This is a genomic window from Mesorhizobium sp. M0029, assembly GCF_040323735.1.
Taxonomy (GTDB): Bacteria; Pseudomonadota; Alphaproteobacteria; order Rhizobiales; family Rhizobiaceae; genus Mesorhizobium.
Genome location: NZ_JAMYVF010000011.1, coordinates 166,022 through 216,407, shown reverse-complemented (window position 1 = coordinate 216,407; position 50,386 = coordinate 166,022). Strand labels below are relative to the sequence as shown.

Sequence of the window (50,386 nt, the reverse complement as noted above, 5' to 3'; positions counted from 1 at the left end):
TCATATAATCAGGGGAGCCGGTATGTCACGTGTTGAGATTGTGAAGACTGAAGCATCCCCTGCCCGCTGGAGAGTCGGGGCGGCAGAGCTGTCAATCTCCCCCCTCGTGGGGGAGATGTCCGGCAGGACAGAGGGGGGCCCTGTCCCGCCAGCCTATCGAGGCCTGACTGGCGCCTCCTCGGCCAAGATTCGTTTCGACGCATGTAAATCGGGAACGTCGCATTCCTTCGCGCCCCCCTCTGCCCTGCCGGACATCTCCCCCACAAGGGGGGAGATTAGGCGCACCGTCGCCTCTTCCCTTGTCCTCTCCCACTCGGACGCCATCTCAATCCCCTAGCGTCAAGCAACTGGAGCCAGACGCCTCATGACCGACCAAACCAAATCCACCACTATCCCAATCCGTCTCACCATCAACGGACACAGTCACGAACTGCAGGTCGAGCCGCGCGTCACGTTGCTCGACGCCTTACGCGACCGTCTTAACCTGACCGGCACCAAGAAGGGTTGCGACCAGGGCCAGTGCGGCGCCTGCACGGTGCATGTCGAGGGACAGCGCGTGCTGTCCTGCCTGACGCTTGCAGCTCAGGTCGAAGGCCGCGAGATCACCACCATCGAAGGATTGGCCGGCGACGGCGGCACGCTCAACGCGGTTCAGGCTGCTTTCCTCGACCAGGATGCTTTCCAGTGCGGTTACTGTACGCCCGGACAGATCATGTCGGCGGTGGCCTGCATCCGCGAGGGCCATGCCGGCTCGGATGACGAGATCCGCGAATACATGGCCGGCAATCTGTGCCGCTGCGGAGCCTATCCGCACATCGTTGCCGCCGTGCGCCAGGCGGCACTGGAGGTCGCGTCATGAGGGATTTTTCCTACGTTCGCGCCCATAGCATCGACGCCGCACGCCAAGCTGCCGCCCTGCCCGGCGCCATGCTGCTTGCCGGCGGCACGACGCTGGTCGATCTCGCCAAATGCGGCGTTGCCGAACCCGACAGCCTTGTCGACATCACCCATCTCAAAGGGCTCGACGCCATCAAGGTCGACGCTGACAGTGCCATGATCGGCGCGCTGGCCAAGATGAGCCACGTCGCCGACCATGCCGAAATCAAGAGCCGCTTTCCCGCGGTCTCCGAAGCGCTGTGGCAGGCGGCTTCCGCGCAACTGCGCAACATGGCGACCATCGGCGGCAATCTGATGCAGCGCACGCGCTGCCCCTATTTCCGCGATCCCGCGAATTTTTCCGCCTGCAACAAGCGCTCGGCCGGCAGCGGCTGCTCGGCGATCGGCGGCGTCACCCGCGGCCATGCCGTGCTCGGCACCAGCGACGCCTGCATCGCCATGTATCCCGGCGATCTCGCCACCGCGCTGGTCGCCTTCGACGCCGTGGTTCATCTTGGCGAACGCCAGGTTGCCGTCGACGACTTCTTTCTCCTGCCCGGCGCCACGCCCGACAGGGAACATGCCATCCAACCGGGCGAGATGATCACGGCCATCAGCATCCCGGCTTCAGCCGCCGCCCGGCGGTCGACCTATCTCAAGGTTCGCGACCGGCAGTCCTATGCGTTCGCGGCTGCAAGCGCCGCGGTCGGCATCGACTTCGAAGCCGATGGCCGCACCATTCGCGACCTGCGCGTCGCGCTGGGCGGCGTCGCGACGAAGCCGTGGCGGGCGCACGCCGTGGAAGCGGCGTTGAAGGGCAAGGTGCCCAGCGAAGACAGGGTGCGGGCCGCCAGCTTGCTCGCCGTGGAAGGCGCCGTCGACCACGGCGCCAACCACTACAAGATCGAACTGGCGCCGCGCGTCGTCGCCCGCGCGATCCTCAAGACGGGAGCCATGGCATGACCATTCACGACCCAAGAACTCGGCACGGCGACGCTTCGGACGGCACTGCCGATCAGGTCGGCGGGCGGCTGTCGCGCGTCGACGGCCCGGCCAAGATCACCGGCGCGGCAAAATACGCCGTCGAACAGCAGCTCGACGGGCTTGCCTATGGCGTGCTGGTGGAAAGCACTGTCGCCGCCGGCAAGGTACGTTCGATCGACACGTCAGCTGCCGAGGCGGCCCCTGGCGTGCTCAAGGTGCTGACGCCCGATACCATCATGAGCCTGCGGACCGCATCAGACTGGTTCGGCACGCCGCCGCCGGACAAACCCTACTGCCCGCTGGCGCGCGACATCACCTTTTCGGGCCAGCATGTCGCCGCGGTCATCGCGGAGACTTTCGAGCAGGCCGTCGCGGCAGCGGCGATGGTCAAGGTCAGCTATGACGAGACGCCGGCCATCGTAGACATCAGCGACGCCAAGGCCGGTGACGGCATTCCGATCGCCGCTATGACCAAGGAATGGGGCGATGCGCAGGCCGCTTTCGCCGCTGCCCCGGTGCGCGTCTGCGGCGCCTATAACACGCCGCGCGAATACCAGGCGCCGATGGAGCCGCATGGCCTCATCGCGCGCTGGGAGGGCGGCGACCGGCTGACCGTGTGGGAACCGAGCCAGTGGCTCGACGGTATGGCCCGCACCTATGCCGAATGGTTCGGCGTGCCGTTCGAAAATGTACGGCTGGTCTCGCCCTATATCGGTGGCGGCTTCGGCTCCAAGGCGCTGGCGCTCGGCCACGGCGCGGTAGCGGCTGCCGCAGCCAAGATGCTGGGACGGCCCGTGAGGGTGGTCATGACGCGGCCGCAGACTTTTACCGGCTATGGCGGCCGCGCCGCGACGCGCCAGACGGTGACGATCGGCGCCGACCGTGACGGAAAGATCCAGTCGATCGTGCATCGCGGCGTCAACGAAACATCCATAGACGGAATGTGGGTCGAGCCTTTGGGCGTGGTCACCTCGATCATGTATGCGACGCCCAACTTCTCCTCGAAGCAGAATGTCGTGCGGGTGAATTCGGTGGTGCCTGGCGCCATGCGCGCGCCGGGCGAAAACCCTAGCGCCTTCGGCATCGAAAGCGCCATTGACGAGCTCGCCTACGGGGTCGGCATCGATCCGCTGGAGATCCGGCTGAGGAATTACGCCGAGCAGGATCCGCACGCAAAAAAGGCCTGGTCGACGCGGCAGTTGCGCGAGGCTTTCGCGGCTGGCGCCGAACGCTTCGGCTGGGCCCAGCGCACGCCCAAACCGCGTTCGATGCGCGACGGCAACCAGCTGATCGGCTGGGGCGTCGCCGCCGGCACCTATCCCGTGCGGCGCGCTTACGGCGAGGCCATCGTGCGTATCCTTGCCAACGGCTCGGTCGAGGTCGAAAGCTCCTCGATCGACATGGGCCAGGGCACCTACACGATCCTGGCGCAGACAGCGGCCGAAACGGTAGGCGTGGCGGCCGACCATGTCGTGGTGAAGCTCGGTGATTCCCGGTATCCCCGCGCCGGCGTGGCCGGCGGGTCGCGGCTGGCCGGCGTGATGACGGGCGCGGTCTACAAGGCAGCGACATCGGCACTCGACCAGCTGGTTGGTCTGGCGATCAGCGATCCGCGCTCGCCCTTCCACGCGCTCCAGGCCAACACGCTGATCGTCGCCAACGGCCGCATCAGGTCGCCGCGCGGCGATGGACCCGATGTCTCGATTGCCGAGCTGCTGGCCAGCGTCGGCCGCGACCGCATCGAAGCCACCGGCGACACCATGCCGGCGAACTCGACCTCCGAGGATCGCTACAAGAACTACACCACCATCGCGGCGGCGCTGCCGCACACCGAGGGCGACTATTCGCGCCACTCCTGGTGCGCGCATTTCATCGAGGTGCGCGTCGACGAGGATTTCGGCACCGTGCGCGTGTCCCGCGTGGTGTCGGCGCTGGATTCCGGCCGGCTCTACAACCCGAAACTCGCGGAGAGCCAGTGGAAGGGCGGCATCATCATGGGCATCGGCCAGGCGCTGCTTGAAGAAGGCATTGTCGACCGCAGGCATGGCCGCATCGTCAACAACAATCTCGGCGACTATCTGGTGCCGACCAATGCCGACATCCCCGATATCGAGGTCATCTCGGTCGGCGTTCCCGACCTGCACTCTTCGGTGCTCGGCGGCAAGGGTGTCGGCGAACTGGCCATCGTCGGCGTAGCGCCGGCGATCGCCAATGCGGTGTTCCATGCGACGGGAAAAAGAGTGCGGGACTTGCCGATCACGCTGGAGAAGTTGATCTAGGAAGCGGCGTGCGTAATCTCCCCCCTCGAGGGGGAGATGTCGCCGAAGGCGACAGAGGGGGTCGCCTCTCGTAGAGCGCCAACCTCCTTCCGCCGCAGTAGGTCGAGCCCGGTCGGACCGACCCCCTCTGCCCTGCCGGGCATCTCCCCCTTGTGGGCATAGGCGCTAAGATAGCTTTGGCATGGACTGAAACTTGCGCTTTCGTGGTGGTTCGCGCCAGCGATATCGCAAGGCATGGAGATTTTGGCGCAGGGCCGCCAAGGAAGGTTGAGTAAAGATGGTCGCGATCAGAGAGGCGACGATCTGGCGGGTGGCGCGCCACAGTAGCGGGCGCCCGTCGCTCAAGGGGGAGAGACACCCAACTCCTGCGAGAGGGGTTCGGTCACAAGCGCGATGAGGAAGTGTGCAAGGATCCAAGGCCTTGTGATCCTTGGGTCTTTGGCGGGAGGAGAGCGCAGCCCGATCAGGCTCTTCAGGCGCTTGAAGGCGAGTTCGATGCGCCAGCGCATGCGGTAGAGCTTGAGGACCGTATCGGCGGGAAACTCCTCCCGGTCAAGCGAGGTCACAAGCAGGACGAAGCCGGCCGCAATCAGCGTCTGCGGTTGAACCTTGTTGCCCTTGGCCCTGGCTTCCTTGTTGATTTTGCGCCGCACTTCTTGTGCCGCAGCCTCGGATTTGCGCAAGGCGATCAGGCGCATCTTCACAGGCTCGCCCTTCTTGAGTGTCAGCCGGGCAGGCGTTTCGCAGACTTCCTCCCGGCAGTTCTCCAGGTAGCCGATGAGATCGAACGCCCTGCCGTTGGCGTCGAGCCATCGCGCGTTTTTCCACGACGCGCGCACAACAACATCGCCGCCTTGCGCCATCACCTTGGCGATCCGCTCGGCCTGCAGATAGGCGCGGTCACCGATGCGGATCTCGCCCGGCACCACCGGCACGCGGTCGATCAACTCGGCTTCGCTCTGGTCGGTGATCTCGAGGAAGTCGAACTGCTCGCGCTCAAGCTCGAAGGCGCAGTGCATGCGCCAAAGACCATTGTTCTTCTTCTCATACGCACCGGCCTTGGCAACCGCTGTCGCATCGAGGATGCGGATCAGCCGGCCTTTGGCCAAACCTGCATCCTCGCGCTTCAAAAGGTGCCCAATCAACTGCTGCAGCCATGGTCCTGCATTGCGCAGCCGGCCAAGCAACGCCACGTCCGAAATGTCGGCAATCCCGCTCGCCGCCGCCCAGGCCACGACGCCACCGCATGCCAACCTTGCCAAGGCAGTAAGCCAGTGTCAGGCGCAACAGGTCGCTCGCCGACCTGACGCCCCGCGGGCGCAGGAACGCCTTCGTCTCGCGGGCACTTGCTGCGATCAACTCTTCGCCGCCCAGAAGCTCAATCGTCTCGGCCCAGCCGTCATCAACAAGCGATTCGTGTGTCATCGCAGTGTAGAATCACACCCGATTCCGCAGGGCAATACCTATCTTAGCGCCTATGCCCTCAAGGGGGAGATTGGCAGCTCGCGCGCCTCGGCTACCAGTCGAGCTTGAACGCAAGCTTGCCGAAATGCTGCCCGCCTGCCGCCATGTGCGCGTAGGCTTCGGCCGCCTGCTCCTGGCTGAACACCTTGTCGACGACCGGGTCGATGCGGGCGGCGGCGATGGCGCGGACGGCGGCGCGAAGGTCAGATACCGACCCGGTGTTGTTGCCGACCACCTTCAGCGCCTTGATGATGATCGGCAGCAGGTCGACCGTGGCCTCGGCGCCGGTGACGAAACCGATGGTGAACAGCGCCCAGCAGGGGGAGGGGGACGTAGCGAAGCGAATATCGGTTAAGAGGGCGTCACCTCGTTCGCTTCGAACCGATGCGGATCGAAAAGCTGAGACGATGGCGTTCTGCGGAGCCTGGTCGAGATAACGCAGGCCAGGACTGCTGCCGGGTCGCCGGCGCGTCAGCCAAGAGCGAGCGGCGCACTTCGAGAGTGCATGCCGCCCGTCCGGCGCCGGGCCGTCAATGCTGTTGTTACGAAACCCCCCAGCCCCGTCTCAACCGCCACGGCCATGGCGTGACCCATGGCTTGCTATACGCATGCAGCACCGCGGTCTGTCAACGCCGCCCGCGATGGCCGCGGGGGGTCGCCTTTGCACCTCCCGGCCAGCTTCCAACCGGCCGCGCGGACGCCATTCGCCGCTACAAAATGCGCTTGAAATGGCAGTTTTCCGGGTGTTCCGGCCGCTCCGGAGCGGCCCTTTGGCGCGACAGAGGTCGCGATCTAGGCGATTGGATGAATTTGTCTTTCGCGGCTGAAACGTTTCAGGAGCCGGTTTGTAAACCTGACTTTTTTTGGGTGTATTTCCCTGACGTCAGTTTTGCACTCCAGCCGGCCCGATCGACCCGCCGGAGGGCAAGCCTCAGGGGCCGGCGTCGGCGCTCTGAGTCTCTCGGACCGACGGGCGCCGGACCATGCCGATGACGACATAGGCCGCCGCGCCCAGCGCCGTGATCCAGAAGCTCGTCGGCCAGTCGGTCAGGAAGGCGAGCGTCAGGCTGATCCAGGCGATGATCACGGCAAGCGCGATGGACGTCAGCACGCCGGCTCCGACGCCGCTGGTAAGCCTGAGCGCGGTGGCTGCAGGCGCCACCATCAGCGCGAAGACGAGCAGCACGCCGACGATCTGCACCGCCTCGGACGTGGCGACGGCGACCAGCACCATGAACAGGGTCGAGACAAGAGTGAGCGGCACGCCGCGCGCTTCGGCGAGTTCCGGCTGCAGGCTGGCGAACAGCAGCGGCCGCGCGATCAGCAAAAGCGCGACAAGGATCGCCACCGCCAGCACCGCAAGCACGATAACGGTGCGCAGGCTGATGCCCAGCACATTGCCGAACAGCACGTTGGTCGCCTGCGAGGCGAAGGCGGTGTAGAAATGCAGAAACAGCAAGCCCAGGCCGAGCGACAGCGTCAAAACGATGCCGATGGCGACGTCGCGATGCGCGCGTTCGCCGAGCAGGCCGATGCCGATGCCGGCGGCGACGGTGAACACGGTGAGGCCGAGAAACGGCGACAGCCCGATCAGGCCGGCGCCGGTGGCCCCGGGAAAGCCGACATGGGAGAGCGCATGGCCGGCGAAGGTCTGGCCCCGGAGCACGAGTAAATAGCCGACCGCGCCCGAAACGATGCCGACGATGGTGCAGGCATAAAAGGCGTTGCGCATGAATTCATAGTCAAAGATCGTGGACATGCGCCCCGCTCTCCAGTTCGACATCGTCGGCCATGACGAAGATGCGGCCGGCAACCCGCACCACATTGATATGCGTGCCGTAGAGTTTCGACAGCACCGGCCCGCTGATGACCTCGTCGACGGAGCCGATCGCCGCCTTGCGGTTGCCGAGATAGAGCACGCGGTCGACGGCGCGCAGCAGCGGGTTGATCTCGTGCGAGCAGAACAGCACGGCAATGCCGAGCCGCTCGCCGATCTGATGCACGAGGTCGATGATCGCGCGTTGATGGCCGGCATCGAGGCTGATCAGCGGTTCGTCGAGCAAAAGCAGTTGCGGATTGCCGATCAAGGATTGCGCGATCAGGATGCGCTGGCGCTCGCCACCGGAAAGCTCGCCCAGCGGCCGCCGCGCAAGGTCGCCGGCGCCCACCTCTTCAAGAGCCTTCCACGCCCCCTCCTTCTCGGCAGCCGACGCGACGGGCCAGCCCCAGCGATGCCCGCCGGCAGCACTCAGCACGAAGTCGAGGCCGCTGACGCCGACATCGCCAAGCGCGCGCCGCGCCTGCGGCATATAGCCGATGTCGGCGTTGCCGCGCGTCGGCGCTTTGCCGAGCACGGAAATTGCGCCGCCGGCCGGCTTGATCAGGCCGAGAATGGCGCGCAGCATCGTCGTTTTGCCGGCGCCATTGGCGCCGAGCAGGCCGACAAAGGCGCCTTGCGGAATCGAAAAGGAGACGTCGGATAAAACCCGGCGTCCCCCATAGGTCAGCGTGACCTTGTCGAATTCGATTGCGTTCATTTAGTCACATTCATTCGCAGTCACGTTCATTGTGTGCGGGCGGCGAGCGCCTTCTGAACCGCGTCGATCTGGCCGCCGAACCAGGTCTGGATCGTCTGGCCCGCCGGTTCCGTCTCGGTGACGCCGATGACCGTGACCTTATTCTGCCTGGCGATGTCGAGCAGCCTTGTCGTTGCCTCGTCGGTCACCTGCGAATTGTAGAACAGGATCTTGGCCGAGCCGTCCTTCAGGCTGTTTTCGAACGCCGCCACCTGCGTGGCGCTCGGCTCCGCATCGTTCATCAAGGCCACCTGGAAATCGTAGTTCAGCATCTTGAGACCGAGCGCTTCCGCCATGTAGCCGAAGACCGGCTCGGTAGCCGTCACCTCGGTTCCGGCATAGGTGTTCTTGACGTCGGCGATTTCCTTGTCAATGGCCTCGAGCGAGGTCTGGAATGCCTTCAGGTTCGCCTCATAATGCACGGCATTGGCCGGATCGCGCTTGGCAAGATCGGCGCTCAGCGCCTTGGCGATGGCCGGCATCGTCGCCGGGTCGTACCACAGATGCGGATTGTCGCCCGACTTCTTGCCGATCAGGTCGGCGGCGACGATGGTCGTGCGATCCTTGGCTGTCGAGGCGGACAGCAGCTTGTCCATCCACGGATCGTAATCGGCGCCGTTATAGATGACGATCTTTGCATCGGCGATGGTGCGCGCCGTCGACGGGCTGGTCTCGAACAGATGCGGATCGTCGTCGGGATTGGCCAGGATGCTGGTGACGGTGACGTTGCTGCCGCCGATCTGGCGGGCAAGGTCGCCATAGAAATTCTCGGCCGCCACGATGGTCAGCTTGTCTTCGGCGCCGACAGCCGTGCCGGTCAAAAGCGGCACCGCGACGAGCAGCGCGGCGAGAAAGGGAATGCGACGCATCCGTGGTCTCCTTGCAGTCTGAAATGTATGTCGCCGGAGAGGCGGGCTGTGTAACTGTATAACAGTAACAATATAACGTTTGCGTCGAAAATACGGCTGATGTCAATGGGCTTGTTGAGCCGCTCAGTTTTTCCCGCGCACAAAAGCGTGAGCGGCCTGCGCCGATCAGGCGGAGCCACTCGTGGCGGTATCCTGATGAATTCGCGGCGGGTAAGTTCCTTGCTTGTTGCCGTCAGTTTTGCGGGCGCCTTCCCTCCCACGCGTCCTGCAACAGGGCGCGGATTGCGGCGCGGTCGAAAGGCCGCGGATTCCAGTATGGGTGCCTGGTCGCAATCTCAGCGGCGCGGTCGAGATCGGCCTGCTTGAGGCCGAGTTCTTTCAATGTAAACGGCGCGCCGACCGCGTTGGCGAAATCGTGGAGACCGCCGCCCGCGCTGCCGCCAAACAAGTCGGCGACCGGGCTCAACAAGTCGGGCACCGCGACGGCGTTGAAGCCGATCGTGTGCGGCAACATCACCGCATGGGTCTCGGCATGCGGCATGTCGAAAGAGCCGCCCAGCGTGTGACAGATCTTGTGATGCAGCGCCATGCCGACGGCGCCGAGCACCGTACCGCACAGCCAGGCGCCGTAAAGCGCATCGCCGCGTGCATCGATGTTTCCAGGCTCCTTGGTCAACACCGGCAGCGCAGTCTTCATGGCGCGCAATCCTTCTTTCGCCATCAGGGTGGAAATCGGATTGCGATCCTGCGCGTAAAGCGCTTCGGCCGCGTGCGCCATGGCGTTGAGTCCTGACGCGACGCTCATCGCTATCGGCAGGCCGACGGTCAGCTCTGGATCGTAGATCACCACTTCCGGCAGGATCCTGGCGTCACGCATTGTGGTTTTTTCGCCGTTCTCGGTCTGACCGAGGATCGGCGTCACCTCCGAGCCGGCATAGGTGGTCGGGATGACGATCTGCGGCAGGTCGGTGCGCCAGGCGATCGCCTTGCCGAGACCGGTGGTAGAGCCGCCGCCAAGCGCGACAACGCAGTCAGCGTTGACCTCGGTCGCCTTGGCCATTGCCGTTTGGGTTACCTCGACTGGCGTGTGCATGGCGGCGCCCGAAAAGGTGCCGGCCGCCAGCGCGCCGAGGGATTCGGCAAGCGCCTCGCCGTCGGCAGCCCGATGCGGCGTCGACAGCACCAGCGCGCGATTGCAGCCGAGTTTTTCGATCCAGGTGCCCACCTCGGACGACGCGCCATTGCCGAAGACAATATGCGCAGGGCTGCCGGAGTAGGTGAACGTCCTTGTCATGCCGATCCGCTCCCTTTGCATATTATCACTGTGACGGAGCCGAAATCGAGCGGCCAGCTCTCGCTGCCGACGACATCGTTTGCGTCGTCACCGTCTCGCAAGCGGGCCCTGATCTCTCCCGCGTACTCGCAAACGTATCGCCTTGACCACAAAAACGTCAAAAAAGTATCAGTGAGGTGGACACACCGTGGTGGCGGCTGCATGAATTGCCGCCTAAGCTTCGATCACTGCAGAGAGCGGCAAACGCGGCCTGCGGGAGATGGCACTGCAACTGGTCGCATGACCGGACCGGCGCCGGGAGGAACTGACATGAATCCGGACTTGGAAGTCGTCCAGATCAGACGCGGCGAGTCGTTCAAGGCCTGGGCCCACGGCTACCCCTTCCACACGGTGCGCTGGCACTTCCATCCCGAATACGAAATCCATCATGTCGTCGCCACCACGGGCCATTATTTCGTCGGTGACTTCATCGGCGAGTTCGAGCCCGGCAATCTCGTGCTCACCGGCCCGAACCTGCCGCACAACTGGGTCAGCGACGTGCCGGCAGGCGCCAGCGTGCCGCTGCGCGGCCGCGTCGTGCAGTTCTCGCAAGAGTTCATTGCCGACGCCACCGCCGCGTTGCCGGAACTTGCCGGTTGTGAAAACATTCTCGAGCTCAGCCGCCGCGGCGCGCTGTTCTCCACCGCTACCGCCAAGCTCGCCGCACCTGTGCTGGCCGAACTGGTCGAAGCGCAAGGCGTTCGCCGCATCGCTTTGTTCATGGAGCTGATCGATATTCTGAGCCGCGCCGCCGATGTGCGGACGCTCACCAGCGCCAGCTATCTGCCAGATCCCTCAGGCTTCATGTCGGCCGGCGTCAACAAGGCGCTTGCCTATATCAACGCCAACCTGACCGAGCCGTTCAGCGAAAGCGATCTGGCGGCGATCGCCGGCCGCAGCCCGAGCGCGTTTTCGCGCAGCTTCCGCCGCCATACCGGCATGGCGCTGGTGCAGTATGTCAACCGGTTGCGCATCAACCTCGCCTGCCAACTGCTGATGAGCGAGGCCGACATGCCGATCACCGAGATCTGCTATGCCGCCGGCTACAACAACATCTCGAATTTCAACCGCCAGTTCCTGACCCAGAAAGGCATGTCGCCTTCGCGCTTCAGGGCCCTGCTGGCGGAAAACATCAGCGCGGAGATTGCCGCCTAACAGGGAGGACCGGGAGGAGCCTAGACATTTACTGAGGTAAGAACGCGGGGTGCGTTGGAGGCGCCCCGTGCTGGAGATCGCTTGTCCCGAAATCCAGGGATATCAAGGGGATGCGCAGCACGGATCAAGTGCTCCGTTGTTCCTCGCAACAGCCGACTGCAGTCAAGGCCCGGCGCCATGTGGTGTCCAGGGCTTCATGAAACCATTCCTTGAAACGGAGCTATCAAAATGACCAGATTTGCCTGGAAATCGACGGGAGCCATTGCGCTCACTCTGTCTCTTCTTGGCGGCACCGCTGCCTTTGCCGCCCCGGTTACCGACGCCACGGTCGCCTTCTTGATGCCCGACCAGGCCTCGACGCGCTACGAGCAGCACGACTATCCCGGCTTCGTCGCCGAGATGAAAAAACTCTGCCCCGGCTGCAAGGTGATCTACCAGAACGCCGATGCCGACGCCTCGCGTCAGCAGCAGCAGTTCAACTCGGTGATCTCGCAAGGCGCCAAGGCGATTGTGCTTGACCCTGTCGACTCGACCGCCGCCGCCTCGCTGGTCAAGCTGGCGCAGAGCCAGGGCGTCAAGGTCATCGCCTATGATCGCCCGATCCCGACTGCACCTGCCGACTTCTACGTCTCGTTCAACAATGAAGGCATCGGCAAGGCCATTGCCGACTCGCTCGTCGAACACCTCAAGGCGCTGAAGGTCGACCCCGCCAGCGGCGGCCTGCTGCAGATCAACGGCTCGCCGACCGACGCGGCCGCCGGGCTGATCAAGAAGGGCATCCATTCCAGCCTCGACAACAGCGGCTACAAGATCCTTGCCGAATACGACACGCCGGAATGGGCGCCGCCGAAGGCGCAGCAATGGGCAAGCGGCCAGATCACCCGCTTCTCCACGCAGATCGTCGGCGTCGTTGCGGCCAATGACGGCACCGGTGGTGGCGCCATCGCCGCTTTCAAGGCCGCCGGTGTCGATCCGGTGCCGCCGGTGACCGGCAATGACGCGACCATCGCCGCCCTGCAGCTGATCATCGCCGGCGACCAGTACAACACCATCTCCAAGCCGAGCGAGATCGTTGCGGCGGCTGCCGCCAACGTCGCCGTCCAGCTTCTGTCGGGCGAGACGCCGAAGGCCGAAACGACCCTCTACGACACTCCTTCGCAGCTGTTCACGCCGGCGGTGGTGACGCAGGAAAACCTAAAGGCCGAGATCATCGACAAGAAGATCAACACCGCCGAAGAGCTTTGCGTCGACCGCTACGCCGAAGGTTGCAAGAAGCTCGGCATCACAAAGTGACAATGCAGGTCGCCCAAAAGTGCGCAGCGGTTTTGGGATAACGACATGCATAAAAGGATGACCTAGAATCCTGATCCTGCTTTCCGGCCGCCCTTGCGGTGGCCGGAAGTCCGCAGTCACTCTTGACCGCCCATCCGGAAAGGTTTGCCACCATGTCTGACATCTCTGACGGACCGGTTTCGGCAGGCGAGCTGGTGCTCAGCCTGCGCGGCATCTCGAAGAATTTCGGCGCCGTTTCGGCGCTCACCGATATCGATCTCGATGTCCATGCCGGCGAGGTGGTGGCGCTGGTCGGCGACAATGGCGCCGGCAAGTCGACGCTGGTCAAGATCCTGGCCGGCGTCCACCAGCCGAGCTCGGGGACCATCAATTTCCGCGGCAGGCAGGTGACCATGCCTGACCCGAGTGCCGCGCTGACGCTCGGCATCGCCACCGTTTTCCAGGATCTGGCGTTGTGCGAAAACCTCGACGTCGTCGCCAACATCTTTCTCGGCAAGGAGATCAACCCGCTGCGGCTGGACGAGGTGGCGATGGAAATTCGCGCCTGGACGCTGCTCAACGAATTGTCGGCGCGTATTCCAAGCGTCCGCGAGGCGGTCGCCTCGCTGTCCGGCGGCCAGCGCCAGACGGTGGCGATCGCCCGCTCGCTGCTGCTCGACCCCAAGGTCATCCTGCTCGACGAGCCGACCGCCGCGCTTGGCGTCGCCCAGACGGCGGAAGTGCTGAACCTCATCGACCGGGTGCGCGAGCGTGGGCTCGGCATGCTGATGATCAGCCACAATATGGAGGACGTGCGCGCCGTCGCCGACCGCGTCGTGGTGCTCAGGCTTGGCCGCAACAACGGCGTTTTCGAACCCGACGCCTCGAACCAGGAACTGGTCAGCGCCATCACCGGCGCCGCCAACAATGCAGTGTCGCGCCGCGCCGAACGGCGCAAGGCCGCCGAACAAGCGCACAACCAGGAGCAGCGGCCATGAGCGCGGAGCCCAAGCAGGACACCTCCTCGTCGACGGCGCTCGACCGCAGCGACGTACGCGTCAAGCACCAGGCCGGCGTTGGTGGCGCCATCAGCGCCTTCTTCGACCGCGTCCGCTCCGGCGACCTCGGCTCGCTGCCGGTCATCGTCGGCCTGGTCATCATCTGGAGCGTGTTCACCGCCCTCAATCCGGTGTTCGTCTCGTCGAGCAACCTCGTTAATCTGTTGTTCGACTGCTCGACCGTCGGCGTCATCGCGCTCGGCATAGTCTGCGTGCTGATGGTCGGCGAGATCGACCTGTCGGTCGGCTCGATCAGCGGCTTTGCCTCGGCCATGGTGGGCACGCTGTGGGTCAACCAGGGCTGGCCGGTGGCGCTCGCCATCCTCGCCGCGATTGCCGTCGGCGGTTTCATCGGCGCGCTCTATGCCTTGCTGTTCAACCGGCTCGGCATGCCAAGCTTCGTCTCGACGCTCGCCGGCCTGCTCGCCGTGCTCGGCCTGCAACTGTATATTCTGGGCTCCACCGGCTCGATCAATCTGCCCTATGGCTCGAACCTGGTGAATTTCGGCCAGTTGCTGGTCATGCCGGACTGGCTGTCCTATGCACTGGCGGCATTGCCCGGCATCGTCATGCTGATCACCGGCCTGCGCACCGTCAGCCGCCGCCGGGCCGTCAATTTGTCGGCGCCGTCTGTCGGCGGCCTCATCGTGCGCGTCGCCGCCCTGACCATCCTGCTCGAACTGATCGTCGGTTATCTCAACCAGGCGCGCGGCATACCGTGGATGTTCGGCCTGTTCGTCGGCCTGGTGGTGGCGATGAACTATGCGCTGACCCGCACCCAATGGGGCCGCTCGATGACCGCCGTCGGCGGCAACCGCGAAGCGGCGCGCCGGGCCGGCATCAAGGTGCGCTCGATCTACCTCAGCGCCTTCGTCATGTGCTCGATGTTTGCCGCCCTCGGCGGCGTCCTGTCGGCGGCGCGGCTGGCCTCCGCCAGCCAGCAGGCCGGCACCGGCGACGTCAACCTCAACGCCATTGCGGCGGCGGTCATAGGCGGCACCAGCCTGTTTGGCGGCCGTGGCAGCGCCTATTCCGCGCTGCTCGGCATCATCGTCATCCAGTCGATCGCCAGCGGGCTGACCTTGCTCGATCTGTCATCGTCGCTTCGCTACATGATCACCGGCGCCGTTCTGGCAATTGCGGTCATCGTCGACTCCCTGGCACGCCGCTCGCGGGTTTCCCACGGCCGAGCCTGAACCAACAGAGAATACGAGGATAGAAGAATGGCTCAGGATTTGAGTGGAAAAGTCGCGGCGATTACCGGCGCGGCGTCGGGCATAGGCCTGGAATGCGCGAGAGCGCTGATTGCCGCCGGCGTTCGCGTTGTGCTCGTCGATCGCGCCGAAGACGCGCTGAAAAGCGTCTGCACCGAACTCGGTCCCAACGCGATCCCGCTGGTGATCGATCTGATGAAGCCGGCCAGCGTAGCGACGATGATGCCGCAAATCCTGGACAAGGCCGGCCAGCTCGATATCTTCCACGCCAATGCCGGCGCCTATGTCGGCGGCCCGGTGCTCGAAGGCGACCCGGATGCCTGGGACCGCATGCTGAACCTCAACATCAATGCGGTCTTTCGTTCCATCCACGCCGTGCTGCCGCATATGGTCGAACGCAAGACCGGCGACATCATCGTCACGTCTTCGATCGCCGGACTGGTGCCCGTGGTCTGGGAGCCGATCTACACAGCGTCGAAACACGCCGTGCAGGCCTTCGTCCATACGGTGCGCCGCCAGGTCGCCCCGCATGGCCTGCGCGTCGGCGCGGTGCAGCCAGGGCCGGTGGTGACAGCGCTGATCAGCGATTGGCCGAAGGACAAGCTTGAGGATGAACTGGCCAAGGGCGGCCTGATTCAACCGGTCGAGGTCGCCGAAGCCGTGCTGTTCATGCTGACGCGGCCGAGAAATGTCACTATCCGGGATCTGGTTATCCTGCCGCAGAGCAATGATTTGTGAGGAGTAGGCGTTAGGCAGTAGGCAGTAGGCAGTAGGACATGGGGAGAGGCTCTTGCAACTGACCGTTCACTGCTGACCATCTCGCCTACTCCCTACTCCCTACTCCCTACTCCCTACTCCCTACTCCCTACTCCCTACTCCCTACTCCCTACTCCCTACTCCCTACTCCCTGCTCCCTACTCCCTGCTCCCTACTCCCTACTGCCTACTGCCTAGCTTCTGAGGTTCCCATGTCCCACTTCCTCGGCATCGACGTCGGCACTGGCAGTGCCAGGGCGGGGGTGTTCGACAGCAAGGGCACCATGCTTGCCTCGGCGAAGCGCGACATCGCTCTGTTCATCGAGCCCGGCGAAATCGCCGAACAGTCGAGCGAGGACATCTGGCGTGCGGTTTGCGCCAGCGTGCGCGAGGCGGTGACTAAGTCGGGGCTCGCTGGGCGCGACATTGCCGGCATCGGCTTCGACGCCACCTGTTCGCTGGTCGTGGTCGGCAAGGACGGCGCGCCGTTGCCGGTCGGCAGTTCCGGCGACAGCCAGCGCAACATCATCGTCTGGATGGATCACCGCGCGCTCGATCAGGCGCAGCGCATCAATGCCGGAAAGCACGCCGTGCTCGACTATGTCGGCGGCACCATCTCGCCGGAAATGGAAACGCCGAAGCTGCTGTGGCTGCGCGAGAACCTGCCCGCCACCTTCGATGCGGCCGAGCATTTCTTCGACCTCACCGACTATCTGACCTGGCGCTCAACCGGCAGCCTGGCGCGCTCGATCTGCACGCTGACCTGCAAATGGACCTATCTCGGTCATGAGCGGCGCTGGGACGATGCCTATTTCCGTGCCATCGGCCTCGGCGCGCTCGCCGATGAAGGCTTTGCCCGCATCGGCACCGAAATCGTCGAGGGTGGCACGGCACTTGCCCAAGGCCTCACTGAGGCCGCCGCGGCCGATCTCGGCCTGCTGCCGGGAACGCCGGTTGCTGCCGGCCTGATCGATGCCCATGCCGGGGGAGTCGGCACGGTTGGCGGGCAGGGCTCCGTCGGCACCTTGCAGTCGCGCATGGCCTATGTGTTCGGCACTTCGGCCTGCACCATGGCCAGCACCAGCGAGCCGGCCTTCGTGCCCGGCGTCTGGGGCCCGTATTTTTCCTCGATGGTGCCGGGGCTTTGGCTCAATGAAGGCGGGCAATCGGCGGCGGGTGCTGCAATCGACCACCTCGTCGCTTTCCATCCGGCCACGGCTGAGGCATCCGCAAAAGCCAAGGCGGAAGGTCTCGGCCTGACCGCTTGGCTTGGTCAGCAGGCGGCGAAGCAGTCCGCCGACCTGTCCGCCGTAGCGCACCTGGCCGATGGACTGCATGTCGTGCCGGAATTCCTCGGCAACCGCTCGCCCTTCGCCGATCCCGAGTCCAAGGCCTTGATCGCCGGGCTTGGCATGGACACGTCCCTCGACAGTCTGGTCGCGCTCTATGTCGCCGGCCTGCTGGGCATCGGCTACGGCGTTCGCCAGATCCTGGCGGCGATGGCCAAAAAAGGCATTGCCATCGACACTATCGTCGTCAGCGGCGGTGCGGCGCAAAGCGAGCTGGTACGTCAGCTTTTGGCCGACACCACAGGTCTGACCGTCGCCGGTTCGACCTCGCCCGAACCGGTGCTGCTCGGCTCAGCCATATTGGCTGCGGTGGCGGCGCAAAAATTTCCCGATGTGATCGCGGCGATGACCGGCATGTCGCGCATCGGCGACATCTATCGCCCGGCCGGTGGCGACCTCGTGCCCTGGCACGACAAGCGCATCGCCGCCTTCGAATTGCTGCAGCAGGCAGGCCGGGCCATCCGCGATTGAACGGCTTCGCTCACGTCCAGAAATAGCGGACGATGTGGAAGAACACCGGTGCGGCGAAGACCAGGCTGTCGGCGCGGTCCATCATGCCGCCGTGACCCTCGATCAGGTGACCCCAGTCCTTGACGCCCTGGTCGCGCTTGATCGCCGACGCCACCAGCCCGCCGAGGAACCCCATCAGGCAGGCGATGAAGGCGACGCCTGCCGCCGCCAGCGGCGAGAACGGCGTCAGGAACGACAGCAGCGCGCCGAGCAGGCTCGATGCCACCACCCCGCCGACCAGCCCTTCCCAGGTCTTCGAGGGCGAGACGGAGGGCGACAGAAGATGCCTGCCGAACAGCTTGCCGAAAATGTATTGCAGCACGTCGCTGCCTTGCACGGTGATGATCAGGAAGGCGATGAGCAGGAGGTTGCGGCCCTCGAAACCGGGCACGTTGAGGGTCAGCAGCGCCGGCACATGGCTGACGCAGTAGACCGAGATCATGACCGCCCATTGCTGCGCGGACACGCGCTCGAGGAAGCGCTCGGTGTCGCCGTTGAGCGCGGTGACCGCCGGCATCAAGAGGAAGCAGTAGACGGGGATGAAAATGGTGAAGAGCCCGTACCAGGCGGTCCACACCAGCCAGTACTGGAAGGGAATGATGATGCCGAACATGCCGAGCAGCACCCAGTGGTCGCTGCGCCGGCTGTGCGTCAGCGTCACGAACTCGCGCAGCGCGGCAAACGAGATCAGCGCAAACAGGATGGTCATGCCGGTGCGGCCGAAGAAGAAGGCGACGGTGATCGCCAGCACCATCACCCACCAGGCGTTGATGCGCTGGTTCAAGTTGCCGAGCGTCGAGGGCAGCGGCTTCGGCGCCCGCCATGAGAGGATACCGGCAACGATGCTCGCCATGGTCAGCACGCAGATCAGGCCGGCCAGCAGGATGACGGTTTCATGCATTGGCGGCAGTGTCATACGAAGTCTCTTTGCCTGGTCATGCTAGTGGTCCCGATCGGGACGCGGGTTGAGCGACAGCAGCGTCTGGCGCGCGCGCTCGAGGAAGGTGCGGCGTTCTTCGCCGGGCGCGATCGCCACCGGCGGACCGAAGACGACGCGGCACAAAAGCGGCACCGGCAGGAACTGGCCCTTGGGCAGCACGCGCGACATGTTCTCGATCCAGCACGGGATGAGTTCGACATCCGGCCGCGCCATCGACAGATTGTAGAGGCCGGAGCGGAACGGCAGCAGATCCGCCTCCGTCGTGTTGCGAGTGCCTTCGGGAAACAGGATCAGCGAGTGGCCGTCGTCGAGCACCGACAGCATGATCGAGATCGGGTGTTGCGTTTCGTCGGTCCACTGCCGGTGGATGAGCACGGACGACAGCATGTCCTGCGCGATGAAGCGGCGCAGCCGCGACTTGCCCCAATATTCGGCCGCCGCGATCGCATGGGTGCGGGCGCGCACCTTCTCGCTCAGACAAGCCGACAGCAGGATGAAATCACCATGGCTGGCATGGTTGGCGAAGTAGATGCGCTGCCGCTCCGACGGCTGGCTGCCGTTCCAGATTGGTCTGACGCCGGTTACCACCCAGGCCGCCGCCGACAGGCCGACCGACGTCACCGTCTGCAGCAAGGTGAAGGTGTTGGCGCGCAGGTGAAGTTTTGTCATGGCTCAAACAAATGCTGCGAAAAGGGATGCCGCAGCAAACATGGCGAGCGCCATGCGCTGCCTTGTCAGCAGGCGGCGCGTGCCTGCAATGCGACGGTCAAGCGAGCGGCCGCCGGCAGCGGTGGGCTTCAGGCGCATGCGCGCCAGCACATCGTCGACCGCGGCACCCCCGGCGGCCTCGCTGGCGTGGCTTGCCATCAGCCGGAACAGCAGCGCATCGAACAAAAGCAAGGCCGAAAGAGCCAGCGTGGCCACGGCGCCCGCCGCCACGACCAGCCAGGCCGCCGCGGACAGCGCTGTCGTCTGCGGTCCGGCCACCAGGCCGATGACCGGCGCTGCCATCACAGCCGCGACCACCAGCAGGATCGGCCACACCGCCTGCGCCATCAGCCCGGCGGCGAATATTTCGGCCTTCTCGGGAAAATTGTCGCCACTCATGCCGGCCAACTCATGTCGGTTCTTCCAGCCCCGGTTCTTCCAGCCCCGGTTCATCCAGCCCGATCTGAAGGTGCACGGGCCTGCCCGACGCGGCGAGTTTCTTGCGCGCCTGTGCAATGTGTACGAGCGCCCCGTCACCACCAGCCAGTCGGCGACGATGGCCGCACTGCGCTGGAAGCCGAGCGCGCAGCAGACCAGGACGGTGCCGCGCCGGCGCGCCAGCTCGATCGCCGCCACCGCTCGCTCCAGCCTGTCGTGAGGCGGCGCCACGAGGTCGAGCATGGCGTAGCTGATCCAGCGGCAGGTCACGCCGCGCGGCCGTTCCATCTCGCCGGCAAGGTCGATCACTGTGCCGAAGCGGTTGGCCTCGTCGGCACTCGGAAACCGGCCGAGGAAAACACCGTCGGTGATCTCCACTTGCGGCGCCAGTTGGCGGGTCCATACCCACACATTGATCCGGGCGCCAAGCCGGTAGGGCAGGAGCAGGATACGGTTGGCCAGTGAGACGCTACCATCGGCTGCCTTCTGGAACACTTTGGCGCCGGCCCCAGCATAGCCGAAGGCGACGATGGCCAGCGCCAATGCCGGCCACAACAGGATGAGAAAATCGGCGGAGACCAACGCGCCCTCGGCAGCGCCGGCCAGGGCAAGGGCCGCCCCCAGCCCGTAATAACCCGCCAGCCGCCGCGCCCTTGGGTCGGCGGTCAACCGAAAACCCCAGAATGGCAGCTCGCCCTTGGACGGAAACAGCCACAGCGCAAACAGGCCGAGCAGGGCGCCGGTCGGAATGTCGATGAAATGATGCTGCCAGGTCGTCAGCACCGAGGCGCCGATGAGAAAACACCAGACGTGCCAGACCGGGCGGAGAATGCCGCCGAGACGGTGACGTGCCAGAACGTGACGCCAATGGTCCCAGATGATCACCAGGAGTGCGATGTGCAGGGATGGCGCTTGGTTGAACGGCTTGTCGAAACCACCGAGCACCGCAAACAGGAAACCCGGCAGGCCGGTGGTTTCCGGCCGCACGAAGGTCGCCGTCAGCGGGAACGCGATGAAGCAGGCGACGGCAATGATCTGCGCCGAGAGATAGCGGCCGGCGAGCCGGTCGACGCCGCGCCTGGTCGTGTTGAGCAGCAGCGATAGGCCGTAGAACAGATTGATCGACCAATAGGGCACGATCGTCCAGGCGACGAACGGGATGGCGTATTCCCAGGCAAACACAATGCTGCCGACATGGTCGCGCCGCGACGCCAGCCAGTTGGCAAAGCCATAGGTCGAATAGAAGAATGGCGCCAGCAGCGCCAGCCAAAGGGCTGCCCTCAGCACGATGCCCAAATAGGGTTCCCGCGCCGGGGCAGGGTCAGCGACAGGCAGGGCCATGGTCTCAGACGCGCCGTGCGACCGAGACGGTGAAGATGCCCCATTGGTCGATGCGCTGGTCGATCTTTGCGAAACCGGCAGCCGTCACCAACTGGTCCATCTCGCCTTGCGTGCGCCGCCGCATCACCCAGGCCTGTCCGCCGCGATGCGAGGTCAGGCTGCGCGCGATCATCTCCAGCTGCGGATGCCATGGCTGGTTGGTGTAGACGAGCAGGCTGCCGGGTTGCATGGCGCTGGCCAGCCCGCCGAGCGAGCGGGAAATCATCGTGTTGTCGGCGAACAATTCGTAAAGCCCGGAGACGATGGCGAGGTCCGGCGCCGGCTTTTGCCCGGCCAGCATGTCGGCATCGAAGGCGTCGGCCTGATGGAAGGTGACGCTGGTCGGCAGCTGCCGCTCGGCGATCAGCTTCGAACCCAACCCGACATTGAGCTCGGAATAATCCTGCAGCCGCACGCTTGCTGGCGGTTCAGTGCATTTGGTGACGGCATCGAGCACATAGCGGCCGTGACCGGCGGCGATGTCGAGCATGTGGACGGGACGGCCGGCTGCCATCAGGCTGGCGGCGGCGTTGCCGATCAGCTCTTCCAGATGCAGCTTGCGCTGGCGGATGCCGCGCCAGCCGATCGCGTCGAGGAAGGTGCGGTCGATCATGCAGCCGATGAAGCCGGTGCCGCGCGCGTCGTTCTCGTAGACATAGTCGAGCGTCGAGCCGGAATCGAAGCCGGTGGCGATGCCAATCTTCATGCCCGAAGACAGCCAGGCGCCCATGCGGATCGAGGCGCGACTCATCGCCCAGAAAATTCCCTTGGGCGACAACAGCGTCAGCGGCGAGGCGAGCCTCTCGGCCTCGTCGCGGGTGTAGCCGGCGCGGTCGGCCTGAAGCAAGTCGATGGTTTTCTCCGGCGTGGCAAATTGCTTTTCGAGGAACGGCCGGATCAAGTCCAGCGCCTGCTTGCGATCGCGCTCGCCCAGCGTGTCGTGGAAGAAGCCGGGCAGCACATGCCGCTCCTTGGCGCTGCTGCCGAGATTGACGAAGAATTCGTGCTGCGGTCCATGCCGCACCACCCAATCGCTGCCGGAGATCAAGAGCTGCGTCGGCACGGTGATGGCGCGCGCGTCCGAGACGATGCGGGCAGCGTGGTCGTAAAGCTCGACCAGGATGTTGGAGGCGATCGGTCGCGTGATCAGCGGATCGGCGTCGAAGGAAGCGATGCGCTCGGCATCATGCGTCAGGAACTTCGCCTTGACGTAGGAATTGACGAAGAAGCGGCCCTTGAGCTTCTGCCACAGCGCAATGCCCTCTTTGGCGAAGGGCACGTAGAGCTTGACCGAAAAGGCCGGTGAAGCCACCACCAGCGCGCGGATGTCGGGCGCATAGTCATGCACCCAGGCAGCGGCCAGCACGGCGCCGAAGGACTGCGCGATCAGCGCGATGTCGCGCTGGCCAAAACCATCCCGGCCGATCTCGCGCACCAGGCAGTCGATGTCACGAACCAGGGCGGCAAAGGACGGCGCATAGCCGCGCTCGCCGGCCGAGCGGCCATTGCCGCGGGCGTCCCAGGCGTAGAAGGCATGGTCGGGCATGGCGAGTTCGTCGACCAGATGCGCCATGCGGCCGCCATGCTCGTGGCCGCGATGGAACAGAAGGATCGCACCCTTTGGCGTCGACCCGGCGGCCGGCCAGTAGCGGTAGAAGATCTCGGTGCCGTCATGGCTCTTGAACGTGCGCTCCTGCGCGATGCGCTCGAGGCTTGCCGGTGCTCCGGCTGCAATGGTCTGGTGGATCATGGTTTCCCTCTGGCGGTCGGGTGCCTGACGCTTTGGCATCATGCGCCGCCCGCTCTAAGGCCGCCGCGTATCCGGTTGATGGCGGTTACGACTGACAGTGTAGCCATGACCGGAAACACAAAGGGCACAATCGCTTGGAACCACAGGCCGCAGGCGATGAGGAAGGCGATGACGCCGAGCACCAGGGCCCGGTCGCTCTTGCCGAACGGCCCGGCATAGTTACGCCCGCTGCCTGCGGCAACGCCAAGCACGCCGGCGAACTCGACAAGCATGGCGGTAATAGCGAAGGCGACGACACCCCAGGCCGGGAACAAGGTGGCAAAGGCCAGGATCAGCGCCAGGTCCGAGACGACGTCGCAGAGTTCGTTGAGATACATGCCGAGTTTTGATGCTTGCCCATGTTCCCTGGCCAGCATCCCGTCAATGGCGTTGAGCGCCATGCGCACGAACAGCACCACCGGCATCAAGAGGAAAACCAGGGGATGGAAGGCAAAGGCCGCGACCACCAGGCCTGTGGCGATGGACAGTGCTGCGGCGAGAAGCGTGATCTGGTTGGCGGTGACGCCGGCATCGGCCAGCCGGTCGGCCAGCGGCCGCAGCCTGGCCTGAAAGGCCGGCTTCAGAGCATAGAGCGTAGGCATATGTGATCCCCCCGACCGCGGCTCATGACAGTGTCGGCGAGATTGGTCAATCGGCAGGCAGGGCGCAAGGGCTCGCACCAGCATCCGCACCGTTGCGGGACTCGAAACTCCCGGCATGGATGCAGAGGCGCAGCCGAAGATCTCCGCTAAGCAGGATGTTTCGCGCTACAAACCGCCTCGGAAATGAGAACTTTACAAATATTCGTATTTATGTGAAGTAAATCACTGAAAGGTTCATCATGACAAACAGTCGCTTCGCCACCCGCCTGAATTCCTTCGCCTCGCGGCCGCAAGCCGAATGGCCTGATCTCACCGGCAAGCCGTCCATGCTGCAGATGGCCACTCGCGCGGCCAAGGTCGACGGGTTGACCGATCTTGATCTTAATTTCCCCGATCATGTCAGTGAAAAGCCGGCTGAAATCGCCCGAAAGCTCGGCGGTCTCGGGCTTTCCATCAATGGCTTTGCCATGCGTTACTACTCCAATCCGGCCTTCAAGCTCGGCGCCTTCACCAATCCGGACCCGGCGGTACGCCGCGAAGCCATCGACCTGACCAAGGCCGGTATCGATGCGGTGCGCGCGGCGGGCGCCAGTTTGATGACGCTGTGGCTCGGCCAGGATGGTTTCGATTACGCCTTCCAGGCCGACTATGCGACGCTCTGGCAACACGAGATCGATGGGGTTCGTGAAGTTGCCGCGCATGATCCCGGCTGCCAGATCAGCCTGGAGTACAAGCCGAACGAACCGCGCTCCTACTCGCTGATGCCGGATGCCGCGACCACCTTGCTGGCGATCCGCGAGGTCGGCCTACCCAATCTCGGCGTCACGCTCGATTTTGCCCATGTGCTCTATGCCGACGAACAGCCGGCCTTCGCCGCGGCGCTGATCGCTCGCCACAGCAAGCTGCTCGGCGTCCATCTCAACGATGGCTATGCCAAGCGCGACGACGGCCTGATGGTCGGCGCGGTGCACACGCTGCAGACCATCGAACTGCTGCGCCAGATCCGTCGCGACGGCTACGCCGGCGCCATCTACTTCGACACCTTCCCCGACATGACCGGGCTCGATCCGGTGCGCGAATGCGAAGTCAACATCGCCACCGTCAATCGCCTGCTGCGCGTTGTCGACCGGCTGGAGAAGGATAACCGCCTGTCCGCCGCGATGGCCAGCCAGGACGCCGTGACGTCGCAGGCTATCGTCCAGGAAGCCATGCTCGGGCCGGAGACGAGGGGACGTGGATGACGTTGAGCAATCTCGATCTGAAAGCCGTGGGGCCGCGCATCCGCATGATGATGCCGCATCTTACCCCGCTTGAGGCCAAGGTGGTGGAAACCGTCTTCGGCCGGCGCGGTTTCGACGAGACCATTCCGCTCAAGCAGATCGCCGAGGAGGCCGGCGTGTCGGAGGCGATGGTGGTCAAGATCGCCAAGAAACTCGGCTTCTCCGGCTACCGCGACTTCCGCACCGCCGTCTATGAATACAGCCGCCTCCCGACCGCCGAGATGCACCAGGAACTGTCGGTCGACGACAGCTCGGCCGAGATCGTGCAGAAAGTGTTCCGCACCTCGATCCAGGCGCTGGAGGAGACGCTCGCGATCCTCGACATGGACGATTTCGACCGTGCTGCCGATCTGCTCTACCGCGCCAGGAACCGCGATTTTTATGGCGTCGGCGGCTCCGCCCAGATCGCCCGCGACGTCTCGCACAAATTCCTGCGCATCGGCATCCGCGCATCGGTCTATGACGACTCGCACATGATGCTGATGTCGGCCTCGCTCCTCGGCGCCGACGACATCGCCGTCGGCTTCTCGCATTCCGGCAACACGTCGGCCGTCATCGACGCCATCCATCTTGCCCGCAAGAGCGGCGCCCGCACGCTGGCCATCACCAACTACGACAACTCGCCGCTGGCCCGGATTGCCGACATCGTGCTGTGCTCGACCGCGCAAGGCTCGCCGCTGATGGGCGAAAACGCAGCGGCGCGCATCGCGCAACTCAACATCCTCGACGCTTTGTTCGTGGCGGTGGCGCAGCGCGACTACCAGGCGGCGGAGCGCAATCTCGGCCGCACCATGTCGGCGGTCACCTCGAAACGAAAAGACCGGGGCACATGACGGTTCCGCTGGTCACCGTCTTCGGCAGCCTGCACTACGACATCATGGTCGACGCGCCCGACCGTCCGCGCAAGGGCGAGACTGTGACCGGCCATGCCTGGCAGCCGAAATGCGGCGGCAAGGGCGGCAACCAGGCGGTCTCGGCGGCACGCGCCGGCGTGCGTGCGGCGATGATCGGCGCCGTCGGCGACGACGATTTCGGCACGGCGCTGCTGGCCAATCTCGATCGCGCCGGCGTTGATCGCCGCTTCGTGCGCGTGGCGGCAGGCGCAGGCTCCGGCATCAGCGTGGCGATCTTCGACAGCGATGGCGACTATGGTGCGGTGATCGTCTCCGGCAGCAATCTCACCCTGGGCAGTGATGACATCGCGGCTGCGGGCGAGGTGGTGGTACAGACGGCAGTGCTGTTGCTGCAGAACGAAGTGCCCGATGCCGCCAACATCGCTGCCGCGCGCGCGGTGAGGGCATCCGGAGGCCGCGTCGTGCTCAACGCCGCACCGGCGCGAACACTGTCGGCCGAATTGACCGCGCTGATAGACATCGTCATCGTCAACGCCATCGAAGCGGAATTTTTGGCCGGCGTTCCGGTCGTAGACACGCTCGCCGGCGCAGCCGAAGCCGCGCGGCGACTTATCGATGCCTACCCCTCGGCGATCGTCACGGCCGGCGGTGAGGGGGTCGCCTATTGCGACCGGACGGGCGCGGCCTTCGCGCTGGCCGCCATTCCGGTCAAGGTCGTCAGCACCCATGGCGCCGGCGACGAATTCGTCGGCGCCTTCGCGGCAGGCCTCGCGCGTGGCCATCCGATGGAAGCGGCGATCGCCACGGCCAATGCCGCCGCCGCCTCGCTGGTGGCGACACCGGAGGGAAAGCGCAGCTCGCGTTGAAAACTCAGGCCGCATATTGCCGCCTCCAAACCCGTGCCCCCGTCGATGAGCGAAACGGCAAACCGGGCGCGGCGAGAACCTGCTTGGCTTTGCCCTGATGGAGGCGCGGGACCAAGCTGCGTGGTCGAAAGTAGGGAGCTTCAGTCCGCTTCGCCGGCCGAACTTTTGCCGCACTGCGCCAGCACCCTTGCCGATCGCAGCGCTCGAGCCCGTCAGCGGAAAGCTGTTCTCGCCATATTTGTCGGCCGTAACCGTGACGTCGCCCTTGCCGCGCAACAGGCCGAGCAGTGGATCGTCTTTGCTCAGCTCAGCCGTGAAGTAATTATACATGGCCTCGAGGTCGAGCTTTTTGGTCACGCTCTTGTCACCGCCCTTGAAGGTGAAGGAAGCGCTGATGCCGGGTTCCAGCTGCTGGCCGGCCGCACCCAGATCGTAGCTCAGCACCGGCTTGTCGAAACAGACGAGCATCAGATGCGCATCGGCCTTCGGTCCGCCGCACACCGAAGCCGTCAGCACGCTGCCGCCTTCGTCTTCTTCCATCTTGGCGCTCCAGTTGCAGGACGCGGCAAAAGCCGGCTGCGCGGCTTGCAGCGCGGCCAGAACGGAACCTGCCATCATGAACTTCGCCAATGCACTTTGCATGATCCCCTCCCAAGCTACATTCAACGAGATCATACAGGACAAAAGGCCTGGTGACAGCGGCATATGCCGTCTTAGCCCCCGGCGCGCCCCATTGATCAAGCCTTTGAGACCGGCCTCGACGTCCAGGGCGGCTCCGGCGCGAAGCGCTTGCCGATCCACTCGGCGAAGGCGCGTGTCTTGGCGGCTTGTCCCCTGGCCGAGGGCATGACGACATAGACCGCGCCTTCGTCGGCCAGCGTCCAGTCCGCCAGCACCGGCACCAGCCGTCCGTCGGCGAGTTCGCGTCCGACAAGCCAGTCGGTGCTCATCATCAGGCCGAGGCCTTGCACCGCGGCTTCGACCAGCACCTCGGCATCCTCGCACACCATCGGCCCCGAGACGTCGACATTAACGCGGCGGCCCGAACTGTCGGTCATCTCCCAGGTGGGAAAGGTCTGGAAGCCGGAGAAGCCGAGGCAGGCGTGTTCGGTCAGCGCTTCCGGCGCTTCCGGCGCGCCCCTGCGGGCGAGGTAGGAGGGAGCAGCGCACAGCAACCGCCGCCGTGTCGCGATCTTGCGCGCCACCAGGCGCGAGTCCTCCAGCGCGCCGAGACGGACGGCGACATCGAAGTTCTCTGCAACGAGATCGACGAACCGGTTGGAGAACTCGGCCTCGATGCGGACATCCGGGAACGTCGCTAGAAAGTGCGGCAACAGCGGCCCGATCCACATACGCCCAAAGGTTCCCGGCAGCGCCAGCCGCAGCAAGCCGCGCGGCGTCCCGCTGGCATGCGCGGAAGCAGCAGCCTCGGCTTCGTCTACCGAGGCCAGGATGGCGCGGAAGCGTACCAGGAACTCCGCTCCCGCCTCCGTCAACGATACGCTTCGGGTGGTCCGGTGCAGCAGCCGCACGCCGAGCCGCTGCTCCAGCGATTGCAGGCGGCGTGACAGAACCGTCGAGTCGCGCCCGACGCGCAACGCTGCCTTGGTGAAGGAGCGCGCTTCGGTGATGGCCGCAAAGGCGGCCATTTCGGCAAGGCTGGCGGGGTCGTGTGATTGCTGCATAAAACACAGGACTCATATGTAGAGATTCCGGATTATCTGCTTGTAGCGCAGCAGATAGCTTCACTCAATCCTGAGGATCGACCCCTTCAACCGGAATGCGTGAGCCATGAAAGCCATCGAACTGACCGCCGCCAAACTGGACGCCTTTCGCGCCACCACCATTGCCACGCCTGAACCGCAGCGCGGCGAAGTGCTGATCCGCCAGCGCGCCGCGAGCCTGAATTTCGTCGATGTGGCGGTGGCCAGCGGCAATTATCGCGTGCCCGGCTTTCCGCTCATTCCCGTCGCCGACGGTGCCGGCGAGATCGTCGCGCTGGGGGAGGGCGTTACGGATTTCGCCGTCGGCGATCGCGTCGTTGCCCATGCCAAGCCGCGCTGGATCGGCGGTCCGCCCCGGCCTAACGAGATGACGCAGATGCGCGGAATTTCGCTGCCGGGGTCGCTCGCCGAATACGTCGCGCTGCCGGCCAACTCGCTCGTGCCGGTACCGGCTCGTCTCTCTTTCGAGGCGGCGTCGACCCTGCCGATCGCCGCGACCACCGCCTGGAACGCCGTCCGCGCCGCCGATGTCGGGCCGGGCTCGGTCGTCGTGCTGCTCGGCACCGGCGGCGTCTCCATCTTCACCCTTCAGCTGGCGAAAGCCGCCGGCGCAACCGTCATCATCACTTCTTCGTCGGACGAGAAGCTGGAGCGGGCGAAGGCACTCGGCGCCGATCATCTCATCAACTACCGCGCGACGCCCGACTGGGACGGCAAGGTGCTGGAACTGACCGGCGGCCTCGGCGCCGACCTCGTCGTCGAGACCGCCGGCACCGCCACCTTCGCCCGCGCCGTCAACGCCACCGCGCCTGGCGGCACGAGGGGGACGCTGGCGATGAACCGCGCCGGCCGAGGTGTATCGGCACCGATCAGGAACTGCCGACGACGCGATCAAGCAAGCCTGACGACGAGCCGATCAGGCGACCCTGGCGACGTCGATCAAGCAAGCCTGGCGACGTCGATCAAGCAAGCTTGACGACGAAGTGCTTGGTTACCGGCTCGAGGATCTGCCAGGTGCCCTTGAAATCGGCTTCGACCACGAACGCATCGCCCGGACCGACCTCGACCGGCGTGCCGCCATGGGGCGTGATGATGATGCGGCCGGCGATCATGTGCACGAACTCATAGTCGGTGTAGGTGGCGTGATAAGTGCCGGGCGAGGCCCGCCAGGTGCCCGACAGCACCTTGCCGTCGGCGGTGGTGTGCTGCACGGCGGTCTGCATGGTCGGCCTGCCCGCGACAACGATCCAGCCCGGTAAGTCGCCGCCCTCGGCATGCTCGACAGCGCCGAATTTGAAAATGGTGGTGTTGGTCATGGGAGGCTCCGTTCGAATTGCATGGCTGCCGGTTGGATAGCCGATGCGTGCGACAGGGGCAACGCAAGGGCCGACGTGTGGCGTCGGAGATTGGCGAACGCGCGCGCTAATCTCCCCCCTCAAAGGGCATAGGCGCTAAGATAGGTATTGCCCTGCGGAATCGGGTGTGATTCTACACTGCGATGACACACGAATCGCTTGTTGATGACGGCTGGGCCGAGACGATTGAGCTTCTGGGCGGCGAAGAGTTGATCGCAGCAAGTGCCCGCGAGACGAAGGCGTTCCTGCGCCCGCGCGGCGTCAGGTCGGCGAGCGACCTGTTGCGCCTGACACTGGCTTACTGCCTTGGCAAGGTTGGCATGCGGGGCGTCGTGGCCTGGGCGGCGGCGGCGGGATAGCCGACATTTCGGACGTGGCGTTGCTCGGCCGGCTGCGCAATGCAGGACCATGGCTGCAGCAGTTGATTGGGCACCTTTTGAAGCGCGAGGATGCAGGTTTGGCCAAAGGCCGGCTGATCCGCATCCTCGATGCGACAGCGGTTGCCAAGGCCGGTGCGTATGAGAAGAAGAACAATGGTCTTTGGCGCATGCACTGCGCCTTCGAGCTTGAGCGCGAGCAGTTCGACTTCATCGAGATCACCGACCAGAGCGAGGCCGAGCTGATCGACCGCGTGCCGGTGGTGCCGGGCGAGATCCGCATCGGTGACCGCGCCTATCTGCAGGCCGAGCGGATCGCCAAGGTGATGGCGCAAGGCGGCGATGTTGTTGTGCGCGCGTCGTGGAAAAACGCGCGATGGCTCGACGCCAACGGCAGGGCGTTCGATCTCATCGGCTTCCTGGAGAGCTGCCGGGAGGAAGTCTGCGAAACGCCTGCCCGGCTGGCACTCAAGAAGGGCGAGCCTGTGAAGATGCGCCTGATCGCCTTGCGCAAATCCGAGGCCGCGGCACAAGAAGCGCGGCGCAAAATCAACAAGGAAGCCAGGGCCAAGGGCAACAAGGTTCAACCGCAGACGCTGATTGCGGCCGGCTTCGTCCTGCTTGTGACCTCGCTTGACCGGGAGGAGTTTCCCGCCGATACGGTCCTCAAGCTCTACCGCATGCGCTGGCGCATCGAGCTCGCCTTCAAGCGCCTGAAGAGCCTGATCGGGCTGCGCTCTCCTCCCGCCAAAGACCCAAGGATCGCAAGGTCTTGGATCCTTGCACACTTCCTCATCGCGCTTGTGACCGAACCCCTCTCGCAGGAGTTGGGTGTCTCTCCCCCTTGAGCGACGGGCGCCCGCTACTGTGGCGCGCCACCCGCCAGATCGTCGCCTCTCTGATCGCGACCATCTTTACTCAACCTTCCTTGGCGGCCCTGCGCCAAAATCTCCATGCCTTGCGATATCGCTGGCGCGAACCACCACGAAAGCGCAAATTCCAGTCCATGCCAAAGCTATCTATCTTAGCGCCTATGCCCTCGAGGGGGAGATGTCGCCGAAGGCGACAGAGGGGGTCGGTTCGACTGGACGCGGCGCCCTGCACCAGACGGAAGTTGGCGCTTCACGCGAGACGACCCCCTCTGGCCGCTTCGCGGCCATCTCCCCCTCAAGGGGGGAGATTGGCAGTTCATCTCCCCCAATGTTGCACTGCGTTAGATTTGTTGCATTGCGATATCGACCTATAGGGCGGAGTCTTGGTCCGACTGTCAACGGTTGCAGCGCCGTGTCCCGTTGGGCGCAAAGCTGCCGCACGTATGATCCCGGCGCGATCGTTACTCGCCGAGGCGGGGTCATGCACCAGCACGAGGTGGCAAATCGTGTCAGCATCGTTCCGGCCCGATATCGAAGGACTGCGCGCCTTGGCGGTGGCAGGCGTGATCGCCTTCCATTTCGGCTTCACCGGCCTGCCCGGCGGCTTCACCGGCGTCGACATCTTCTTCGTCATCTCGGGCTATCTGATCACAAAACACCTGCTTGCCGAAATCACCGAGACCGGGCGGCTGAACCTGTGGCGCTTCTACGCCAGGCGCGCCCGGCGGCTGTTGCCGGCGTCGCTGTTCGTCATCCTCGCCACGCTGGTGGCCGGCGCCTTCATCCTGTCGCCGGAGGAACAATCGCTCTATTCGAGGGGCGCCATGTTCGCCTCGGCCTACATGATCAATCTGTGGCTGATCCGCTGGTCGTTCGATTATTTCGCCGCCGATGCGGCCAGCAACCCGTTTGTCCATTTCTGGTCGCTGTCGGTGGAGGAGCAGTTCTATGTCGCCTGGCCGGCGCTGCTTGTGCTGGCGGCATGGCTGCGCCCCGGCAAGCGCGGCGCGATCCTGGTGATCGGCATTGCCGGCCTCGTCTCGTTCGCCGTCTGCGCGTGGCTCACCACGGTCTCGCAGCCCTGGGCCTTCTATTTCTCGCCGCTACGCGCCTGGGAGTTCGCCGCCGGCGGGCTGGCCAGCATGGTGCCGCAGCAAGTCTGGCAAAACCGCCCGCGGCTCGCCACGCCGCTGGCGTGGCTCGGCCTGGCGCTGATTGCCAGCGCCTATCTTTCCTTCAGCGACGAAACGCCCTTCCCGGGTTTCCTCGCCCTAGTGCCGGTGGCCGGCACCGTGCTGTTGCTGCTGGCGGGAGCGGCGCACGCGCAGCAGGAGAGCGCTAAGAAAAGCCCGATCGAGGCACTGGCGCTGCCGCCCCTGCAATGGATCGGCAAGCTCTCCTACTCGCTCTATCTCTGGCACTGGCCGGTGATCGTCTATGCCACGATGCTGACGCCCGAGCTTTCGCCGCTGCAGCGGCTCGGCTGCCTGGCGCTGACGCTGGCGCTGTCGGTCTTCACCTACCATGTCATCGAAAACCCGATCCGCCGCAATGGCTGGCTGATGGCCAGTGCGGCGCGGGCGCTGGTGCCGGCCCTCCTCCTGACCGGTACCGGCGTCGTCGCCGCTTATGCCAATGCCAGGCTCGCCGTCCACGATCTCGATCCTGCGCAGCGCAGCATTGCCGCCAGCGCCGCGCAGCCTTCCACGGCGCGCGCGGCCGGCTGTATTCTCTCCTTCGAGACAGTGCCGCCGAAGGCCTGCGTGTTCGGAAACAAGGACGCCGGGCGCTCGATTGCGCTTTTCGGCGATTCGCATGCCGACCACTGGTCGACGCCGCTGATCGAGGCGGCGGCCAAGAACAATTATCGCCTCGTCACCTATCTCAAATCGTCCTGCCGTGCCTCGCGGGTGACGACCTGGAACTGGCGGCTGAAGCGCGACTACACCGAATGCGACCAGTGGCGGGAGCAATCGGTCAAGGACATTATCGCGTTGCACCCGCACATGGTGGTGATCTCGGAATTTTCGATCGGCAATGTGATGAAGGAATCGCCCGAGGAACTGAAGCACGCCGATTGGAACGAGGAGTGGAAGACCGGCCTGCGCTGGACGCTGGCGGCATTCAGCCGGGCCGGGATCAAGGTCGCGGTAATCCGGGACGTTCCCTACAATGGAAGCTATGCCGACAAATGCGTGGCGCGGGCGTTGTGGCGCGGGCAGGTGCCTGAAGTCTGCGACACGCCGAGGGACGCGGCGGCGAACGACGACATCGCCGCGGCCGAGCGCGACGTCGTGCGCAGCGTGCCCGGCGCCACCTATGTCGACCTGACCAGCCAGTTCTGCGACGCCCAAACCTGCCACGTGTTCATCAACGGCCAACTCGCCTTCCGCGACCGGCACCACCTGGCGACGCCATTTGCTGAATCACTGGAGCCGCTCTTGGAGAAGGCGGTGTTTTAGGGGGCGGCGAGGTAGGGGGACCTGACGGCTGACGCTCAGTTGATGCGAGCTATGCCACAAACACATCCTCTCGATGGTGAGCGAGGTAAGCCTGCTGCGGCGGGGTGAAGGTGCTAGTGCGCCAGACGGCGGGGGCTTCGGCAAAGCCGAAACTCTGCATCACCAATTGCTCGAATCCGAGCCGCCGCAAATCAGTCTTGTCGACGCGCTGGGATATGAGGACCTGCCCGCTATCTTCAAAACTGATGAAGCCACGGTCAAAGAGGTGGTCGGCATCAGGCGTGAGGAGCAGCCCGTTCATGCCGTCCAAGCGCTCCTGCGCGGAAGCGCATAGGCGCCAAGGTTTGATGTGGCTTGCAATCAGCAACGAGGGATTGGTGACCCCTGTGAGTCGGCACGAGCGCTCCATGGCTTCGACATTGGAACGAAATTTACCTTGGCCGCGACGAGCTTGAATGACGCTCGTCTTTACAGTGTCCTCGAGTTGGAGGTCGTCTCGGATACGGCGCTCAACGACGTCCTCTAAAATTTCATTGACGACTTCGAAAGTGAGACTGTTTGCGCCACCACGCCTCAAAGCTTCGCGGTCGAAAGCTGTACCCGCGACAATTGTGTGAAACTACAAGCAGGGAGCCGACCTTATTGCCAGGTGTGACAGGCGGCGTAACTGCATCTTTCGGCGAGACGCCAAGAAGAGCGTAGGGCGACGATAGTCGCCCCCCCACCCCGCTTGCAAATCGCCCCCCAAATGCCATCTAGATCACAGGCGCACCGCCGGTGCGCCTTAGCCACGGAGCTTTCACTTGACGCAGCGAAGCGGCAGTGCGGACTTGCCGCTGCATGGCGGGCGGGTTCCGAAATGGCTGGGCGATCGCATGACGCGGCTGGGCGCGGTGCTGTGCGAGGCGATCATCCATCACTATGGCCGCGACGAGCTGTTGCGGCGGCTGGCGCATCCGTTCTGGTTCCAGTCTTTCGGCGCCGTCATGGGCATGGACTGGCACTCCTCGGGCATCACCACTTCGGTCGTCGGCGCGCTGAAGCGCGGGCTGAACCCGATGTCGCGCGAGCTCGGCATTCATGTCTGCGGCGGGCGCGGCGCGCATTCGCGCAAGACGCCGCAGGAGCTGACCGCGATCGGCGAACGCGTCGGCATCGATGGCGCGGCCCTCGCCACCGCCAGCCGCCTCGTCGCCAAGGTGGACAGCGCGGCGGTGCAGGACGGCTTCGACCTCTATCTGCACGGCTTCATCGTCACCGATGACAGCCGGTGGGTGGTGGTGCAGCAAGGCATGAATGGCGACAGCCGCCAGGCGCGGCGCTATCACTGGCTGTCGGAAGGGTTGACCAGCTTCGTTGACCAGCCACATGCGGCGATCGAAGGCGAGCGGCAGGGCGAGATCGTCAACCTCACCGACCATCGCGCCGAGCCGTCGCGGACCGGGCAGCTCGATTTGTTGAAGACCATGAGCCCGGAGCGGATCCTTGACGAGCTTGCCCTGCTGGAGCCGCCGCCGAAAGCGGCGCCCGCGAAACCGCCGGCGCAGCCGATGCTGCCCAATCTGGTGATGCCGGCGCATCATGACGTGCGCGAGAGCGACATCGTCATGCACCGGCTGCACGGCAACATTTCGGCCGCCATCGAAAGCGGGCCGGCCGATTTTCCCGAACTGCTGCTGGTACCCGGCGTCGGCGCGCGCACAGTGCGGGCGCTGGCCATGGTGGCGGAAGTGGTGCATGGCGCGCCCTGCCGCTTCTCCGATCCGGCGCGCTTCTCACTTGCCCATGGCGGCAAGGACCGGCATCCCTTCCCGGTGCCGCTGAAAGTCTATGACGAGACGATCGCGGTGCTGAAATCGGCCGTCGGCAAGGCCAAGCTCGGCCGCGAGGAAGAGCTCGGCGCGCTGAAGCGGCTGGATGGCGAGTCGCGTCGGCTGGAGCGCTACGTCACCGGGCCGAGCCTGAAGGAAATCGTCGCCGGCGAGTTCGATCAGTCGCATCTGCTGGGAGGGCGCAGTGTGTTCGGGTGGGAGGGGGCGGCGGAAGAAGAGCCGTTGAGGACGATCAAGAAAGGCGCTTGATGGCGGCCGGTTCGCGCCGCCCCTCATTTCCCTGCCGGGCGTTCGTCATTCGAAAAGCCAAGCAGTTGGCTTTTCGTCCGCTTTGCGGACCATTCCTCAACTCCCCGTATAGTGACGGGAGAAATATGCTGTCTTCGATGCTTTCGCCAATCGCCAACGTTGCAGGAAAAGCGCCGCCGTCGCGGCCAGCCCCTTCTCCCCGTTTACGGGGAGAAGATGGCGGCAGCCAGATGAGGGGCGGCGCGGCGCCTGAAAGTAATGGCTCGTTCAGCGACTCGCCAGTTTCAAGTTTGATTCACAAAACCTCTCTAAGCCACTGTCTTACAATGTTAACTTTTACGCGGCACCCTTCAACAGGTCTTCCGGCCGGCCCTCGACGAGCGCGGCAATATAGCTTTCCAGGCTGGTCGTGCCGCGCTCCGGGTTTTCCGGCTGCATCGGCTTGTCCAGCGTGGCCCCGGTCATGCGGGCATAGGACTTGGCCGTCGCTTTGGAGAAGCCGAGTTTTTCGTAGGTTTCTGTCCAGCGCTCCCGCGGCACCGTGACCACGCGCACGTTTTTGCGCAACGCCACACTGAAGGCTGCGGCGACATCGGCGGCGGAGTAGCGCCGAGGACCCTCGACATAGTGCGTGCCGGTCTTGTCGACCGGTTCCAGAAGACGCCTCGCCGCAGCCTCGCCGAGATCCTGCGGCGCCACCATCGGCAGCTCGAAATCCGCCGGGAAGAAGGAGGTGATGACGCCCTCGCGCCGTGCCGTCTCCAGGGCCTGATCCCAGTTGCTCATGTAATAGGCGGCGCGGTTGATGCTTGCCGGAATGGCCTTCGCCTTCAGCTTTTGCTCGAGGCCGTAAAGGACGGTGAGATCGCCGACACCCTCGCCGGCTTGCGCGCCATAGGTCGATTCCGCCACCACTTTTTCGAGGCCGGAGCCATCCAGCGCCGCCGCAATGGCGGAAACCGTCTTGCGCTCCTCGGCGTCGGTGTCGGTCGATGGATCGGCCGGCGGGTTGAGCAGAAACGCCCGCTTGCCGCGCCGCAAGACTTCACGCAGCCCCTCGACATCGAGCACATCGGCAACCGCGGCCTCCGCGCCCTGTTCAACCAACCATGCGGCCTTCGCCTCGTCGCGCGTCACCACCGTGACATCCTCGCCCTGCCGCAACAGCGCCATTGCCGCCGCCGAGCCGACATGGCCGGTACCTCCAAGAATGACATGCATGGTCTCGTCCTTCCCTTGCTGATTCATGCCGGATTAATGGCTGGGGCGGCGAAGGGTTCAAAAATCGGGGGATGATGCTGACAGGAGGTGACGCCGGCCTTCCTCGCAATGCACAGCGCAGGGGTCGTTCGCATCTTGCAAAATTATGGAACGAGGTCGTGCCCAGCGAGTTATATTAGCGCAACCTTGAATAGGAGGCAGCTATGAGAAAGCTCCTGCTTGCTTCGGCTATCGCTATCACTGCGGCGGCGGCGATGATCGCCCCGGCGAATGCCGGCGGGCGCGTCGTGATCGGCATCGGCAACGGCTACTATGACGATGACTACAATAACAGCTATGGCGACTATTACGATCGCTACGCTCCTCGCCCCTACTACCAGTATGATGCCTACGATAACGGCTTCAGGTACCACAGGTATCACAGGCATCATCGCCATTGCCGCATAGAGTTGGTCAAGCATTGGCGCCATCATCACAGGATCGTCGAGGAAATTCGCGTTTGCGAACGGTGATCCGATAGGGTGAAACCGGTTCGGCCGGCATCTGCCGGCCGGCCGCTTCACTACGCGGCTGCCGGCCTTATCGCGGCTTCCGCATCATCATCATCCCGTAATCAACGGCCAAAAGGTCGAGCCCGACCTTCAACAGCTTCACCACCACATCTCGTCCCTCGCCGGTGCGTTCGGCGAGCGCCTTCACCGACTGGCCTTCGAGGCAGATTTTGCGAACCACCTCCGCCACTTCCCAGTGGGCCATGGCGGCGATGGCATGGGTGTGGGCGCGGCCGGCGTTGAGCACGCGGTCGGGGATGCCGCCATTGATGCGGCCGCCGTCGATGCGCTCTTCCCACGGCATCGGCCGCAGCCCGTCACGCGAGGCGCGCTCGAAATCGTCGCGAAACCGCTGGCCGGCCTCGCGCTGCTGGCGGGTCAGCGAGGTGATGCCGACCAGCGGATCGACATTGCGCACCCGCACGATGCCGCCGGTCGCGGTGTAGCCGTCATTGGAGACCTCGTAGACGCGCCGCGCCTCTTCGGTGCCGACGCTCAACCGCTTGCGGCCGAAGCGATCGTCCTTCAGCGCGAAATCATGGCCGATCTCGCGGCGGATGCGCACCTGCTCGACTTCGCCCGCCGGCAGCTTCGGCGGTTTGGCTTTCTGCGCGGTTTTTTTGCTCATGGCGTGGTCCTTGTGGAGATTGGGTTGTTGAGCCGGAAGGTTGGCGTTCCTTCGCGCCCCCCTCTGCCCTGCCGGGCATCTCCCCCACTTGGGGGGAGATTGGCAGTTTCGGCGGCTGCGCCTCTGCAACGTTGGCAATTGGCGAAATCGGCGGCGATATCCGATCGCCCCCCTCGTGGGGGTTGAGGAGTGGTCCGCGAAGCGGACGGAAAGCCAATTGCTTGGCTTTCCGAGCGACGAACGTCCGGCAGGACAGAGGGGGGCGCTGTCCCGCCGGCTTTCGATCATTGGTGGGGTCGTCCGGAGGCGAGGAACGGAGCCCAGCCGCTCACACCACCTCCGCCACAGGTCGGTGGAAACGCGTCTGATGATATTCGCAGTAGCTTTTCAGCGCCCTTGTACGCAGGCCGCAGCACAGCATCTCGAGCCCCGGCCGACTGCCGGGAGCATCGTTGTCGGGGTCTTCCTCCAGCGTCAGGTCGAGCGGCGCGCGGCAGCGGTCGAACAGGCAGTCGATGAAGCGCATGGCGGCGACATGCGGCTGACGCCCGAGCGAGGCAGGGCGCGGCGCCGGCACATTGAAGCGATAGACTTCGCCGTCCACCACCAGCCGTCCTTCGCCCGGGATCGAGGGCGCCGGACGGGCTGGCAACAATGGCCTGGCCGGCGTGTGTCTGGCTTGCCTGGCGACCGGTGTGGCCGGTGCGGCCGGCTTCGAAACTTCAGGCCGCCTTGCCGGCTTGCTCGGCTGAACGGGCAGGATCTTCCCTGCCGTGTTCTCGTTGGCTGCAGCCGGCGCCGTCGCATTCTTCCTCGGTCGGCCGCCGGACCTGCCGCCTCTGGGGTTGGCGAAGCCGATGGTCTTCAACGCGCTGTTGCGGTGGACGATGCCGATGATGGCATTGCGCGAGACCGGACTGCCGCGCAGCGCCGTGAAGCGGACGGCGATCCCTGTGGCCGACAGGCCATCCCTCAGCCAGACGGCGATCTCCTGCAATTCGGTCTCGGTATAGGCAGTCATGTCGGTATCCATTGATTGCGCGCGCAAAGGCGGAGCGCCGGCCCGAGGGCCTACGGGAAAAAATCAGAGCGGATGGTCGGTGCGGTCAGCCGATACTGGCGGCCGGCAGCGCGCTGGCGAGATGCCGCAAGGCGGCTTCGGCGGCCGCTTTGGTGAGGGCGGAAACCGCCCTGCCCGTCAGCCGGTCGAACAGGATGACGGTGCCGTCTTCCGTGCGGATGCAGGAGATGCCCTGCCCGCCGGAAACAGCCCTTGGCGCACTGGCGGCGCCATGGGCCGAAGAGGTGGCCGGAGCCGGGAGAGGAGCGGCTCCGGCCGTTCCGGTCGATCGGGGGAACGACGGTTCGACCGGATCCGGGGCAAGAGCCCCGGTTTGCGTCCGGACCGGGGAGGAGGACAGCCCGGACGATGGGAGAAAGCTGACGATGTCTGCGGAAACGCTTGCGGTTTGTTCGATCATGCGCTAAGCGTACGATATGTACGAAACGTACGCAAGCGAAATCGTACGTGTTGGACGATAAATTTCAGGCAGTTTGTACGATGCAGGAACCGAGGCATAGATTGCAGCAGGCACGGGCGGAGGCGGGTTATGCCTCGCCGAGCGACGCGGCGCGGGCATTGCGCGACATCAACAAGAACACGCTGATCAGTCACGAGAACGGTAACCGGCCGCTGTCGCGCAAGGCGGCGGAGAAATACGGTCGTCTGTTCGGCGTCGATCCCGGCTGGCTCTTGTTCAACGGCGATGGCGGCGGCCTTTCGGGTGGCCATTTCGGCTTTGACGAGTCGGGCCGGCAGATCCCGATGCCGTCGCTGGCCACCGTCGATGTGCCCATCGTCTCGTGGATCAGCGCCGGCGAACTCGGCAGCCAGGACATGGTGGTCAATCTCAGCGACTATCCGACCATCCCCACCACCGATCTGGAGCAGGGCCAATGGATTGCTCTGCGCGTCGACGGCCCGTCGATGAACAAGATCTCGCCACCGGATTCGATCATCTTCGTCAACCTCAGGGACAAGCGGCTGGTGACCAATGGCTGCTACGTCATTTCGGACGAATCCGGCCACGCCACCTACAAGCGTTACCGCCCCAACGAGAACCCGCCCTTCCAGCCGGCCTCCTACATGGACATCCCGCCGCCGGCGCTCGAAGGCGCCATCACCATCATCGGCCGGGTGAAGCGCTCGATGATCGATATGTGAGGGAGAAGGCGGTGAGGCGCAATCTCCCGCCTCGAGGGGGAGATGGCCGGCAGGCCAGAGGGGGTCGCCGCGCGTAAGGCGCTGACGTCCTCTGTCCGCGATAGGAAGTCGCGTCAGGACGTACCGACCCCCTCTGTCGCCTTCGGCGACATCTCCCCCTCGAGGGGGGAGATTACGCGCCCAAAAACTCGTTCGTAAAATACCCCCCGAAATCCGGCTTCTCCTTCAGAACCTTGCCATCGCCATCGAGCAATATGCCGGCCCTGAAGAGGTAGGTTCCGATCGCCTCGATCTTGGCCCTGGCGATGGTGCCGATGACGCCGTCCTGGCTGCGCAAGAAGTGTCCGTCGACCAGCATTTTCAGCGAAGCGTGGATCAGCGCCGGGTCGGTCAGCGCATCCCTGTTGGAAGCGATCAGCAGATCGCCGGCTTCCTGCGGGTGATCGCAGGCAAATTGGTAGCCGCGCCGCGTTGCCTCGACGAAGGCCGATGCGGCCTTCGGGTTTGCCTGGAGATATGCATTGCTGGAGGCGATCAAGGTGGTGTGCTCGTCGGGCACGCCGTAGTCGGCGTAGCGGAAGCCGCGCTGCCTGACGCCTTTCAACTCGGCAGCGACGCCTTCCCAGGTCGAGACCTCCAGCGTGAAGTCGACCGAGCCGTTGGCCAGCGCCTCATAGGCCGAGGTGCCTAATGTCACCGTCTCGAAAACGCCCTTGCCGCCATCGTGGCGGATGATGGTCGAGATCAGCGTGTTTTCCCAGGCGCTGCCGAAGCCGCCATAGGTCAGACCGTCGAGATTCCTGGGACTCTTGATCTCGCCGCGATCCGCGTTGAAGACCAACCGGCCGGTCTCCTGCTGGACCACGGCGTAGACCGCCTTGAGATCGGCGCCGGCAGCCCGCTGGGTGAACAGGCCGACGCCGGCAATGCCGAAATCGGCGATGCGGTTGGCGACCAGCGTGCCGGCGCCAGTATCGCCATAGGGCAGGATCTCAACATCGAGCCCGGCCTCGTGGTAGAACCCTTTGTCGCGGGCAACGAACAGGCCGACATGGTTGGTGTTGACCGTCCAGTCGAGCGCGACGGTGATTTTTTGCGTAGCCGCATGAGCGCGAGAGGCAAGCGGCAGTCCGGCAGCCAGCGTCAGCAGCAAAGCCTGCCGGCGTGTGAATTCGGTCATGAAAAACTCCTTTGAGCGGTCTGCGGGAACGAGGGCCGGTCAGTCCCGGGATTGAGCAGCGTGTCGAGGATGTCGGCTTCGAGCGCGGCGGCCTGGCGCGCGGCATCGCTGCCGGTGGTGCGCGGGCGCGGCAGCGGCACGGCAATCTCGCCGATGATGCGGGCCGGCCGCGCCGACATCAGATAGATGCGATCGGAGAGGTAGACGGCTTCGCGCACGTCATGGGTGATCAGCAGCGCCGTCCAGCGGTGGCGCTGCCACATGCCTTCCAGCCAGCGCTGCATACCCGCGCGGGTCAGTGCATCCAGCGCGCCAAAGGGCTCGTCGAGCAGCAGCATGTCGCGCTGCTGCACCACGGTGCGCAAAAGGGCGGCGCGCTGGCGCATGCCGCCGGAAAGCTCGGCCGGCCAGGCGCGCTCGAAACCGGCAAGGCCGAACTCAGCGAACAACGGCGCGACGCGTTCGCGCGCCGCCTTGCGGCCAAGACCCTGCACTTCCAGCCCCAGCGTCACATTGTCGATGACGCGCCGCCACGGCATCAGCGCGTCGCGCTGCGGCATGAAGGCGAAGGGGCTGCCCTGCAATGGCGCGCCGTCGAAGCGCATGTCGCCCTCGCCTTTCAGCGCACCGGTCAGCAACTGGAACAGCGTCGACTTGCCGGCGCCGGAAGGGCCGAGGATGGAGACGAACTCGCCGGCCGCGACATGAAGCGAAATGCCGGCGAGCACCTCAAGCGCGCCGAAGTTCTTCCTGATGTCCCGGAGTTCGAGCCGCGTCATTGACGGTTCTCTTCTGCAGCTTCAACCTTGCCGTCGCGGCTTTCGCTCCCTGCATTCTCCCAAGGCATGGCGAAGCGCTGGACGAGCACCGCAATGGCGAACAAGACAAGCGTGAGCGCGGCGCTGACGGCGACCGCGGCGAGCACCAGATCGGGCCGAAAGTTGTTCTTGGCATTGAGCATGTAGATGCCCAGCCCCTTCGCCGCCCCCGCATATTCGGCGAAGATCGCGCCGACGACGGCGTAGGTGATGGAGATGCGCAGCCCGGCGAAGAAATAGGGCAGCGCCGAAGGCAGGCGCGCCAGCCAGAAGATGCGCCAGCGCCCTGCCCCCATGGTGGCGAGCATCTGCGAAATCGCCTTGCTGGTCGCGGCAAAACCCTCGACCAGCGCCACCATCATCGGGAAGAAGGTAACGAGCGCCACAAGCAAGATTTTTGGCATCAGCCCGAAGCCGAACCACAGTACGATGAGCGGCGCAATCGCGACCAGCGGCAAGGTCTGGCTGACAATCAGCAGCGGAAACAGCGCGCGGCGCAGCGGGGCCAAGAAATCGACCAGCGCCGAAAGCACGAAGGCAGCGACCAACGAGCAGGCGAAGCCGGCTGATGTGGCGCGGATGGTGGGCAGCGTGTTGTCGGCAAGGGCAGCGCGATGCTCCCAGGCCTGCTGCAGCACGCGCGACGGCGCCGGCAGCATGGTGGGCGCAGCGCCACCATAGCGGGCGTAGAGCTCCCACGCCGCGAGGAGCAGGGCGGAGGCGCAGGCGGCGGGGATGGTCTTGGCGATGGCTGCGGCTAATCTCCCCCCTCGAGGGGGAGATGTCGCCGAAGGCGACAGAGGGGGTCGTCTCGCATAGAGCGCCCACGCCTTGCCGATGCGAAAAGGACGTCGGCGCTCCACGCGCTGGGACCCCCTCTGGCCTGCCGGCCATCTCCTGCTCGAGGGGGGAGATTCGTGGGCATCGCGGTCTTCGCCAATCGCCAATGGCTCCCCTCCTCTCTGTGCTGAGGTGTCAGAGGCATCTCCTCCACGCAATGGGTCAGATAAACCAGCCACGGCAATATCCTCAAGGAACGACGCTTGAGCCGCGGCTCAGACGGCGCTCGGGCTGTTCGCCGAGATCGTGATGTCGAGGGTGACGTGGCCGGCGCCGGGGCCGAAGCGGCAGAAGGCCTCGTTGAGCGTGGCAAACACCGCACCGGCATCGCCACGCAATTTGGTGCAGAAGTTCTTTGAGCGCTCAAAGACGCCGGACTGTTTCAGGAAATCGATGCAGCCGTAGATCTCGTCCATATGGTCGCCCGTGCCCATGACGTAGAGCGAGAACTGCGCCGCCACCGGCTGGCCGGTCGACGGCGTGGCCTGGACAGCGCGGATCGCGGCGATCTTGCGCTCGTCCAGCGGAATGGCGGGGCCGCCGGTCTCGTCGGAGCGGCAGATCGGATCGTCGGGCTCGCCCGGACAGCCGCGCGAGACCGCCGCCGAAAGCACGCAGTGCTTGCCGCTTTTGGCCGCCGCGACGAACAGGTCGCGCATGGCGGGAAACAGCACCTCGGGCGGCCCGACCATAAGCGTCGAGATGTCGTCGGTTTCGATCCGCAGCCGGTCGCGCCACGGATCGAGCGCGCCGAGCGCGCCAAGGATGACGCCGACGAAATCGTCGGTCATGGGATAAAGGGAAATCTGTGCGCCTGAAAACATCGCCCGCCTCGCTCCGCTGGTATTATCCAGATCAGCTTTAGGGTCCGAAGGCTTGCCGCCCTCATCTCAGCCCCGACCATACGGAGCACCCCTGTGGATGAGCGGGTTAAAGCATTGTTCGCGACATTGGGGAAGCCGTTTGTTGAAGGCACTGCGGCAAAGTGTTTTGGGCCAGACGGGCCGGGCGCCCGGGCGTTCAGAGCGACTCGTCAGTTCGTTGCGTTATGAGATTTCCACGAATTTCTTATAACTGCGTTGAAATTCAAGCTGATAAACGTAATTACAAGAAAACGGCAGAGCCTCCGCGCAGCCCTTACGGTTTCTGCATTTCCTTATCCGCGACCCCATCCGAACTGTGCTGCTGCGTCGCTAGGGCTTGCCTGTGCTGGTCCCCTCGCCCCAGCGCTACGCCATCCACAAGCTGATCGTCGCCTCGCGACTCGGGCCGAGCGCTGGCCAAGCGGGAGAAGGATCTCCATCAAGCGCGCCTGCTGACCCAAGCGCTCGAAGCCACGCGTCGCCAGGACGACCTTGCCTTCGCCTTCATGGACGCGTGGGACAAGGGCGAAAACTGGCGCGAGACGATCCGGCGCGGCCTGAACCTGTTCGACGCCGACACGAGGGAAACAGTCAACACCATCCTGGGAAAATCCCTCCGCGAAATTGGTGCGAGTCCTGAAGGATTCACGATGCGTGATTAGCTGAAGCGACCGCTGCTATATTCATTGTCATCGTCCCAACTGTACGAAATTGGCTTGACGCTCGTTCGTACATAAAGTACGATATCTCTTTTCGCAGAGAGGAATGTCCTTGAGCACAGCGAACCATGTTGCCTTCGCCGATCTCTCTCGTCCTTTGCTGTCACCCCCGTCATTGCCGCCGCCTTTGTTGCCGCCGCCTTTATTGCCGCCCCCTTTGTTGCCCTTGTCATTCGATCAGTGCGAACGCCTCGCCGGGGCCTGGCGAATGGCCAGCCAGGACATCGCCGACGACATCCGCTTCATCCGCCAATATCTGAAAGTCGTTGCCGAGAAGGACGAGAGGCTGTCGACCGGCACCCTTGTTCACAGCCGCGCCTATGTCGAGGCCTGCGCCGGCTGGCTGCCACAGACTGTAGCGCGGTATCTGCGCCACCTGCGCCAGATCACCGAATGCGAACTGGCCATGACAGCTGCCGGGATTCGCTTTGCGCTGTCGAGTTATGCCTGGGAGGCATGAGGGCGCCTGTCGCCAAACACAAGGAATTGCGCTGCCCGTCGCAGGCGCAATTCGTCAGGTTGAGAGGCTCGGGCGCGCCTGAACGGCGGGCGCCAAGGATGGCCCGGCCAGCTAATTCCGGCCTTGCTTTATTTCGACTGGCCTTGTTTCAACTTGGCCTTATTTCGATTTGGCTTTGCCGGACTTTGCGGCGGCAGGCTTCGCTGCCTTTGACTTGGCGGCTGCCTTGGCGGGCTTGGCGTCAGCTTTCTTCGCCGCCTTTTTTGGCTTGGCGACCGCGCCATCGACTTCAGCCGTGGCCTGCTCCCAGTGTTCCTGATGCGCGCCTTCAGGCCGGCCGGCCTTTTCCCAAATCTCGTGCGCGCGCTGGCGAATGCGGTCCTGTTTGTCGTCCGTCACTTAAGCCTCCGTGGTTGGGTCCGGTCGGTTGGTCCAGATTCCACGAAAACATTAGCCGAAAATTCGGCCGGCGTCTTGAGTGACGAGACATCTCAGCGCGGGTCGGAAATCACCGCAACGCCGAGCAGCGCCGCTTTCTTGACGATCAGCCCCGCGAGGTCGGCATCCGAACGATCGGTGCCGGTGCGCTCCCGCAGGAGCGCGATCGCTTCCTTCATCGATAACAGCGCCGTGTTGCGCTCGGCCAGCAACTTGTCGCAACACGCCGCAACATTGGCGGAGTTCGGGGTCTCGACATGCGGCAACATGGCAATTCTCCTTTCATCATGTTCGTCATTCGGCCCTGCCGCCCTTTTGGGAAGAACGACAGGGCCGTATCACCGATGAATGGTTAGGTTGTCGAGCGTTACTCGACCACCTCGACAATCCTGCGCGTGCTGGGGTCGACCAACACGGTATGGTTGTCGACGACGGCGTATCTGTACTGAACGTCGGGAACCTCCTGCAGCTCGACAGTGTCAGGCAAGGCAGTGCCGACATTCAATTCGACGCCGAGCAGATTGACCGAGGCAAGCGGATGTTTCTTTACGTACTGGTGCACGACCGTGCGCTGTTCCGGGGTGATGATCACCTGCTGCTGTGCCGGCTGCGTGACGATGACCTCGTCGGCGGCGGCAATGCCGATACCAGCGATCATGGCGAGCCCGGCGACGGCGGGAATAAGGATGGTTTTCATCTTCGTCTCCTGTCGTTGTTGGCGAGCTCCGCCGTGTTCCCGCATGAGGCGAAAACAGCGCAGATCGAGGTGGCGGGCTCCTGGAGGCAAACGCAGCCGGTACGGTCTTGTTCCGCAAGCGGAGACTAAATTGATCGGCTTCCCGGTCATGCCAGCAGAACCCGCACCCGCAAGATTCGCATTGAAGCACAATCCCTCAGGAGACCTTCGACGTGGACGATGCACGGCTCCAAATTCCGGTGGCGATCGCGGCCGGCGCCGGCATTGATCCGGTGACCGCGTCGCCCGGCCAAGACCGGAACCGACCGCCTTCGTGCCACGCCGTGAAGTTTCAAGCAAAGGTCATTGCTTCGGCGGCTGCGCAGGCACCTCGCCAGGCTTGATCACCGGCGTCTTGCCCTGGTCCGGCGGCGGCTGCGTCATACCCTGGTCACCACTGGGCGGCGGCTGCAGCACGCCGCCGCAGGGACCGAGCGTGCTGGTCGATTCGCCACCGCCATTGGCGACCGGCGGCTTCCGAGCATCGTCCTGAGGCTGCGCCTGGCAAGGCGCGGCAGGGCCGTTCCGGTCGCCATTGTCCTGCGCAGCCGCCGGGTCGGCCAGCGCCAAGAGCAGCACGCATGGGATGAGGGGGAAAGTCTTCATGGTCCAGCTCCTCTGGATTCATCTCCTTGGCAAAACAGACTAGTCCTTGGCAAAGCAGACTGGCGGCAATTGGTTCCACGGAGATGGAGTGGTTGCCGGAACCTGACAGCCGGAAGTGAGTTCCACCTTCTCGACGCAAAGCCGCCCAGAGGAGGCAATCATGGAAGAACGAAACAGAAAACCCAATGACGAGGTCGAGGCGCCACCGAGCAAAAACGATGCCCGCGACACGATCGCCAATGACGAGGTGGAGGCGCCGACGCCGCGCCGGCAGGATTGGGATGCGCTGCGTGGCGCAACGGTCCTGCCCGACGGAGCAGATGAGGAAAGCCTGCCGGACACCACCGGAGTCGAGAAGGAAGGCGAACTGCCCGAGGAGGATGACGACAACCCCTACCAGGACAGTGACGATGCCTTGCCCGACGACGCCGAGGAAGCCGCCATTGGTCACGACCTGGCGAGGCGCGGCGGCCCGTTCGACGAGGTGTAAGGGCAGCGACCGCGGACTTTCGAGAGGTTTCCCGGGACGTCCACGCCGTCACCAGTTGGACCAAGGATGAGCTGAAGGCGATGCCGGAGCATCGCGATTGATATTTCGAAGGATCCGGCTGGTCTGATCCTTCGTTTAAGGCGCCTTGGCGGTTTGGTTAAATTTAGCCCTTGTGGTCAAGGGCCGGCGGCGACGCAATCTCGGCACGTTCGACAGCCGCGAGGCAGCCGAGAAGCACGAACGCGAAGCCCAATATCTCAAGCGCCGTTGAGGCCGCTCGCCTGAATCTTCAAAGTGCGCAAGATATCCCCGCCGCGGGCGGCGCAGACACGCTCCAGCATCGCAACGCTGCGAACCGGGCCATCGCCCGCCGGCACTTGAGTGCCGACGGGCTCTGACCTTCAGTTCGACCCGGGATCGCCGAGCGCCTCGGTGACGAAGGACGCCGCGATCAGGTCGTCGGCGTCGAGGCGTAGGGAGCCTTCGACACCCCCCATGATGGCCGCGACCTTCTGGAAGGTCTGCATCTCGTGTTCAGTAACGCTGGCGTCTCGCATCCTGGCTTTCAGATCGGCGATGCGTCGGCCCAGTGAGGCCGACGTTCCGATTTCTCTGTTCGACATGGTGGCCTGCTCCTCCCCCAACCCATGCTGTGGACGTACTCAAGTCTGCCTATATATAAGGCAGCGCGAATACAGTCGCCGCAACGCGCGATATCTGGGAAGGTTCCGGCGCCAAATAGTCACGAAATAATACGTGGTGGGACTCGGGTATGTTAAGCGCCGACGCGGCGATAGACACCGCAGCCAGCGGCTGCGGCCATCGGCCTGGCCAACCCGTGTCGCGGGTCGCGAATGCGGGTCGGACTTTGATCGCCGCGCGCGAACAGTCAGCGAGAGGCCGGAACCACGCCGGACACCGAGCGCGCCGTTTCGGGCGAAAACACCACGAAAGCAAAAACCAGAACGGCAGCGGCGATAATGACCGAGCCGCCGGCGACGATCGGTTCAAGCGCCGGGTTTCCCTGCAGCATCACATACAGCGCCGGCAGCATGATCACCAGGCCGAGTGTGTAGAGCCCGTAGTGGATCATGGCGATGCGACGCGCCGCCTTTTGCGGATTGAGCGCGTAGTAGCCGCCGAAGATGGCGCTCGTCACCCAACCGAGCAGATTGATATGCGCGTGCGCCGGAAAAGCGGCGTGGTCGCCCGAGATCGCCATCTGCAGGCCGGCCGCAATCCCCAACATCAGGAACAAGATGGCAGTTTTGAAAAAGAGTTCCGAAATCCTCGGCATGTCATTTCTCCCCCTATGCGGTCTGCGACCGCTTGCGTCCTGGAGAATACACCCACGCACAGAAATTTTCCACGCCGCGCTTATGGGCCATGCCTGCACAGCTTTTTGCACGCTGTTCGACTTTTCTGGCTGCCACAACCCGGCGCCGCCCCGCTACGGCGTCAGCAAGATGTCGGCGCCCGCTCGCTCGTCGAACACCACCGCGCAGCCGCGCCCCAGCGCCACTGCCGACAGCGCGTTGGCCACCGTCTCGTCCGGCGATACGAAATCACCGGTCAGCACTCGCAACTCCTCCACCGCCCTGGCCATTGACACGCAGTGCCCGGCAACGCGATCGCTCGTGCAGGCGTCAATGACGCTGACGAGGTCGATCATCTCGAACTGGCCCATACCGGCCTCCACAAAAACAGCGTCCCGTCGCGGATATGAACGCCGAGGCGAGAGACAATGTTCCGCAGGTCCGATGCCCAGGCGGAGCACTCGACAGCCCGACCTGGAACGGGCCGGCCGGCGACAACCGCTTCGCTTGACAATAGGCCCTGTTTGTTCTCTATTTGTTCGGCAAAAACGCCTCTCACAACAGACGCGGCTAATGCTGCAACGCCGCAAAGGGAACGGTCGGGATGGAGCCCACCATCCTGCATGCGGATCTCGACGCCTTCTACGCCTCGGTCGAGCAGCTGCTCGACCCGGCGCTCAGGGGCAAGCCGATCGCCGTCGGCGGCGGCGTCGTGCTTGCCGCTTCCTACGAAGCCAGGGCTTTCGGCGTGCGCGGCGGCATGCCCGGACGACGCGCGCGCGAGCTTTGCCCCGGACTGATCTTCGTCGGCGGCCATTTCGCCGACTATCAGCGGCTGGGCGACGCCGCCATCAAGGTGCTCGACGATTTCACGCCGCTGGTCGAGCGGATTTCCATCGATGAAGCCTTTGCCGACGTCGCCGGCTGCACGCATCTGTTCGGGCCGCCGGCCGAGATCGCCGCCACGGTGCGTCAGCGCGTCCGGGCAGAGCTCGGCCTGCCGATCTCGATCGGCGTGGCGCGCACCAAGCATCTGGCCAAGATCGCCTCGCAGGTGGCCAAGCCCGACGGGCTGGTGGTGGTCGATCTGGACACCGAACTTGCCTTCCTGCATGATCTGCCGGTCGGGCTGATGTGGGGCGTCGGCCCGGCGACCAGAGCGCGGCTGGCCGAGATCGGCATCGAGACCATCGGCCAGTTGGCAAAGACGCATGGTGGGGCGCTGCGAAGATCGCTCGGGCCCGCCGCCGGCGAAAAGCTGGCGTCGCTGGCATGGAACCGCGACCCGCGAAAGCTCGAAACCCACAGGCGGTCGCATTCCGCCGGCGCGCAGTCGGCGCTTGGCAGACGGCCGGCCGAGGCGCGTATCTTCGGACCCGTCCTGCTGCATCTGGCAGACCGGGTCGCCAGCCGGCTCAGGGCGAAATCACGGCCCGGGCGCACGGTGACGGTGCGCGTGCGTTTCGCCGATCTGCGCGCGGTCACACGCTCGCTGACGCTCGATCAGCCGATTTCGGCAACCGCGATGCTGGCCGAAATCGCCGGGGAGCTGGTGCGCGGCGTGCTGGCCGCCAACCCTCGGGAGAAGACCATCTCGCTGCTGGCGATCTCGGTGTCGCAGCTGGAAGAAAGTGCCGAGCTGCAGCTGGAGCTGCCGCTCGGGCTTGCCGATGAAAAGCAGCGGCCCGGCAGCAGGCAAGGCCTGGCGCGCTTTGGCGCCGACCGCGCCATCGACAAGATCCGCCAGCGCTTTGGCAGAGAGGCTGTCGGCTATGGCGCCGTGGCGCTGGAAGCCCGGCGCTCGGTTCCCGATGCCTTCCGCGAACTGGCGGAGAAGGAACTGTGAGTGCGGCGCGACGGCAAGGCCAATGTTT

53 protein-coding genes, 2 pseudogenes and 1 riboswitch are annotated in these 50,386 nt (G+C 64.5%); of the genes and pseudogenes, 25 read left to right on the top strand and 30 right to left on the bottom strand.

Going from position 1 to position 50,386, the window contains the following annotated elements:
- Window positions 1-364: 364 nt before the first annotated feature.
- From NKJ76_RS19765 to NKJ76_RS19755, 3 genes are read left to right on the top strand one after another with little or no spacing between them, the layout of a single operon-like run.
- A complete protein-coding gene (locus NKJ76_RS19765; protein WP_352538169.1) occupies window positions 365-859 on the top strand; it encodes a (2Fe-2S)-binding protein in 495 nt (164 codons plus the stop codon).
- Entirely contained in the window at window positions 856-1,839 is a 984-nt protein-coding gene (locus tag NKJ76_RS19760; RefSeq protein ID WP_352538168.1) for an FAD binding domain-containing protein, read from the top strand. Before NKJ76_RS19765 ends, NKJ76_RS19760 begins: the two co-directional genes overlap by 4 nt.
- Window positions 1,836-4,139 (top strand): xanthine dehydrogenase family protein molybdopterin-binding subunit, encoded by a 2,304-nt coding sequence (locus tag NKJ76_RS19755; protein ID WP_352538167.1) that lies wholly within the window; start codon window positions 1,836-1,838, stop codon window positions 4,137-4,139. The genes NKJ76_RS19760 and NKJ76_RS19755 overlap by 4 nt, the downstream gene beginning before the upstream one ends.
- Window positions 4,140-4,480: 341 nt before the next feature.
- On the opposite strand, the gene NKJ76_RS19750 is transcribed toward NKJ76_RS19755, so the two are convergent.
- From NKJ76_RS19750 to NKJ76_RS19725, 6 genes are all read right to left on the bottom strand, one after another.
- Window positions 4,481-5,401: a transposase gene (locus tag NKJ76_RS19750; protein ID WP_502902326.1), complete on the bottom strand. Its 921-nt coding sequence runs from the start codon at window positions 5,399-5,401 to the stop codon at window positions 4,481-4,483.
- A gap of 254 nt (window positions 5,402-5,655) precedes the next feature.
- Window positions 5,656-5,838, bottom strand: a complete 183-nt coding sequence (locus NKJ76_RS19745) for a zinc-binding dehydrogenase (protein ID WP_352538166.1) — start codon at window positions 5,836-5,838, stop codon at window positions 5,656-5,658.
- Between the two features lie 696 nt (window positions 5,839-6,534).
- Window positions 6,535-7,362, bottom strand: coding sequence for a metal ABC transporter permease (locus NKJ76_RS19740; RefSeq protein ID WP_352538165.1), 828 nt, complete (start codon window positions 7,360-7,362; stop codon window positions 6,535-6,537).
- Window positions 7,346-8,140, bottom strand: a complete 795-nt coding sequence (locus tag NKJ76_RS19735; protein ID WP_352538164.1) for a metal ABC transporter ATP-binding protein — start codon at window positions 8,138-8,140, stop codon at window positions 7,346-7,348. The genes NKJ76_RS19740 and NKJ76_RS19735 overlap by 17 nt, the downstream gene beginning before the upstream one ends.
- Before the next feature lie 26 nt (window positions 8,141-8,166).
- Window positions 8,167-9,048, bottom strand: coding sequence for a metal ABC transporter solute-binding protein, Zn/Mn family (locus tag NKJ76_RS19730; RefSeq protein ID WP_352538163.1), 882 nt, complete (start codon window positions 9,046-9,048; stop codon window positions 8,167-8,169).
- 232 nt (window positions 9,049-9,280) lie between these two features.
- Window positions 9,281-10,342 carry a maleylacetate reductase gene (locus NKJ76_RS19725; protein WP_352538162.1) on the bottom strand — a complete coding sequence of 354 codons (1,062 nt, stop codon included), beginning with the start codon at window positions 10,340-10,342 and terminating at the stop codon, window positions 9,281-9,283.
- A gap of 309 nt (window positions 10,343-10,651) precedes the next feature.
- On the opposite strand from NKJ76_RS19725, the gene NKJ76_RS19720 reads away from it, so the two are divergent.
- From NKJ76_RS19720 to NKJ76_RS19695, 6 genes are all read left to right on the top strand, one after another.
- Window positions 10,652-11,536, top strand: a complete 885-nt coding sequence (locus NKJ76_RS19720) for an AraC family transcriptional regulator (RefSeq protein WP_023672497.1) — start codon at window positions 10,652-10,654, stop codon at window positions 11,534-11,536.
- Window positions 11,537-11,764: 228 nt separating this feature from the next.
- Window positions 11,765-12,829: an ABC transporter substrate-binding protein gene (locus tag NKJ76_RS19715; protein WP_352538161.1), complete on the top strand. Its 1,065-nt coding sequence runs from the start codon at window positions 11,765-11,767 to the stop codon at window positions 12,827-12,829.
- A 152-nt stretch (window positions 12,830-12,981) separates the two neighbouring features.
- The gene (locus tag NKJ76_RS19710; protein ID WP_352538160.1) at window positions 12,982-13,806 is read left to right on the top strand and encodes an ATP-binding cassette domain-containing protein; all 825 of its coding nucleotides are present in this window, start codon (window positions 12,982-12,984) and stop codon (window positions 13,804-13,806) included.
- On the top strand, window positions 13,803-15,062 hold the full coding sequence (locus NKJ76_RS19705; protein ID WP_023821252.1) for a sugar ABC transporter permease: 1,260 nt from the start codon (window positions 13,803-13,805) through the stop codon (window positions 15,060-15,062). Before NKJ76_RS19710 ends, NKJ76_RS19705 begins: the two co-directional genes overlap by 4 nt.
- A 27-nt stretch (window positions 15,063-15,089) precedes the next feature.
- On the top strand, window positions 15,090-15,818 hold the full coding sequence (locus tag NKJ76_RS19700) for an SDR family oxidoreductase (RefSeq protein WP_023688988.1): 729 nt from the start codon (window positions 15,090-15,092) through the stop codon (window positions 15,816-15,818).
- A 229-nt stretch (window positions 15,819-16,047) separates the two neighbouring features.
- Entirely contained in the window at window positions 16,048-17,655 is a 1,608-nt protein-coding gene (locus NKJ76_RS19695; RefSeq protein WP_352538159.1) for an FGGY-family carbohydrate kinase, read from the top strand.
- A 10-nt stretch (window positions 17,656-17,665) separates the two neighbouring features.
- On the opposite strand, the gene NKJ76_RS19690 is transcribed toward NKJ76_RS19695, so the two are convergent.
- From NKJ76_RS19690 to NKJ76_RS19665, 6 genes and pseudogenes are all read right to left on the bottom strand, one after another.
- The gene (locus NKJ76_RS19690; protein ID WP_352538174.1) at window positions 17,666-18,595 is read right to left on the bottom strand and encodes a phosphatidate cytidylyltransferase; all 930 of its coding nucleotides are present in this window, start codon (window positions 18,593-18,595) and stop codon (window positions 17,666-17,668) included.
- A gap of 39 nt (window positions 18,596-18,634) precedes the next feature.
- Complete coding sequence (locus tag NKJ76_RS19685; RefSeq protein ID WP_023672504.1) at window positions 18,635-19,303, bottom strand: lysophospholipid acyltransferase family protein; 669 nt, start codon at window positions 19,301-19,303, stop codon at window positions 18,635-18,637.
- 3 nt (window positions 19,304-19,306) lie between these two features.
- The gene (locus tag NKJ76_RS19680; RefSeq protein WP_352538158.1) at window positions 19,307-19,741 is read right to left on the bottom strand and encodes a hypothetical protein; all 435 of its coding nucleotides are present in this window, start codon (window positions 19,739-19,741) and stop codon (window positions 19,307-19,309) included.
- Between the two features lie 10 nt (window positions 19,742-19,751).
- Window positions 19,752-21,121 (bottom strand): annotated as a pseudogene (locus NKJ76_RS19675) (phosphatase PAP2/dual specificity phosphatase family protein).
- A gap of 4 nt (window positions 21,122-21,125) precedes the next feature.
- Complete coding sequence (locus NKJ76_RS19670; protein ID WP_502902327.1) at window positions 21,126-22,907, bottom strand: bifunctional alpha/beta hydrolase/class I SAM-dependent methyltransferase; 1,782 nt, start codon at window positions 22,905-22,907, stop codon at window positions 21,126-21,128.
- Window positions 22,908-22,948: 41 nt separating this feature from the next.
- Window positions 22,949-23,551: a CDP-alcohol phosphatidyltransferase family protein gene (locus NKJ76_RS19665; RefSeq protein ID WP_352538157.1), complete on the bottom strand. Its 603-nt coding sequence runs from the start codon at window positions 23,549-23,551 to the stop codon at window positions 22,949-22,951.
- Window positions 23,552-23,790: 239 nt separating this feature from the next.
- Here NKJ76_RS19665 and NKJ76_RS19660 point away from each other — a divergent pair, with 239 nt between their 5' ends.
- The 4 genes from NKJ76_RS19660 (at window position 23,791) to NKJ76_RS19645 (ending at window position 27,247) form a co-directional block, all read left to right on the top strand.
- The gene (locus tag NKJ76_RS19660; RefSeq protein WP_352538156.1) at window positions 23,791-24,792 is read left to right on the top strand and encodes a TIM barrel protein; all 1,002 of its coding nucleotides are present in this window, start codon (window positions 23,791-23,793) and stop codon (window positions 24,790-24,792) included.
- Window positions 24,789-25,664: a MurR/RpiR family transcriptional regulator gene (locus tag NKJ76_RS19655; RefSeq protein ID WP_023730361.1), complete on the top strand. Its 876-nt coding sequence runs from the start codon at window positions 24,789-24,791 to the stop codon at window positions 25,662-25,664. Before NKJ76_RS19660 ends, NKJ76_RS19655 begins: the two co-directional genes overlap by 4 nt.
- Complete coding sequence (locus NKJ76_RS19650; RefSeq protein ID WP_352538155.1) at window positions 25,661-26,551, top strand: ribokinase; 891 nt, start codon at window positions 25,661-25,663, stop codon at window positions 26,549-26,551. Before NKJ76_RS19655 ends, NKJ76_RS19650 begins: the two co-directional genes overlap by 4 nt.
- A gap of 120 nt (window positions 26,552-26,671) precedes the next feature.
- Window positions 26,672-27,247: a hypothetical protein gene (locus NKJ76_RS19645; RefSeq protein ID WP_352538154.1), complete on the top strand. Its 576-nt coding sequence runs from the start codon at window positions 26,672-26,674 to the stop codon at window positions 27,245-27,247.
- A 41-nt stretch (window positions 27,248-27,288) separates the two neighbouring features.
- Here NKJ76_RS19645 and NKJ76_RS19640 read toward each other — a convergent pair whose 3' ends face one another.
- A complete protein-coding gene (locus tag NKJ76_RS19640) occupies window positions 27,289-28,236 on the bottom strand; it encodes a LysR family transcriptional regulator (RefSeq protein ID WP_352538153.1) in 948 nt (315 codons plus the stop codon).
- Between the two features lie 106 nt (window positions 28,237-28,342).
- Between NKJ76_RS19640 and NKJ76_RS19635 the strand changes: the two genes are divergently transcribed.
- Window positions 28,343-29,251, top strand: coding sequence for a zinc-dependent alcohol dehydrogenase family protein (locus NKJ76_RS19635; protein WP_352538152.1), 909 nt, complete (start codon window positions 28,343-28,345; stop codon window positions 29,249-29,251).
- Here the strand turns inward: NKJ76_RS19635 and NKJ76_RS19630 are convergent.
- Window positions 29,238-29,591, bottom strand: coding sequence for a cupin domain-containing protein (locus NKJ76_RS19630; protein ID WP_352538151.1), 354 nt, complete (start codon window positions 29,589-29,591; stop codon window positions 29,238-29,240). The genes NKJ76_RS19635 and NKJ76_RS19630 overlap by 14 nt on opposite strands.
- A gap of 182 nt (window positions 29,592-29,773) precedes the next feature.
- Here NKJ76_RS19630 and NKJ76_RS19625 point away from each other — a divergent pair, with 182 nt between their 5' ends.
- From NKJ76_RS19625 to NKJ76_RS19615, 3 genes are all read left to right on the top strand, one after another.
- Window positions 29,774-29,989, top strand: a complete 216-nt coding sequence (locus NKJ76_RS19625; RefSeq protein WP_352538150.1) for a hypothetical protein — start codon at window positions 29,774-29,776, stop codon at window positions 29,987-29,989.
- 14 nt (window positions 29,990-30,003) lie between these two features.
- Window positions 30,004-30,855: a transposase gene (locus tag NKJ76_RS19620; protein ID WP_352538149.1), complete on the top strand. Its 852-nt coding sequence runs from the start codon at window positions 30,004-30,006 to the stop codon at window positions 30,853-30,855.
- Between the two features lie 530 nt (window positions 30,856-31,385).
- Window positions 31,386-33,341 (top strand): acyltransferase family protein, encoded by a 1,956-nt coding sequence (locus tag NKJ76_RS19615; protein WP_352538148.1) that lies wholly within the window; start codon window positions 31,386-31,388, stop codon window positions 33,339-33,341.
- Window positions 33,342-33,390: 49 nt separating this feature from the next.
- Here NKJ76_RS19615 and NKJ76_RS19610 read toward each other — a convergent pair whose 3' ends face one another.
- Window positions 33,391-33,750, bottom strand: coding sequence for an HNH endonuclease (locus NKJ76_RS19610; RefSeq protein WP_352538172.1), 360 nt, complete (start codon window positions 33,748-33,750; stop codon window positions 33,391-33,393).
- A gap of 394 nt (window positions 33,751-34,144) precedes the next feature.
- Between NKJ76_RS19610 and NKJ76_RS19605 the strand changes: the two genes are divergently transcribed.
- Complete coding sequence (locus NKJ76_RS19605) at window positions 34,145-35,422, top strand: DUF763 domain-containing protein (RefSeq protein ID WP_352538147.1); 1,278 nt, start codon at window positions 34,145-34,147, stop codon at window positions 35,420-35,422.
- Window positions 35,423-35,758: 336 nt separating this feature from the next.
- On the opposite strand, the gene NKJ76_RS19600 is transcribed toward NKJ76_RS19605, so the two are convergent.
- Window positions 35,759-36,643, bottom strand: coding sequence for an NmrA family NAD(P)-binding protein (locus tag NKJ76_RS19600; RefSeq protein ID WP_352538146.1), 885 nt, complete (start codon window positions 36,641-36,643; stop codon window positions 35,759-35,761).
- A gap of 203 nt (window positions 36,644-36,846) precedes the next feature.
- On the opposite strand from NKJ76_RS19600, the gene NKJ76_RS19595 reads away from it, so the two are divergent.
- Window positions 36,847-37,155 carry a hypothetical protein gene (locus NKJ76_RS19595; protein ID WP_352538145.1) on the top strand — a complete coding sequence of 103 codons (309 nt, stop codon included), beginning with the start codon at window positions 36,847-36,849 and terminating at the stop codon, window positions 37,153-37,155.
- Between the two features lie 67 nt (window positions 37,156-37,222).
- Here NKJ76_RS19595 and NKJ76_RS19590 read toward each other — a convergent pair whose 3' ends face one another.
- From NKJ76_RS19590 to NKJ76_RS19580, 3 genes are all read right to left on the bottom strand, one after another.
- On the bottom strand, window positions 37,223-37,822 hold the full coding sequence (locus NKJ76_RS19590; RefSeq protein WP_352538144.1) for a DUF6456 domain-containing protein: 600 nt from the start codon (window positions 37,820-37,822) through the stop codon (window positions 37,223-37,225).
- 328 nt (window positions 37,823-38,150) lie between these two features.
- Window positions 38,151-38,843: a GcrA cell cycle regulator gene (locus tag NKJ76_RS19585; RefSeq protein WP_023742383.1), complete on the bottom strand. Its 693-nt coding sequence runs from the start codon at window positions 38,841-38,843 to the stop codon at window positions 38,151-38,153.
- A gap of 85 nt (window positions 38,844-38,928) precedes the next feature.
- Window positions 38,929-39,303 (bottom strand): hypothetical protein, encoded by a 375-nt coding sequence (locus NKJ76_RS19580; RefSeq protein WP_023742382.1) that lies wholly within the window; start codon window positions 39,301-39,303, stop codon window positions 38,929-38,931.
- 80 nt (window positions 39,304-39,383) lie between these two features.
- Between NKJ76_RS19580 and NKJ76_RS19575 the strand changes: the two genes are divergently transcribed.
- Window positions 39,384-40,046: a LexA family transcriptional regulator gene (locus tag NKJ76_RS19575; RefSeq protein ID WP_023742381.1), complete on the top strand. Its 663-nt coding sequence runs from the start codon at window positions 39,384-39,386 to the stop codon at window positions 40,044-40,046.
- A 172-nt stretch (window positions 40,047-40,218) separates the two neighbouring features.
- On the opposite strand, the gene NKJ76_RS19570 is transcribed toward NKJ76_RS19575, so the two are convergent.
- The 4 genes from NKJ76_RS19570 to NKJ76_RS19555 form a co-directional block, all read right to left on the bottom strand.
- Window positions 40,219-41,226, bottom strand: coding sequence for an ABC transporter substrate-binding protein (locus NKJ76_RS19570; protein WP_023693858.1), 1,008 nt, complete (start codon window positions 41,224-41,226; stop codon window positions 40,219-40,221).
- Window positions 41,223-42,005 (bottom strand): ABC transporter ATP-binding protein, encoded by a 783-nt coding sequence (locus tag NKJ76_RS19565; RefSeq protein ID WP_023693859.1) that lies wholly within the window; start codon window positions 42,003-42,005, stop codon window positions 41,223-41,225. Before NKJ76_RS19565 ends, NKJ76_RS19570 begins: the two co-directional genes overlap by 4 nt.
- A complete protein-coding gene (locus tag NKJ76_RS19560; protein ID WP_023689011.1) occupies window positions 42,002-42,844 on the bottom strand; it encodes an ABC transporter permease in 843 nt (280 codons plus the stop codon). Before NKJ76_RS19560 ends, NKJ76_RS19565 begins: the two co-directional genes overlap by 4 nt.
- A 255-nt stretch (window positions 42,845-43,099) precedes the next feature.
- The gene (locus NKJ76_RS19555; RefSeq protein ID WP_023670364.1) at window positions 43,100-43,708 is read right to left on the bottom strand and encodes a YkoF family thiamine/hydroxymethylpyrimidine-binding protein; all 609 of its coding nucleotides are present in this window, start codon (window positions 43,706-43,708) and stop codon (window positions 43,100-43,102) included.
- Window positions 43,699-43,811, bottom strand: a riboswitch (TPP riboswitch). It overlaps the preceding gene by 10 nt.
- 442 nt (window positions 43,812-44,253) lie before the next feature.
- On the opposite strand from NKJ76_RS19555, the gene NKJ76_RS19550 reads away from it, so the two are divergent.
- On the top strand, window positions 44,254-44,409 hold the full coding sequence (locus NKJ76_RS19550; protein ID WP_352538143.1) for a hypothetical protein: 156 nt from the start codon (window positions 44,254-44,256) through the stop codon (window positions 44,407-44,409).
- Window positions 44,410-44,674: 265 nt separating this feature from the next.
- Complete coding sequence (locus tag NKJ76_RS19545) at window positions 44,675-44,926, top strand: hypothetical protein (RefSeq protein WP_023740110.1); 252 nt, start codon at window positions 44,675-44,677, stop codon at window positions 44,924-44,926.
- A 159-nt stretch (window positions 44,927-45,085) separates the two neighbouring features.
- On the opposite strand, the gene NKJ76_RS19540 is transcribed toward NKJ76_RS19545, so the two are convergent.
- The 4 genes from NKJ76_RS19540 to NKJ76_RS19525 form a co-directional block, all read right to left on the bottom strand.
- Window positions 45,086-45,325 (bottom strand): DUF2934 domain-containing protein, encoded by a 240-nt coding sequence (locus tag NKJ76_RS19540; RefSeq protein ID WP_023740111.1) that lies wholly within the window; start codon window positions 45,323-45,325, stop codon window positions 45,086-45,088.
- A 92-nt stretch (window positions 45,326-45,417) separates the two neighbouring features.
- On the bottom strand, window positions 45,418-45,633 hold the full coding sequence (locus NKJ76_RS19535) for a hypothetical protein (protein ID WP_023670360.1): 216 nt from the start codon (window positions 45,631-45,633) through the stop codon (window positions 45,418-45,420).
- 98 nt (window positions 45,634-45,731) lie between these two features.
- Window positions 45,732-46,061 (bottom strand): DUF1236 domain-containing protein, encoded by a 330-nt coding sequence (locus NKJ76_RS19530; RefSeq protein WP_023670359.1) that lies wholly within the window; start codon window positions 46,059-46,061, stop codon window positions 45,732-45,734.
- Between the two features lie 342 nt (window positions 46,062-46,403).
- Window positions 46,404-46,706 carry a hypothetical protein gene (locus NKJ76_RS19525; RefSeq protein ID WP_352538142.1) on the bottom strand — a complete coding sequence of 101 codons (303 nt, stop codon included), beginning with the start codon at window positions 46,704-46,706 and terminating at the stop codon, window positions 46,404-46,406.
- Window positions 46,707-46,866: 160 nt separating this feature from the next.
- Between NKJ76_RS19525 and NKJ76_RS19520 the strand changes: the two genes are divergently transcribed.
- Entirely contained in the window at window positions 46,867-47,196 is a 330-nt protein-coding gene (locus NKJ76_RS19520) for a hypothetical protein (protein WP_023740113.1), read from the top strand.
- Window positions 47,163-47,297 (top strand): annotated as a pseudogene (locus tag NKJ76_RS32420) (PRC-barrel domain containing protein); the annotation flags it as partial. The gene NKJ76_RS19520 and the pseudogene NKJ76_RS32420, both read left to right, overlap by 34 nt.
- 300 nt (window positions 47,298-47,597) lie before the next feature.
- Here the strand turns inward: NKJ76_RS32420 and NKJ76_RS19510 are convergent.
- From NKJ76_RS19510 to NKJ76_RS19500, 3 genes are all read right to left on the bottom strand, one after another.
- A complete protein-coding gene (locus tag NKJ76_RS19510; protein ID WP_023670355.1) occupies window positions 47,598-47,819 on the bottom strand; it encodes a hypothetical protein in 222 nt (73 codons plus the stop codon).
- Window positions 47,820-48,085: 266 nt separating this feature from the next.
- Complete coding sequence (locus NKJ76_RS19505) at window positions 48,086-48,493, bottom strand: heme-copper oxidase family protein (protein WP_023670354.1); 408 nt, start codon at window positions 48,491-48,493, stop codon at window positions 48,086-48,088.
- A gap of 153 nt (window positions 48,494-48,646) precedes the next feature.
- The gene (locus tag NKJ76_RS19500; protein WP_023670353.1) at window positions 48,647-48,883 is read right to left on the bottom strand and encodes a hypothetical protein; all 237 of its coding nucleotides are present in this window, start codon (window positions 48,881-48,883) and stop codon (window positions 48,647-48,649) included.
- 233 nt (window positions 48,884-49,116) lie between these two features.
- Between NKJ76_RS19500 and dinB the strand changes: the two genes are divergently transcribed.
- On the top strand, window positions 49,117-50,358 hold the full coding sequence (dinB, locus tag NKJ76_RS19495; RefSeq protein WP_352538141.1) for a DNA polymerase IV: 1,242 nt from the start codon (window positions 49,117-49,119) through the stop codon (window positions 50,356-50,358).
- Window positions 50,359-50,386: the final 28 nt, after the last annotated feature.

Coding starts and splice junctions, on each gene's coding strand:
- NKJ76_RS19765 (WP_352538169.1), top strand. CDS start 365: ATGACCGACCAAACCAAATCCACCACTATCCCAATCCGTCTCACCATC.
- NKJ76_RS19760 (WP_352538168.1), top strand. CDS start 856: ATGAGGGATTTTTCCTACGTTCGCGCCCATAGCATCGACGCCGCACGC.
- NKJ76_RS19755 (WP_352538167.1), top strand. CDS start 1,836: ATGACCATTCACGACCCAAGAACTCGGCACGGCGACGCTTCGGACGGC.
- NKJ76_RS19740 (WP_352538165.1), bottom strand. CDS start 7,362: ATGTCCACGATCTTTGACTATGAATTCATGCGCAACGCCTTTTATGCC.
- NKJ76_RS19735 (WP_352538164.1), bottom strand. CDS start 8,140: ATGAACGCAATCGAATTCGACAAGGTCACGCTGACCTATGGGGGACGC.
- NKJ76_RS19730 (WP_352538163.1), bottom strand. CDS start 9,048: ATGCGTCGCATTCCCTTTCTCGCCGCGCTGCTCGTCGCGGTGCCGCTT.
- NKJ76_RS19725 (WP_352538162.1), bottom strand. CDS start 10,342: ATGACAAGGACGTTCACCTACTCCGGCAGCCCTGCGCATATTGTCTTC.
- NKJ76_RS19720 (WP_023672497.1), top strand. CDS start 10,652: ATGAATCCGGACTTGGAAGTCGTCCAGATCAGACGCGGCGAGTCGTTC.
- NKJ76_RS19715 (WP_352538161.1), top strand. CDS start 11,765: ATGACCAGATTTGCCTGGAAATCGACGGGAGCCATTGCGCTCACTCTG.
- NKJ76_RS19710 (WP_352538160.1), top strand. CDS start 12,982: ATGTCTGACATCTCTGACGGACCGGTTTCGGCAGGCGAGCTGGTGCTC.
- NKJ76_RS19705 (WP_023821252.1), top strand. CDS start 13,803: ATGAGCGCGGAGCCCAAGCAGGACACCTCCTCGTCGACGGCGCTCGAC.
- NKJ76_RS19700 (WP_023688988.1), top strand. CDS start 15,090: ATGGCTCAGGATTTGAGTGGAAAAGTCGCGGCGATTACCGGCGCGGCG.
- NKJ76_RS19695 (WP_352538159.1), top strand. CDS start 16,048: ATGTCCCACTTCCTCGGCATCGACGTCGGCACTGGCAGTGCCAGGGCG.
- NKJ76_RS19690 (WP_352538174.1), bottom strand. CDS start 18,595: ATGCATGAAACCGTCATCCTGCTGGCCGGCCTGATCTGCGTGCTGACC.
- NKJ76_RS19685 (WP_023672504.1), bottom strand. CDS start 19,303: ATGACAAAACTTCACCTGCGCGCCAACACCTTCACCTTGCTGCAGACG.
- NKJ76_RS19680 (WP_352538158.1), bottom strand. CDS start 19,741: ATGAGTGGCGACAATTTTCCCGAGAAGGCCGAAATATTCGCCGCCGGG.
- NKJ76_RS19665 (WP_352538157.1), bottom strand. CDS start 23,551: ATGCCTACGCTCTATGCTCTGAAGCCGGCCTTTCAGGCCAGGCTGCGG.
- NKJ76_RS19660 (WP_352538156.1), top strand. CDS start 23,791: ATGACAAACAGTCGCTTCGCCACCCGCCTGAATTCCTTCGCCTCGCGG.
- NKJ76_RS19655 (WP_023730361.1), top strand. CDS start 24,789: ATGACGTTGAGCAATCTCGATCTGAAAGCCGTGGGGCCGCGCATCCGC.
- NKJ76_RS19650 (WP_352538155.1), top strand. CDS start 25,661: ATGACGGTTCCGCTGGTCACCGTCTTCGGCAGCCTGCACTACGACATC.
- NKJ76_RS19640 (WP_352538153.1), bottom strand. CDS start 28,236: ATGCAGCAATCACACGACCCCGCCAGCCTTGCCGAAATGGCCGCCTTT.
- NKJ76_RS19635 (WP_352538152.1), top strand. CDS start 28,343: ATGAAAGCCATCGAACTGACCGCCGCCAAACTGGACGCCTTTCGCGCC.
- NKJ76_RS19630 (WP_352538151.1), bottom strand. CDS start 29,591: ATGACCAACACCACCATTTTCAAATTCGGCGCTGTCGAGCATGCCGAG.
- NKJ76_RS19625 (WP_352538150.1), top strand. CDS start 29,774: ATGACACACGAATCGCTTGTTGATGACGGCTGGGCCGAGACGATTGAG.
- NKJ76_RS19610 (WP_352538172.1), bottom strand. CDS start 33,750: ATGGAGCGCTCGTGCCGACTCACAGGGGTCACCAATCCCTCGTTGCTG.
- NKJ76_RS19600 (WP_352538146.1), bottom strand. CDS start 36,643: ATGCATGTCATTCTTGGAGGTACCGGCCATGTCGGCTCGGCGGCGGCA.
- NKJ76_RS19595 (WP_352538145.1), top strand. CDS start 36,847: ATGAGAAAGCTCCTGCTTGCTTCGGCTATCGCTATCACTGCGGCGGCG.
- NKJ76_RS19590 (WP_352538144.1), bottom strand. CDS start 37,822: ATGAGCAAAAAAACCGCGCAGAAAGCCAAACCGCCGAAGCTGCCGGCG.
- NKJ76_RS19585 (WP_023742383.1), bottom strand. CDS start 38,843: ATGACTGCCTATACCGAGACCGAATTGCAGGAGATCGCCGTCTGGCTG.
- NKJ76_RS19580 (WP_023742382.1), bottom strand. CDS start 39,303: ATGATCGAACAAACCGCAAGCGTTTCCGCAGACATCGTCAGCTTTCTC.
- NKJ76_RS19575 (WP_023742381.1), top strand. CDS start 39,384: ATGCAGGAACCGAGGCATAGATTGCAGCAGGCACGGGCGGAGGCGGGT.
- NKJ76_RS19570 (WP_023693858.1), bottom strand. CDS start 41,226: ATGACCGAATTCACACGCCGGCAGGCTTTGCTGCTGACGCTGGCTGCC.
- NKJ76_RS19565 (WP_023693859.1), bottom strand. CDS start 42,005: ATGACGCGGCTCGAACTCCGGGACATCAGGAAGAACTTCGGCGCGCTT.
- NKJ76_RS19555 (WP_023670364.1), bottom strand. CDS start 43,708: ATGTTTTCAGGCGCACAGATTTCCCTTTATCCCATGACCGACGATTTC.
- NKJ76_RS19550 (WP_352538143.1), top strand. CDS start 44,254: ATGGACGCGTGGGACAAGGGCGAAAACTGGCGCGAGACGATCCGGCGC.
- NKJ76_RS19545 (WP_023740110.1), top strand. CDS start 44,675: ATGGCCAGCCAGGACATCGCCGACGACATCCGCTTCATCCGCCAATAT.
- NKJ76_RS19535 (WP_023670360.1), bottom strand. CDS start 45,633: ATGTTGCCGCATGTCGAGACCCCGAACTCCGCCAATGTTGCGGCGTGT.
- NKJ76_RS19530 (WP_023670359.1), bottom strand. CDS start 46,061: ATGAAAACCATCCTTATTCCCGCCGTCGCCGGGCTCGCCATGATCGCT.
- NKJ76_RS19525 (WP_352538142.1), bottom strand. CDS start 46,706: ATGAAGACTTTCCCCCTCATCCCATGCGTGCTGCTCTTGGCGCTGGCC.
- NKJ76_RS19520 (WP_023740113.1), top strand. CDS start 46,867: ATGGAAGAACGAAACAGAAAACCCAATGACGAGGTCGAGGCGCCACCG.
- NKJ76_RS19510 (WP_023670355.1), bottom strand. CDS start 47,819: ATGTCGAACAGAGAAATCGGAACGTCGGCCTCACTGGGCCGACGCATC.
- NKJ76_RS19505 (WP_023670354.1), bottom strand. CDS start 48,493: ATGCCGAGGATTTCGGAACTCTTTTTCAAAACTGCCATCTTGTTCCTG.
- NKJ76_RS19500 (WP_023670353.1), bottom strand. CDS start 48,883: ATGGGCCAGTTCGAGATGATCGACCTCGTCAGCGTCATTGACGCCTGC.
- dinB (WP_352538141.1), top strand. CDS start 49,117: ATGGAGCCCACCATCCTGCATGCGGATCTCGACGCCTTCTACGCCTCG.